Raw genomic sequence first — 57,671 nt, 5'->3', positions numbered from 1 at the left:
AACAACAGTTCGGGCGTGTCGAATACGCTGCAGATTTATTTGCCCTATACAGCATTACAAACACGCTTTCTTGGTACCACAAATGTTCGCGCGATTGTCGTTAAGATTGCGGACGATGTCGACTCACATTTGGCAGAGACTATGGTACAGCGTTTCCTGACTGCCCGACATGGAGGGAAAGATTTTTTTATCAGAAATTCTGAATCATTCCGTGAGCGTATTATAGAGAATACGCATATTTTAACACTTTTGGTGTCTTCAATTGCGGCTATTTCTTTGCTCGTAGGCGGTATTGGTGTGATGAATATCATGTTAGTCACTGTTTCTGAGAGGATAAATGAAATCGGAGTACGCATGGCAGTCGGTGCACGCCAGAGCGATATTTTGCAGCAATTTTTGATTGAGGCGGTTTTGGTTTGTGTAATTGGTGGTGGTCTTGGTATTCTGCTCGGATTTTCTATTGGTGGCTTATTTCTGCTGCTTAGGGCTCCTATCTACCTAGTTTATACGGCTGATTCAATTATTATATCCCTCATGTTTTCAACTGTCATAGGGGTAGGGTTTGGTTTTTCGCCAGCACGACAGGCCTCGCGACTTGATCCTGTTGTTGCTCTCTCACGTGACTAGGCAGCATCAGTCTTGCAAAAAACTGTGCTTTCATAATTTTTGCGCTGGGTAGGAGTCTCTGTGGAAAGGGATATTTATCGAAAAATCATGCGTGTTTTGTCGGTCCGTTGCGTCAGATTTTTAATTTGAAAAAACAGAAGCAATGTAGTCGTAATCACGTGTCGAGCACCCCGGTACGCGAAAAAGTTCTTAAATTTAAATATAGAAGAAATAGCTGGTAGGAGAGGTCAGTAAGATAGGATATTTTTGGGGACAAACTGTGATCATAGTTTGAGAAAAAAACGCCGGTATCAGAGCAGATTGCTGACAGAGGAATAAATGCCGAATTGCGTATCTTCCGTCGTAGTAAAGCTGCCAGTGGGACTCTTGAGCAACACGTAAACACTATCAATGTGCGTTGGCTGAGAATTTACAAAACAGATTAGTACTCAAAGATTAAAATGCAGTTCTAATGTATACTCCGATAATCTTGATGTATTCTGACGCCAAAATGCGTATTTGGTTGATTTGTTGTACCATGCTTTCAGCGTTGTTGTCTTTTTTAACAGGGTAGGCAATGAAATTAGTATCAGGCATTAAGTATTTGAATTCGCGCAAAGAACGCCACATGTGGTAATCATGGGTAACAATGTAAAGCGTTTTATATTTATGTTTTCTTATCCAAGCAGTACTTTCTTTGGCGTTTCCTCGTGTATTGGTTGCTTTGTGTCCAATGTCGACACAACAAGCAAAGAGCTGCGGGTCGATATGGTTAATATGCATAAAGCTATCAGGACTCGTTATCGTGTTTACTCCGCTAATTAAGAGTCGCGAGCCAAGCCCCTGTTCCAAGAGATAAAGCCCCGTTTTTATCCGGTTTTCTCCTCCCGTTAAAACGACAATTGCGTCTGCCTTCGGTAACGGATTCTGTGGTTTAAGCCGATCGGTTTTTTCGGAAAAAACAATGAAACCAATGCAAAAGAACAGGGTTATCATTAAAAGAGAAAGCGTTGTCGGTGGGAAATAGCGAAATAAATACCGATGATGCCATATACTGCGCACGGAAAAATTTTGACACGCCAAATCATCCCGTGCCGTTGGTTCGAAATCATGTGAATTGTCGGTCATAAAATCAAAATAAGCTGTCTTCGCATTGATAAAACTTTTTAAGTTGCATTAAAATCGTTATTCTGTTTGTCAGTACGGCAAGGCAAGAAACAAAAAGAATTAGGGTAATGATCTTTCCATAGGGTATAGAACTCATGGAGAGATGTCCGAAGAAAGCTGTTACTTGGCTGGCTTCTACTCTCCCCAGATTATAATTTGTCAAAAAGGAGAAGGCACAAAACAAGAATACACTTGCGGCACCACCGTATAATGCACCGCGTAGTGCGGTTTTAAAAAAATGCCAATCAAATTGTCGAGCAATGAAGAAAGTTTCCGTGCCAAGGAAGTACAATACATTAATAATATGCGCATTCTCTGCTAGTGCGTTTCGCGTGGAAAAAACAATCGTGAGTGCCAGCGAACATAGAACCAGTATTAAAATTGAAAAACCAATCAAAACAACTCTATGCGCAAGCTTTGCAAAATGGTCTATCCAAACGCGGTGGTCATCGAACTGTCCTCCTGGGATTCTTGTTTTAATTTCTTGACTAATTGCAGGAAAATTGATTTTCTCGCCCTCTTTCAGTGTAACGATAATGAGCCGGGGGAGCGGTAAGTCGTTGAAGTCTAGACCCTTTCCAAACCACGGCTCGAGCAACTTTTCAGTGGATTTTTTATCAACAATTTTAGCGCCTTCTACACCGCGAAATGTTTTGACTAATTTTACTGCATCACGGAGAGATTCTTCGATATCGATATTTTCGACGGGGCGTATTTGGATTGTTGCTTCATAGCTAATTTCATTACTCCAATTGCTGGCAGCACGTTGCACTAAATCGACACTGATCAATGTTAAGCTTGATAAAAATGTCATGATAGCAACTACCGCGACAAGCGCTTGTCCAGAAATATTACCACTGGGAATGATGGCTGTTGCGCTTTTTTTATCGCTTGTAAAAATTGGGAAAGATTTATTCATGAATCGTCATCCGTCCATTATGGAGAACCATTCGACGCGCTGCTACCTGCTCCATAAGTGCAACATCGTGGGTGGCAATGATGACAGCTGTTCCAAAGCGGTTTAATTCAATAAACAAACGCAGCAGGCGTTTTGCTAAAGGCGGATCGACATTTCCCGTTGGTTCATCCGCTAAGAGTATTTCAGGCTGATCAATGAGCGCGCGCGCTATCGCTACCCTCTGTTTCTCTCCACCGGAAAGAACTGGTGGTAAAACATGAATGTGGTTTCCAAGACCCACCCAACACAAAAGGTCTTCCACTTCACTGCGATAAGTTGCTTCTTCTTGTCCTTTTATGCGTAGGGGCAAAGAAACATTCTCATAGGTAGTCATATGATCTAGTAAACGAAAGTCTTGAAAAACGACGCCAATACGTCGTCTCAATGCTGGAAGCTCCTGCCGTCTAAGTAATGCTGTGTCAGTTCCAAATAAGTCAATATGTCCACGAGTTGGTTTCAGTGTTAAAAACATCAAACGCATCAACGACGTTTTTCCTGCTCCAGAGGCGCCAGTTAAAAACTGAAACGAGCCTGAAGGAATATGAAAACTAATATCACGCAAAATTTCCGGCCCCATCCCATAGCGCAGACCGACATTTTCAAAATGAATCACCTTTGGTTACCACTTCTGCTTCTCTATTGAATCACATACAGGATACTTTACCGCTATTGTTTCAGATTTTCGCCAGTGCACACGCTCAAACATTCTGAACGTTTCTTCTTTTAGTAGTTCTTCGTCTTTGTTAGGAGTACACCGTTCGTTTTCAGTCACATTAAAAATATCATTGGTTGTCATCTTTCCTTCTTCTGTTCAACTGGCGACTTTAACAGGAATGCGTAGTCGATTCTAGCAAAAATGCTAAAGCCGGGTGTTGTTGATATTTTACATTGAACAGAGTGATCCTTTTAGTTTTGACGGTTAGAAATAAGGTCATCGATAATTTGTGGTTCAGCAAGGGTTGAAGTATCTCCTAAATTTTCGAAATTATTTTCAGCAATTTTTCGTAGAATACGCCTCATGATCTTTCCCGATCGCGTTTTAGGTAATTTAGGGGCGAACTGGAGTTTATCCAATATGGCAATAGAGCCCATTGTTCTTTTGACATGCTGAATAAGATTTTTGCGTAACTCTTCGCTTGGGCTTACGTCTTCCATTAAAGTAATGAAACTGTAGATTCCCTGCCCTTTAATGGGGTGAGGGTAACCAACGACAGCTGCTTCTGAAACAGTGGGATGTGCAACGAGCGCCGATTCAATTTCAGCTGTTCCTAACCGATGTCCAGAGACATTGATGATATCGTCGATACGTCCTGTAATCCAGTAATAGCCATCACTATCCCGTTTGCAGCCGTCACCTGTAAAATATTTTCCTTTATATGGAGAAAAATAAGTTTGAATAAAGCGTTTATGATCATTATAAAGCGTGCGCATTTGACCTGGCCACGAATCAATAATGCAAAGGCTGCCCTCAGTTTCATTTTCTAAAACATTTCCTTGTGTATCAATAATTTGGGGTTGAATACCAAAGAAAGGACGTGTGGCTGACCCTGCTTTAAGCTGCGTTGCGCCGGGCAAGGGCGTTATCATATGTCCACCTGTTTCTGTTTGCCACCATGTATCGAGTATGGGGCAGCGACTATCTCCGACCGTTTGATAAAACCACTCCCACGCTTCTGGATTAATAGGTTCACCTACGGTGCCGAGCAAGCGTAAGGACGTTCTTTTGTAGCGTTCAACAAATGAATTTCCTGCACCCATCAACATGCGAATAACGGTTGGTGCGGTGTAGAGAATATTCACGCTGTGCTTGTCGACAATCTCCCAAAATCTGCCTTGGTCTGGAAAAGTTGGTGAGCCTTCAAACATTAGGGTTGTGGCGGCGTTGCATAGGGGGCCATAAATCAAGTAAGAATGGCCAGTAATCCAACCGATATCAGCTGTACACCAGTAAATTTGGCCAGGCAGGTAGTCAAAAACATACTGATGTGTCATCGACGCATAAACGAGATAGCCAGCTGTTGTATGCAGAACACCTTTGGGTTTGCCTGTTGAACCAGATGTATAAAGGATGAAAAGAGGGTCTTCTGCATTCATTCTTTCTGGCGGACAATCCGTCTTGGCGTCAAGGATTTCTTCATGGTACCAAAAATCGCGCCCTTTTACCCACTTAATCGTGTTGCCTGTGCGTCGTACAACCATAACGCGATTAACATGCACGTTATGGCGTTCTGCAATATCGATGGCGTGGTCGATGTTGTCCTTTAATTTGATCACTTTTCCTGCACGTAAGCCTTGATCAGCAGTGATTACGAACGTCGATTCACAATCGACAATGCGTCCTGCTATCGCCTCAGGGGAAAAGCCCGCAAAAATAACTGAGTGGATAGCACCGATGCGAGTGCAGGCCAACATAGCATAGGCAGCCTCGGGGATCATCGGTAAGCAAATAGTAATTCTGTCGCCTTTTTTTACACCATGATTCCTGAGAACATTGGCAAAACGACAAACATGCTCATAAAGCGCGTTATAGGTTATTTTTTGATCATGATAGGGGCTATCGCCTTCCCAAATTAGGGCAGTGCGATCACCATGTTTTTTCAAATGGCGGTCAATACAGTTATAGGCAACATTCGTCACTCCGTCTTCGTACCATCGAATCGATACATCATCATTAAACGAAGTATTTTTTGCTCTCGTATAAGGCTTAAACCATTCAATACGTTGTCCATGTTTTGCCCAGAAAGTTTCTGGGTCATTAATGCTTTCCTGATACCATTGTTGATAGGTTTCTTCATTGATAAAAGTATTTTTTTTAATATCATCCAGTATTGGGTAAATTTTTTTGGACATATTTCCCTCCCTATCTATGATCTGAAAAAATAAGACGATATATCGGCATTATTTTTACAGAACGCCTACTCCAAAAGTATTTCTCTTAAAAACAGCTTTTCAGACTAGATCAAATCGCAAAGCTTTGTGCAATCAAGTTTTGAAGTCTCAGGGATTATATTCAGTTTAAGGAAGAGTTTCTACACCTTTATAGTGCTGAAGTTTTACAACTCCAGCGAAAATATGGCTAAGAAAGACGTTCTCCGAATATGGCTGAGCCAATACGAAGAACATTGGAGCCGAATTGAATAGCAATTTTGAAATCGCTGGACATTCCCATAGAAAGTTTTTGAAGAGAGGCTTTTTTTGCTAATTTTGCTAAGAGAGCAAAATAGGGACCAGGATTCTCTTGTATTGGTGGGATGGCCATGAGTCCAACAACGTTGAGTCCGTAGTGTTTTTTGCATCGATCAACAAAGGAAACGACGTCTTGTGGTGCAACACCACTTTTTTGGGGCTCTAATCCAATGTTTACCTGAACATAGCAGGGCAGATACTTTTCTTGTTTTTGCATTTCTTCTGCTAAACATTTTGCTATTTTTTCGCGATCAATAGTTTGGATAATATCAAAAATTTTGACAGCTTGCGCTGTCTTATTGGATTGTAGATGTCCTATGAGGTGAAGTTCAATAGGATGAAATCGTTGACGTAAGTGAGTCCATTTTTCGGCAGCCTCTTGCACTCGGTTTTCCGCGAAAAGAGATTGCCCTGCTTGTAAAAGAGGGACAATGTTATCTGCTGGCACGGTCTTTGAAACAGCAAGAAGTTGCACTTCTTCCGGAGAGCGGTGCGAATCTTTACATGTTTCAGCAATATCCGTTTGAAGTTTTTTCCACGCTTCAACAGAAGATCCGCTAAGTGTCGTGGTACAGGGAGTGCTCATGATTTGCGCTTTCTATTTTTGTTTGGGGACCAGACAACTGTTTATAAAGCTTTCTAAACTGCTTAGGAAAATAATTAGTGACGATCTTGACGGTGGGCTTAATCCATGGTGAAGGATAAAACAAGTTTTTTGGTCCGATTTTATTAATTTAGTAGAGTATAATGGGAATGACAGTCGAACGCTATAATCCACATGCCCAAGAACAAAAATGGCAAGCAACTTGGGACGAAAGGAAGGTCTTTCAAACCAATCAAGGGGATCCGCGTGAAAAATATTATGTTTTAGAAATGTTTCCCTATCCCTCTGGCCGCATCCATATGGGGCACGTGCGCAATTATGCCATGGGAGATGTTATAGCGCGCTATAAACGTGCAAGGGGGTTTAATGTACTTCATCCTATGGGATGGGATGCCTTCGGTATGCCAGCTGAAAACGCAGCTATGCAAAATAAAGTACATCCAAAAATTTGGACTTACCAGAATATTGAGGTAATGCGCAGGCAGCTGAAGCAATTAGGGCTTTCTCTTGACTGGTCGCGCGAATTTGCAACTTGTGACGTGGAATATTATCACTGCCAACAAATGTTATTCCTTGATCTATACCAAAAGGGATTGGTTGCGCGTAAAGTAGCTAGGGTGAACTGGGACCCTGTTGATCAAACCGTTTTGGCAAATGAGCAGGTGATTGATGGAAGAGGGTGGCGTTCTGGCGCATTGATTGAACAGCGTGAGTTGACGCAATGGTTCTTTAAAATTAGTGACTTTAGTGAAGAGTTATTGGCAGGTCTTGAAGAACTTGAGAAGTGGCCTGAAAAGGTCCGCGTCATGCAAAAAAATTGGATCGGTAAATCTCAAGGTCTTTTGATTCGTTGGGCTTTGAATACGACAAATACTGCTGATGATATTTGTAAAACATTCAACGAAATTGTTTGCTATTCGACACGGCCTGATACGCTCTTTGGTGCCTCTTTTTTGGCGTTGTCTGTTGACCATCCCATTGCGCAAGCCTTAGCACGAAAGGACAAGACTTTAGACGCTTTTATCAAAGGCTGTCAGCGCGGTGGAGTAACAACTGAGGCACTTGAAACCGCTGAAAAACAAGGATTTCGTACGCCGCTTTCAGCTGTCCACCCATTCGATACGACAGTGCATATTCCTGTCTATATCGCTAATTTTGTTCTTATGGACCACGGGACAGGGGCTATTTTTGGTTGTCCCGCCCATGATCAGAGAGATTTAGATTTTGCACGTAAATATGGACTTCCTGTACGTCCGGTTGTTTTTCCAAAGGGGAATGATGCTAAAGAGTTTGCGATTGCTGAAACAGCTTATACTGGTGATGGGGTGATGATCAATTCAGATTTTTTGGATGGTCTGACGCCACAACAAGCTTTTGAAGAGACAGCGAAGCGGCTCGAGAGACAAGTGCTGAGTGGTCATCCCCAAGGGAAAAAGACTACACAATTTCGATTACGTGATTGGGGTATTTCTCGTCAACGTTATTGGGGGTGTCCAATTCCAATAATACATTGTTCAGCTTGTGGGGCAGTTCCTGTTCCGCGTGCCGATTTGCCCGTTGTGTTGCCTGATGATGTAACTTTTGATCAGCTTGGCAATCCTCTTGCACGTCACGAAACGTGGAAAATGGTTGCTTGTCCTGCTTGTGGTCAACCTGCCGAGCGAGAAACAGATACGATGGATACCTTTGTTGATTCTTCATGGTATTATGCGCGTTTTGCTTCACCTCGGGCGCAAGAGCCTGTTGATAAAAATGCGGTAGCTGGATGGTTGCCTGTGCAACAGTATATCGGTGGAATTGAGCATGCAATTTTGCATTTGCTTTATGCTCGCTTTTTCATGCGTGCCATGAAGGTAGCTGGTCATGTGGCTATGGACGAACCTTTCAAGGGGCTTTTTACTCAAGGGATGGTTGTTCATGAAACCTACCGAGATGATCAGGGATGGGTTTCTCCAGCAGAAATTTCAATCGTTGAAAAAGATGGAAAACGCCGGGCTTATAAATTGACCGACCAAAGTGAAGTGACGATCGGTTCTATTGAAAAAATGTCAAAATCAAAAAAGAATGTCGTTGATCCTGACGATATTGTAGCATCTTACGGGGCTGATACTGTGCGCTGGTTTGTGTTATCGGATTCTCCCCCTGATCGCGATGTCATCTGGACAGAGGCCGGTGTTGAGGGAGCGCATCGTTTTATACAGCGTATTTGGCGTTGTGTGGCTTTAAGTGCTACAGTCTTAAGGGACGTTGTTCCTTGCGCAGGGCGTCAGGGTGCTGCTTTGGAACTTTCAAAGGTAGCGCATCGCACGCTTTGCGCTGTAGAAGATGATCTAGAAAAGCTTGCGTTCAATCGGGCGGTTGCGCGCTTATATGAATTCTTGAATGTCATAGCACCGTTGCTGAATAAGGTTGCAAGTCTCGAGGATGAGATGAAAGCATCTTTGCGTCAAGCAGTGGATTTCTTCCTCGCTATGATTGCACCTATGATGCCTCATTTAGCGGAAGAGTGTCATACTGCTTTGGGGGGAGAGGAATTGATTTCTGAGCTTGCTTGGCCTATTTACGACCCAGTATTGACTGTCGATGACTCCTATACTTTGCCGGTGCAGATTAATGGCAAAAAGCGTGGTGAAATAACAGTTCCAGTAACAGCTGATGAAGTGGCGATAAAGGAAGCTGTTTTGGCTCTCGATTTTGTTCAGGCGCTTTTGGTTGAGAAAACAGTCAAAAAAATGATTATTGTTCCGCGGAGGATCGTTAATGTCGTTCTTTAAAAATTTTGCTCTCGCAGGATTTGCTGTTTTTTTCTTATTTTTATGCGGATGCACTATTGAGCCGCTTTATCGTGGAGTGTCCCAGACTTCGGCGAAGAGTTCCGTGGGGCTTTCCACTAAGCTTGCTAGCATTATTATTGACGAACCTTCCGATCGTTTTGGTCAAATGGTGCGCAACCATTTGCTGTTTCTTCTATATGGAAGTGGGAGCAAGCCTTCCAGTCCGGCTTATAGATTAGCATTACAGGCATCGGTTTTTACAAGGAACTCCGTGCAAATAGAGTTTGATCGATACAGAGAAGGACGTCCCTCTCTTGGGACTGTAACGGGTAAGGCCTCTTATACGCTGCAAGATATGAAGAACGTGACCATTTCTCAAGGAATGGGGACTGTAAGTGTATCTTTCGAGCGGCTTGACCAAGAGTACGCAACTTTGCAAGCAGAAGAAGATGCGCAAAGACGCGCAGCCGAAGAAGTGGCCGAACGGATCTTACTGTCGCTTTCGAGAAATCTTTCGAGACGCTAAGCGGTATTTTGTCGGGTTTTTTGCCAATCCTCTAAGAATGTTTATAACTCTTAATTTGTTAGAGGGTGCTTTATGAAAGCTTTTAATATCGTTGGTAGAATGGTCGCAACATCTGCGCCGCTTAGTGCGGCGCGCTTGACGTGGTCAATTGTGCGAATTGATGCTGCTTAAGATTTTTTTTAAAGCTACAATTATGGTAGACTGCGCAAATTTCACGAAGTAATGACAACCATCTGCTCCACAATCATCGACTTTACCAATAAGGGGTAGAAACAAATGCCGCGCCCGCTTTTGCTTCCAGTAAGTCCTGGTTGGCAGAAAAACAGAGAGCGAAATTTGCCTTTATTCTTTGTTTTGCCAAGGTGCTGCATGCTTTCAATCCACTAAATGTTAGAGGAAGCTTGAAGCTTAAGGCAGATATTATCAGAAATTTTTGCGAAAATAGCAGCTTCTGCCATAATATCTTAAAATTCAGTTGCAGCAACACTGACAGAAACGGTCCTATCGATGAGGTCACGATTTCTTTCGCTGCATCGATGGTATTGCGTCCTGATTTTAGTATAAAGGAGGGGTTTGTGGTAACCACCGTCAATTAAGTTCAAATTTTGTAATCCTCGTATATCTTTGACGTTTGCGCTATCCACAAAAAACTTCGTTGCCAATCCTCCTTATTTTGCGCTCAAAATTTCTGATATTTCGCTCCATTTTTGTTATGCGCTATTGTTGGGTGTAACAGCAAGAAGGTGACCTGGTACCTGCGTAGCTTGATGATTCATTGGATAAAATTAAAAAAATAAGCTTTTGGGAAAGGGGAAAATATAGAGGAGATTCTGTTCATGACTTTGGTATTTGTGGTGTCAGCATTTCGAGAATGATTATGATCAGCAGGGTTTTGTTGCTAAGCGGAGGGTGGTAAATCACGCAAGAGAGAGGTTTTTGATTATGTCAAAAAACAAGGCATGCCAGGCAATGTCGGTGCAAAAAGTAAAATCAAATGCGGCAGAGGGAGAGGTTGTCTCTGTCGTAGTACCCCTCCCTGTTTCTTGTGCTTATAGTTACTTGGTTCCGCCCTTTATGGAAGTAGGGGTTGGTTCCTTTGTTCGTGTTCCAGTAATGGGGCGTGAGGTTTGCGGCTTTGTAGTAGATGTTGGTGAGCAAACAGAAAAAGTTTCGCAAATGGCTAAGCCATTGGCGCGTGAGAAGCTGCGCTTAATTCTTCATGTTTTTGATTGTCCGCCGCTAAAGGTAGAGATGATTGCGTTTTTGCGTTTTGTTAGTCAGTACACAATGGCTCCGTTCGGACTTGTTGCGCGGTTAGTTTTGTGTGTTTCTGCTGCTTTGGAGCCAGAGGCGCGAATGCCAGGGTTGCGGTACTGTGGAGGGGAAGTGGAACGTTTAACATCGGCGCGATCACGGGTTTTAGAATTGGTGCGCGATGGTACGATTTGGACTCGTTCTGGTCTTGCACATGCGGCAGGTGTCTCCGTTTCTGTCGTTGAGGGGCTAAAGTCGCTTGGAGTTTTTGAGGATGTCATGGTGCCGACACCTGATCTTGTTTCAGTGCCTGATCCTCATTTTTGTTCCCCTAAGTTAGAAGGCGCACAGAGTGAAGCGGCAGCAGCGTTACGGGAGGGGGTTTTATCCTCCAAGTTTCAGGTTTTTCTTCTTGATGGTGTCACAGGATCAGGGAAGACCGAAGTTTATTTTGAAGCGGTCGCTCAAGCGCTCATGTGTAGTAAACAAGTTCTAATTTTATTGCCAGAGATTGCTTTAACGCAGCAATTTTTAGATCGTTTTCATTCGCGTTTTGGCACTTCAGCGGCGGAGTGGCATTCGGACTTAGCACCTCGTCGCCGAGAACGCTTGTGGCGGCAAGTTGCAGAAGGACGCGTTCGGGTTGTTGCTGGAGCGCGCTCAGCACTTTTTTTACCTTTTCAAGAGCTTGGGCTCATCGTGGTTGATGAGGAGCACGATAGTGCTTACAAACAGGAAGAGCGCATTTTTTATCACGCACGTGATATGGCAGTGGCGCGTGGTTCTTTTGAACGTTTTCCAGTTATTTTATCTTCAGCGACACCATCGATTGAAAGTCAGGCGAACGTTTTGTGGAAGCGTTATAAACGGGTTAATTTACCATCGCGTTTTAAAGCGGCCGCACTCCCACAGTTGCAAGCCATCGATATGCGTCAAGAGGGTTTGAAGAGAGGGCGTTTTATTTCCTCTGTTCTCGAACAGGCTTTAGCACAAACCCTCGAAAAGGGGGAGCAAGCGCTTCTCTTCCTTAATCGACGTGGTTATGCACCTTTAATTTTATGTCGAGTTTGTGGACATCGTTTCCATTGTGAAAACTGTTCGAGTTGGTTGGTTGAACATCGTGTACAGGGGCAGCTTAAATGCCATCATTGTGGTTTTCATCGGTTGCTTCCAGAAGCATGTTGTAAATGTGGCACTTTGGATCATCTTGTAGCTTGTGGACCGGGTGTAGAAAGAATTGCTGAAGAAACACAAACACTTTTCCCACAAGCGCGATTGTTGATTTTGTCAACCGACCTGAAAGGCGGGATTAGGCAATTGCGAAACGAATTGGAGGCAGTTACAAGAGGAGAGGTGGATATCGTTATTGGGACGCAGTTGGTTGCTAAGGGGCACCATTTTCCTCAGCTTTCTTTGGTTGGAGTAATCGATGCTGATCTTGGCCTTGCTAATGGCGATTTACGTGCCGCTGAGCGCACCTTTCAGCTTTTATCTCAGGTTACAGGGCGTGCAGGGCGTGCAGGGTTAAAAAGTTTTGGATTATTGCAAACTTATCAACCTGATCATCCAGTTATAAAAGCTTTACTTTTACGGAAACGCGAGGACTTTTATAAGCATGAACTCGCAATGAGGATGCAGTATCATTTGCCACCTTTCGGGCGACTTGCTTCTTTAATTGTGTCGTCAGAAAAGCGCCAAGCTGCAGAACATTACGCACGCGCGCTACGTTTGGCAGCTCCACAGGAAAAAGATGTTTTACTCATAGGTCCTGCGGAAGCTCAGCTGGCTCTTGTTCGGGGACGTCATCGTTTTCGACTTTTGCTACAGGGACAGCGCTCTTTCGATATGCAGGGGTTTATTCGTAAAGTACTCAAAAATGCACCTAAAATGCCAAGTTCTGTTTGGGTACAAATTGATATCGATCCACAAAGTTTTCTCTGAAAATAAAGCAAAAGACCCATCGGAGGACTTCTAAAGAATATCCTCTAAAAGAGATTGCGTTCCTAGAATTCGCTTACTTTTAGAAAAATTGGAGGATATGCCTGCAGGAGGCATAAAGAATTGCAATTTTGTTCCGTATTCCGAAGATCAACTACAGGATATTTGTTAAATTTTTTAAGGAGTGTTGATTTGCGGTGTTGCGAGTCGGCTATGTCTATGCTAGAAGCCAAAAGGTTTTTTATTCTGAGTTTTAGGGAGGAGATTCTTGAAATTCGGGATGTCTGATTCGTTTCATGGTGATTATTCAGAGAGTTGCTCTAGGGAAAGAGGCGGTATTTCGTGTCAGATTCGTTTTCTCTTATACCGCTGCCGTTGGTAGATCAGCGCTATGCAGAAGCGCTTTTCGATTTTGCTCGAGAGTTGGGGTCTATCGAAGGTGTTGAGAGGTCTGTAGCATCTTTTCTTACTGTGCTGGATCAGAATGAAGACTTAAAGCGCTTTGTGCAGATCCCCTTGTTTTCGGTGAAAGAGCAAGTCGGAGTGGTGTGTTCTATATGCGATGGTCTTGGGTTTCCTGGCGAGGGTGCCGGCGGGGTTGTTCGTAGTTTTCTGCGTATGATCGTGGTAAACCGCCGTCTTGGTGCTTTGTCTGGCATTTTTCGCGCTTTTCAGCGCTGTGTTGCTTTGTCCCGTGGGGAGGTTTCTGCGCGGATTATTTCTGCGCGTCCGTTGAGTCTCCAGCAAGAAGAAGAACTGCGTGTGGCTTTGGAAAGTGTTGTTGGGGGAAAAGTTTTTCTGCGTATCTCTGTTGATCCAACGATTGTAGGTGGGCTGATTATTCGCCTGGGGTCATTTCAGATTGATGCGTCTCTTGTGGCGAAGTTGTCTTCGCTTAAGCTTGCATTGAAAAAAGAGGTCAGCTGATGGACATTAGACCGTCTGAAATTTCAAAAATTTTAAAAGAGCAGATCAGGAACTTTGATCAAAAGTCTGAGGTATCAGAAATTGGTTGGGTTTTGTCTGTAGGTGATGGTATCGCCCGTGTTTATGGTTTGGATAATGTCCAGGCAGGTGAGATGGTTTCTTTTTCAAATGGTGTGCGCGGTATGGCGCTGAATTTGGAAATGGATAACGTTGGGGTTGTTATTTTTGGTTCTGATCGTGATATTCGCGAGGGTGACTGCGTTAAGAGGTTGGGCGCTATTGTGGATGTTCCCGTAGGTCCAGAGCTTCTTGGCCGTGTTGTTGATGCTCTCGGAAACCCCATAGATGGCAAGGGCCCTATTAAAGCAACGGAGCGTCGTCGTGTTGATGTTAAAGCTCCGGGAATCATTCCTCGTCAGTCCGTACATGAATCAATGTCGACAGGATTAAAGTCCGTCGACGCGCTTATACCTATTGGACGTGGGCAGCGTGAGTTGGTGATTGGGGATCGTCAAACAGGAAAGACGGCAATTCTTCTTGACACATTTTTAAATCAGAAACCATTTCACGAAAAAGGTTCTGGAAGAGATCAAGATAAGGTTTATTGCATTTATGTGGCGATTGGCCAGAAGCGTTCGACAGTTGCGCAGTTCGTGAAGGTTTTGGAAGAGCGCGGGGCCTTGGAGTATTCAATTGTTGTAGCTGCTACTGCTTCTGATCCTGCGCCTATGCAATTTATTGCGCCGCTTGCTGGTTGTGCGATGGGGGAATATTTCCGTGACAATGGTCAGCACGCTTTGATTGGGTACGATGATCTTTCAAAGCAGGCGGTTGCTTATCGTCAGATGTCGCTCTTGCTGCGCCGTCCTCCTGGTCGTGAAGCTTATCCAGGGGATGTTTTTTATCTTCACTCACGCCTTCTAGAGCGGGCTGCAAAGTTGAATGCTGAAAATGGATCTGGGTCTTTGACAGCTTTGCCGGTTGTCGAGACACAGGCGAATGACGTCTCCGCTTATATTCCAACCAACGTGATTTCGATTACTGATGGGCAAATTTTTCTGGAGACAAATTTGTTTTATCAGGGAATTCGTCCTGCTGTAAATGTCGGTCTTTCTGTGTCGCGTGTTGGTTCTGCCGCACAAATTAAGGCGATGAAGCAAGTTGCGGGCTCGATCAAGGGTGAGTTGGCACAATATCGAGAAATGGCGGCTTTCGCGCAATTTGGTTCAGATTTAGATGCATCGACGCAGCGCCTGTTGAATCGTGGTGCGCGTTTAACTGAGCTTCTAAAACAGCCGCAATTTTCGCCATTGAAAGTCGAAGAGCAGGTTGTTGTCATTTTCGCTGGCGTTAATGGTTATCTTGATGCGTTGGCAGTTTCTGATGTTGGTCGGTTTGAGCAAGGTCTTTTGACACTCTTGCGTAGCGATTACCAAGACCTGTTGCAGGATATTGCTGAACAAAAGCAGATAACAGACGGTATTAAGGAAAAATTGATTGCTATCCTTAACACTTATGCGAAAAAATTTTCGTGATGATTGGTGGAATGCTTAAATGGCGTCGCTAAAGGATCTCAGAGACCGTATAGCCTCGGTTAAGGCAACACAGAAAATTACCAAAGCCATGCAAATGGTCGCTGCGGCAAGGCTGCATCGCGCGCAGGAGGCGGCTGAGTCTGCACGCCCTTACGCTCAGCAAATGGCTGCTATTCTAGCTAATGTTGCCGTTGATGTTGATGTTGTTGACGCTCCCCCTTTATTGATTGGGACAGGAAGGGACGATGTGCATCTTCTGGTAGTATGTACCGCTGAACGTGGTTTATGCGGCGCTTTCAATGTACAAATTGCGCGTCGCGCTCGTGAGCAAGTTGAGGCGCTGCTTTCTGCTGGTAAGATAGTTAAAATTTTAACTGTAGGCAAAAAGGGAGCAGATATTTTACTGCGTAATTACAAAGATCTGATGATCGATCATTTTGATTTGCGTTCCGTTAAGCGGGTTGGTTTTGCAGAGGCAGCGATGATCAGTCAGCGTATCGTTAATTTGTTTAATGAGGGCGCTTTCGACGTGTGCACACTGTTTTATTCTGAATTTATTTCAGTGATTAATCAGCGTCCAACGGCTTTTCGCTTAATTCCAACGTTTTCTCCAAAAGAGGATATCCGGCAAGAAGATACTTCTGACAGGGCAGATAGAAGCCGAGCTTCACAGTCGACTGTTTATGATTATGAGCCTGATGCAGCTTCCCTCTTAGATGAGCTTGTGCCACGTAACCTTTCTATGCAAATTTTTCGAGCCTTACTTGAAAATGTTGCTGGCGAAATGGGTGCAAAAATGAGCGCTATGGACAATGCGTCGCGTAATGCAGGTGAGATGATTAATAAATTAACGGTGACTTATAATCGTCAGCGTCAGGCGCAGATCACTACGGAATTGGTTGAAATTATTGCTGGCGCTGAGGCGCTTTGAATTGAAAAGGTAAGGATTGATGGTAAAAGCAGTGACGTCAAGCAAAGGAGCAACAAAAGTTGAGGAAAAGAAGCCATCTGCTCGCTCAAGCGTTAGAAAAACCGCCTCAAAATCTCGAACTAGCGTGAAGAATTCTGCAGATTCTGTACGTACTCCCTCTAAAGAGACAGACGTGAAGGGTTCGGTTGGTGAGATCAAACAGGTTATAGGCGCTGTTGTCGATGTGCAGTTTGAGGGCGGGTTGCCAAATATTCTCAATGCATTAGAAACAGAGAATTTGGGAAATCGGCTAGTTTTAGAAGTTGCTCAGCATTTGGGTGAGAACACAGTACGCACGATCGCTATGGATACGACGGATGGTCTCGTGCGTGGTCAAAAAGTTTTTGATACAGGAGTACAGATCACTGTTCCCGTCGGGGAAGCGACGCTCGGTCGTATCATGAATGTTATTGGAGAGCCTGTTGATAATGTTGGGCCGATTTCTGCGACGAAGAAGCGTTCCATCCATCAAGAAGCTCCTCCTTATGTTGAGCAGTCGACCACATCGGAAATTCTTGTTACGGGTATTAAAGTCGTTGATTTGTTGGCACCTTATTCTAAGGGTGGTAAGGTCGGCCTTTTTGGGGGAGCCGGTGTCGGTAAAACCGTTCTCATTATGGAACTCATCAACAATATAGCGAAGGCTCATGGTGGGTACTCTGTATTCGCCGGCGTTGGAGAGCGCACGCGTGAGGGAAATGATCTTTATTACGAAATGATCGAAAGCCGCGTTAACGTAAACCCAAAAGACAATGATGGCTCAACAGAAGGTTCAAAATGTGCGCTTGTTTACGGGCAGATGAATGAGCCGCCAGGGGCGCGGGCGCGTGTTGCGCTTTCAGGATTAACTATTGCAGAAAGCTTTCGCGATGAAGGTCAGGACGTTCTTTTCTTCGTGGACAATATTTTCCGTTTCACACAAGCGGGGGCTGAAGTGTCCGCTCTCTTGGGGCGTATCCCTTCAGCTGTGGGTTATCAGCCAACTTTGGCAACAGATATGGGGGCTCTGCAGGAGCGTATCACAAGTACTAGAACGGGATCTATTACTTCTGTGCAGGCGATTTATGTTCCGGCTGATGACTTGACAGATCCAGCGCCAGCAACCTCTTTTGCTCACTTGGATGCCACGACAGTCCTTTCGCGATCAATTGCGGAGAAGGGCATTTACCCAGCTGTCGATCCACTTGATTCTTTCTCGCGCATGCTGGATCCATTGATAGTGGGTGAGGAACATTATTCTGTCGCAAATCAGGTCCAGACTATCTTACAGAGGTATAGATCTTTACAGGATATCATTGCCATTCTCGGAATGGACGAGCTTTCTGAAGATGACAAGTTGCTTGTGGGGCGCGCACGTAAAATTGAGCGTTTTCTTTCGCAACCTTTTCATGTGGCTGAGGCTTTCACAGGATCACCCGGGAAGCTTGTTCCTTTGGAGGATACGATAAAAGGATTTAAAGGCCTCTGCGCTGGTGATTATGATGATTTGCCGGAAGCAGCTTTTTATATGGTTGGGTCGATTGATGAAGCTGTGGAAAAAGGAAAACGTCTGATTGCAGAAGCTTCTTCATGATGTGGATGATGTTTGTGGTGGGCGCCTGTTTAAAGGAATGACAAAAAGTTCCTGTATTGAATCTTGTGGAGGTCGTTGTGGAAGGCAATAAAGTAGACTGCTTTTTGTTTGAGCTTATATCGCCCGAGAAATTTATTCTTTCAGAGCGTGTTACGTCTGTCGTTCTTCCTTCCGCTTCAGGTTATTTAACGGTCATGGCGAATCACGCACCATTGGTTTTAAGTGTCGTATTGGGGAGCGTTCGTGTTTTATCTTCTTCAGGAGAAAGGCTGTTTGCTGTTTTTGGGGGAGTTGCGGATGTTAATTCAGCTGGTTGTTCCCTTTTAGCTGAAAGAGTTATTGCTGTAGAGCATCTCTCTTTTGATGCTTTGGAACAAAAAATTTCTCATGTTCGCGCAGCGTTAGAAGGGAAATCAGACGGTGAATCGAATCATGAAGTAGAGAAATTTTTTCGTCAATTGACAGGTGTCGATGGTGCATTGATGGAGGCATAGTGGGGCATGCAGGAAAAGCGACATGAGCGGTAAGAGAAAATCGGCTGTGTCTGCTAAACATGCTGGACCGTTTCCCAATCCGGGCAACGTTTTTGCGGGACCTTTACCGAAGTGTTTTATCTATATTTTTGCTTCTTTTATTTTGCAATGGGCTTATGGTCTGGGTGCGAATATTGTTCAGTCCAATATCGTGCAGCTCACCGGGGACTTTCACGCGACTATAACCGAAACTATGTGGCTTGTTGCCGCTTATATGGCCCCAAACGTCAGTGTTGCGATCATGTTGATCAAAATTCGCTACCATTTTGGACTGCGTGCTTTTGCTGAGTTGTCAATCCTTGGATTTGTTCTCGTTTGCGTTTTGCAGTTATTTGTGACGGATTTGCGTTCTGCGCTAATCATCCGCTTTTTTGCCGGTATTGCTGCGGCGCCTTTGGCTTCGCTTGCGCTTCTTTACATGATGGAGGCTTTTGCACCAGAAAAAAAATTCACTGTCGGTATCAGTTTAAACTATACAAGTGCAAATTTGGCGGTGCCCTTGTCTCATTTGATTTCGCCTAATTTGCTGAAAAATGGGGGATTTTTTAGTCTTTCTGCTATGGAGATGGGATTAGTCCTTATTGGTTTGGGGTGTATTTTTGCCCTTCCACTTACCCCCGTTAAACGCAGCAAGGTTATTGCAAAATTAGATTGGGTAAGCTACGGTTTGATTGCATTTGGTCTTGGATTAAATGCGGTGATTATGTCCGTCGGTAAATTATACTGGTGGTATGAAGTTCCGTGGATTGGTTGGGGGTTTGTCCTTGTTATTTCGTTTTTGGTTGCTGCGGTTGTCCTCGAGCTTAATAGAGAAAAACCGTTAATTGATTTTCGCTGGCTTTTTAGTAAAGAGATGGTGCAGCCTGTTCTTATTTTGTTGGCATTTCGCGTCTTTTTGTTGGAAAATTCAACTTTAGCACCAGAGTTTTTTAATCTTTTCGGTTTGTTAAATTCTGAGATGAGGCCCATGTATCTTGCGGTTACGTTCGGTACCATTTTAGGGGGAGCTATTTGTGTATCTTTTTTACGAGCAGGTCGTGAAGATTATTTCTACCTCGTATCTCTGAGCTGCTTGGCAATCGGGTCTTATTTAGACAGTTACGTAAGCCGATTTACACGTCCAGAAGATATGATGCTGAGTCAAGGGCTGATCGGTCTTGGTTATGCACTTTTTTTACCTCCTGCTCTTTTTAATGGATTTGTAGTTTCCAACGAAAGGGGACCCCGTTACGTTTTAAGCTTTATTGCGATTTTTTTACTGACGCAGGTAACTGGGGGATTAATGAGTTCGGCTTTTTTTGGCAGTTTGCAGCTTTTTTTCGCTCACACGCATTTTGAAAAATTAACGCAAAATATCATTGTTACAGATCCTTTTATTTTAGGCGAGATGGATGCTTTGTTCTCATCTTCTTATGATATTTTAGCTTCTCCTGCTTCAGCAGATGGGTATATGATACCTGATCTTGTTGGAAAATTAAAATTAACAGCAAATATTTTCGCCTATAATGATGTTTTTCGGCTGTATTTTTACATGGCAACGGTTGTATTTGCTATTTTATTTGCAAAAGTATTCTTAAAATCATGTTCTTTGATAGCACTCAAAAAATAGAGTGACATTCATCAAAAGGGGTAAGAATGATGAAAGCATTAAAGATGATAAGAACGTTGAGGTCAAAGAGAACGATTATAGCGTTCTTGTCGGGTGCTGTCGGTATTTTACTGATTTTATGGGCCTGGAAGCTTCCTCCCTTCGTTAGTGCAATTCAGATAACGGATAATGCTTCGATTAAAGGTCATCTTACTTTAGTAAGCCCGCAGATTTCTGGTGTAGTTTCTCGGATTTATGTGCAAGATTATCAAAAAGTTGAAGAGGGGATGCTTTTATTTGAACTTGATGATTCCCTATTTCAACAACAACTCGCGCAAGCACGGGCAGTCCTTAATTCAAAAAACGCAAAGCTTGCAAGTATCGTGTTGCAGGATCAGATTTTACAGGGAGAAATTAACGTCGCGGAAATTGAATTGGCGCGTTCTCAGAGATTTCCCAATGCCCTTCCTGGAAATAGAAAGCATAGCTTTGATGATGTTTCAAGTCCAGTTTCTCGTTCTCTTTCGCAATTATTGGCAACACTTGAGACAAAACGCCAATTACAAAAGCAATTGAATCTTGAGCGGCAAAGCTTACAATCTGAGGTTGATGGAGCAAAAGTTGGTGTCGAATTGGCTAAGCTTAACTTGAAGCACACTAAGATTGTATCTCCCGGAACAGGTCACGTTGGGTTGGTTGGTGCTAGAGTAGGGCAATATGTTTTGCCCGGTACACGGCTGGTGTCGGTTATTTCTGATGACATTTGGATTATTGCCAATTACAAAGAAACACAACTTTCCCAAATGCGTGTAGGACAGCCGGTTGTTTTTTCTGTTGATGCGTTAAACAATAAAAAATTAACGGGGCGGGTGGATCGTTTCGCACCTGCTACGGGTTCAGAATTTTCATTGCTAAAAACAGATACGACAATCGGTAATTTTATAAAGATTGCTCAGCGTATCTCGGTACGTATTTCTTTAGATCCTGGACAGGATGGGGTTGAAAAGCTCATTCCAGGAATGTCCGTGGTTACATATGTAGATACTTCACAAGCTATTTCTGGAGGTTAAAGTTTTGGTTCTTTTAAATCTTATTTTTATTCCCTTTGCTTACAGTAAGTGGGCTTTTACTTTGGAAGACTTCGTTTGGTTTGTGATGGCGAAGATTTTGGATTACTACCTCTATTTTTGATTTGCGGAGGTTGTTATGTTTAGTGGTATTTTTTCTAAGATACAAAAATAGCCCGCTTCAAAGCGAGCGCTGGAGAATTTTGTAGCGGCTTTTTTTTGGCTTTTTCATGCTCAAAAAAAGCCCACTGAAATGATCCTAGGGGTTCCTTCGAGAACTTATCTCAAGATTTTCTTTTTCTTCTTCTTTTGGCGTTGTATACCGTATTGGTTTAGACAATAAAGTGCGTGAGAGCATTTTTTCTTTTATGTTTTAACCATACCAAAGCTGCTACCGTGAAAATGTCGATGATGGATTGGCGTGAGTTCATTTTTTAATTGTGCAATGCGCTTTCCGACTTTAGCCTTTGAGGTGAAAATGGACACATCTATTGATTCCTCCATACCGCATACTACCTTACGGGGGTCGGGACTATGCTCGGATTCTCTTTATAACGAATGGACAATGAAAAAGTTGCATCGGTTATGCTGTTTTACGAATGGTATCGGGGACTTCTGCTCGGCGAGGCAATTTTCTTCGATCCATTTTAAAAAATTGTATTCTTATTTGAGTGTCGCTGCAAACATGATAATCTGAAACGCAGTTTTTAAAAATTTAGGGATTTTATGAGCGCTGTATATTATTTATCTAAGCCTTTTGAGCGTCACCGGTCTGTTGCGGTTGCGGTCGGTGGTGTGATTGTCGGTGGGAATAATCCGATAGTTGTTCAGTCGATGACTAATACAGATACTGCCGATGTTGATGCAACGGTTGCACAAGTTTCTGCTCTCTGGAAGGCAGGTTCGGAGCTGGTTCGGGTAACGGTCGATCGTTCTGAAGCAGCTGCTGCAGTGCCAAAGATACGCGAGCGATTAGAACGCCTGGGTATATTTGTACCGTTGGTGGGAGATTTTCATTATATTGGGCATAAGCTTTTGTCAGAAAATCCAGCGTGCGCTGAGGCGCTCGCAAAATACCGAATTAATCCTGGAAATGTTGGTTTTGGCACGAAGAAGGATCGCCAGTTCGCTGAAATTATTGAGATTGCTTGTCGGTATAATAAATCTATCCGAATTGGTGTGAATTGGGGATCTCTCGATGATGTGTTGTTGACAGGACTTATGGATGAGAATGCTCAACAGGAAAATCCTCTTCCTGTCGTGGAAATTGTGCGGGAAGCTGTTGTTCAGTCGGCTCTTCGTTCGGCCGCTTCGGCTGAAGAAATAGGATTGGGACGTGATAAAATTATTCTCTCTGCAAAAATGAGCGGTGTGCAAGACCTTATTGCTGTTTACAGCACTTTGGCAGAACGCTGTAATTATGCTCTCCATTTGGGATTAACCGAAGCTGGGATGGGAACAAAGGGCGTTGTTGCATCTTCTGCTGCTTTGGGTATTTTGTTACAGCAAGGAATTGGGGATACAATACGCATTTCATTAACTCCCGAGCCTGGTGGAGATCGGACACGGGAGGTGAGGGTATGCCAGGAGCTTTTACAAGTTATGGGATTTCGGCAGTTTTTGCCCGTTGTTGCTGCCTGCCCAGGATGCGGTCGGACAACTTCGACGGTTTTTCAGCAATTAGCACAAAAAATTGAAGCAGATTTATGCAAGAATATGCCGATATGGCGTAAAAAATATCCGGGTGTTGAAGGGCTAAAGGTTGCGGTGATGGGGTGCATCGTCAATGGGCCGGGGGAATCAAAGCATGCTGACATCGGGATTTCATTGCCTGGAGTGGGTGAGAGTCCGGCTGCACCTGTCTTCGTTGACGGAAAAAAAGTGAAGACTTTAAGAGGTGATCATATTGCTGAGGAATTTGAAGTGATATTGAGTGATTATATTCATACGCGTTTTGGACAGCGCTGAAATAAAACGGGTATTTTTTGCTTTAAGCATTGCTCATGTTTTGGTGTTTTAGGTGCAGGCAGGCGGTCAGTTTCGGCGTTTTGCTATGAAATGGGCTGCTTGCTTGAGCAGTTTTGCTTTGGCACCAAAGGGACTTAGCAGTTTTTCTGCTTTAGCTATGAGCTCGTCCCGCTTCGCTTTTGTTTCTTGTACACCATAAAGACGGACGAATGTCGCTTTTTGTGCTTTCTCGTCTTTTTGTGCGGTTTTCCCTAAAATTTTTGTACTAGAGGTAATATCTAGCAAATCATCTGTTAATTGAAACGCAAGCCCAATATATGTGCCGAAATCGGCGAGTGTTTGGGTTAGTGTTTTTGAGGCACCACCGATTATGGCTCCAGCTTTACAGGCAAAGCTTATGAGGGCAGCTGTTTTCATGCGTTGCAGAGTTACGATGTCATTGCTGTTGTGGTTTTTTTTTTCTGCCTCAAGGTCGAGCATTTGTCCACCTATCATACCACCAACTCCCGCTGACTGTGCAAGTGACGTGATCAGATTTACTCTGGTTTCAAGGGGAAGAGTGCGCGCTTTATGTGCGATAATTTCAAAAGCAAAAGTGAGGAGGGCATCTCCTGCTAAAATTGCTGTAGCTTCACCAAATGCGACGTGAACAGTAGGCTGTCCACGCCTGAGTACGTCATTATCCATGGCGGGGAGATCATCATGAATGAGCGAATAACAATGGATGCATTCTAGAGCTATTGCAACATCGAGAGAATGTTTGGCAGGAATATCAAAAAGCGCGGCACTTTGAGTTACAAGAAAAGGACGCAAACGCTTACCACCGTTCAGCACACCGTGACGCATGGCTTTAATTAAGATTTCAGGACGAGCAATTTCACCATTTTGGACCTCATTACTTAGCAGTGTATCCAGTCGCTTTTCAATGGTGTTCCCGTATTCTGCAAGAAGGGTAGCAAATTCGTGCATTATCGCTCCTTGTATCGCTGCATTATGTACGAAAGAAATCAGGCTCCAAAATTTAAGAGCACGAAGATTGAAGTCTCGCATCTTAGATTAATTTGCATATGCTTGAACCTATATTTATTAAAATAACGGTTTACCTTTTTACGTTTACATTGTATGCATTGAGTTAACGTTAAAGCCAAATAAAAATTTAGTGAAAGTCTGGTCACCTGGCTTTAATCAGTGTATGATCAGGCTTAATTTTGTGATTATTCATGAGGTCGTGTCATTCGTGATGCCGCCTGTTTTTTAGTTGATTCGGAGTATCCTCTTATGGCTGTACCTAAACGAAAAACCTCTTCGTCGAAGCGTGGTATGCGGCGCTCAGCTGATGCCCTAAAAGCGCCAACTTATGTCGAAGATAAAAGTTCTGGCGAGCTCCGTCGTCCTCACCATATTGATCTGAAAACTGGGATGTATCGCGGACGTTTTGTTTTACCTGCGAAGGATTAAAATTGTAGCTTATTTCGTAAGTAGCGGGGATTACAGGCGGTTATTTTTCAGTGCTAAGATGGGTGAGAGCTTTTCTACCTTAATGTATATTTTGACAGTGTCTCTTATCCGCTAAAACGAGAGGGTTTTTGGCTGCGGGTGGGGAGGTTTTGCCGACATTTCGCGCATTTTTAAAGGTAGGCTACTCTCGATGGTTCTTGCGGAGCCGATTTTTTAATTTAACGGCTCCCCCAAACGAGACCCCTCCAGGGTGTGGACTTGGTGATGCGATATCCCGAAATTCCACGAGAAAACGCGAAATAACGCACTCAAATTTACTGGCACCTAACGTTCATTGCTATTTTTTTCGGAAGTTGTTCTGTACACAAAAGCTCACAACCAACCACAACAAAACCGCTGGATGATCAATCCAGTCTCTCCGTTAAGATTGCTCTGCCCATTATACTATGCAGCGTAGACAGTGTTGCTGCTTGCATCAGAATTATCAACCCCCGCTTCAAATTCACGCTTTGATCTATTAGAGAGATGCATTTCTATGAGATTAATAGCTTCTGTTTCAGACATACTATTAATAACCGCGATTTCACGAGCCATCCGTTCAAGAGCAGCTGTGTAAAGCTGACGCTCAGAATAGGACTGTTCCGGCTGTATATCCGATCGAAAAAGATCACGCACGACCTCAGCGATACAGATGAGATCTCCCGAATTAATTTTTGCGTCATATTCTTGGGCACGACGCGACCACATAGTCCGTTTAATTCGTGCTTTACCTTGCAAAATTTTCAGCGCGCGTTCGACAGAATCAACAGCAGACAGCTTGCGCATTCCAACAGAAATAGCCTTTGCAATCGGCACCTTGACGTCCATTTTATCCTTAGCAAAATGAATAACAAAAAGCTTCAATTTATGCCCTGCAACTTCCTGATCTTCGATCGCTATAATCTGCCCCACTCCATGGGTAGGATAGACGATATATTCAGATGTTGAGAATCCTTTAGCGTTGGAAGAATTGCTGTGTGGGGATGCCATATCTGAGTTTACTCCCTTTATGACTAATAAGTGTGCCAAAAAGCAGGCTCAAAGCCTGAGGCCAAACATTCTTTACCAAGTATATTACATTAATTCAGCGAGCGTAAAAGTTGACAACTTTTAAACGTGACAAAAGACACCCCGCTCCATAATCAAAAAAGCAAAGAAAAACACTTAGAAAAATAACTATACCACCCCGACAGTAACACTGAAAATTAAAAAAATCAATCAGTTCGCCTGGAATTTTTTAATTTTGCATAGAATGAGTCCAAACTTTTGCAGGCACGCAATTTACCCACAATTGTGCGACTGTTCACTCACCACTTCCGGGATTTTCTGAGAAATATTTTTCTAATTTATTAGGAATTCCATCCATTTCTTTCGCTTGAGGAAGAGGGTCCTTTCGGGTTGTTAAATTCGGCCATTTTGTTGCATAATGCAGATTGAGTTCTTGCCATTTTTCTAGCCCTGGTTCTGTATCAGGTTTAATGGCTTCTGCCGGACATTCTGGTTCGCAGACACCGCAATCGATACATTCATCAGGGTGGATGACAAGCATATTTTCACCTTCATAAAAACAATCAACAGGGCAGACATCAACACAATCAGTATATTTGCAGTGAATGCAATTGTCGGTTACTACATAGGCCAAGATCAAACTCCATTTTTCAATTTAATGCCCCTTGTGCGGAGGTGTGCGTGCATCTTTTTTATTTTTGAGTTGATCGCGCAGCGCAAGTAATTTTGCAAAAGGAGAATCAAGATCAGGAAGTTTTTCCTTTTGATATGACTCATGATTTTGACGTTTTTTGTAGGATCTATTGGGGTTTAGGGAACATTGAGTGCGCGATTTCGCCTTTTTGGAGGTGTTTTCACCCACATCGCCGTCCTTCTGAAAAGTTTTCCTATTTTTATTTTGCCATCCTCGCTCAGGTTTACCGCGGTTTTTATGAGAATTGTGGTTAAACTGATGATTATAACGCCATAGTAAAACAACCTTATCTTTCGTTCCCGTGCTTTGTTTTGCAAAGTTGCCTACGAGTTCTGCTTCAGGTAAAGGGCTTGCCGCGAGGAGTGGTTTTTCAGCGGTTGCAAGTAGGTCCTGTGTTTTTTCTTCGGCAGTTTTTATTGTATCCGTTTCTTGCCATTGAGAACCGACGCATTCTGCTGCGGGAACCTTTTTTTCTACTGCTGTGTGCGTATGAATGGAGACACCACCTTGGAGTAAATTCTGCTCAAAAGTGGCACTGCTGCACGGATATGATTGATAGCCAAGTCCCTTGAGAATTTCTTCCATATCATCTGCATTAGCACCAAGAATAGACATCATGGTCGGTGTAGAAAAAAAACTCTTTCCATCGTATGCACCATCAGGTTTTGGTGTATCTCCCTGTTTCCAGTGCAAGGCAGAACGGATCAGATTTGCAAGGCGTTCCAAAATATCAATTCGTACGGCACGTCGTCCCAAAATTCTATAACCAGCTAATCGATAAAACTGGCGGTTGTAAGTGGGATCAACGACAAGGGAAGTCCGACCTGCAGCCAAGGCGGCTAAAACTTCATCCAAGCCTGTTTGGTCTTTATCTCCATTTTGGAGGTTCCACAAAAGTGTGATAGCTTGAGCCGCAGCCGGTTTAAGCATTGCTGCGACATAGACGTGGAAAGCTCCAAAGCGAACACCTAGTCTACGTAACACTGCCCGCGATTCCTGGTCAAGATTCTTGACAACCTCAGCAATTTCTCGACGAGGTAAAATTCCTAAAGATTTAATAAGCTGTAAGGCAAGGCCGCTAGTTGAAGCCGTCAAACTGTCAGCATTATACAAGTCAAATAGTGGTTTTAAGGCTGTTTCAAAATGAAAGGTTACAAAACGCTCTAAGCGCTGTACGACCTTTTCATGAGCTTCTCCCGTTAATTGAGAATCTGCCAAAAGAATAAGTTTCGGCTTTAGAAAATCTTCTGTTGCGGCTAATTTTCCTACTGGCTGGCCGGTCCAGCGCACAATTGCGTCAGAACCGAGCGTGAAATCCCCGTTCGCGGAAGCGCAAAAACGCGCTGCACGCTTTACGAAGGCTGTAACCAAGTTTTCGTCATTTACCGGATTTTGCGCATCACTCGTTTGATTAGTCTCACTATTTTGGGCATAAAAACGAAAACCTTCGAATCTGCCACTTCCTTGTCTTTCAATAAGAATATCATCCTGAAGAACATCACCCTGTTGAATAATCTTGCTATCCATGATCGCTTTCTTTCTCAGCACCGTATCAGTAAAACGCTTATCCCTGACAACTCTATGAATTGTGCTGTTCCCTTAGCACGTTTGTTGTGCTTGCTTCAATCATTCTTGTTGTTTTTTGATACTTCTTTTTGCCACTTTTATTTTGGGACTTTTATTTATTTATTTTGGTTGTCTTTTATATATTGCACTCTTTGGTTGCAATTAAAAATAAAAAGTATTAGAAGTTGGAAACATAAAGTCAATTATTCGTTCCAAGAGATAGGTCAATTGCTCGTCAAATAGGGTGGGCGTGCTTTCGCGGGTCGCGTGGTTTTCCGTTGTTTGTGTAACGAAGATATGGGGGAAAAGCCCTCCGGTGGATCCTGAAGAATCTGAGGGAAATGTCTGCATTGCGGCTGTTTCAGCAGTTTATTTACACCTAAAAGTAGTAAGTTTTACAATCACAATAAAAAAACAATTGCGATTATAAAAATACACGTTAAAGTAGCGATTATAAAATAAACAACTTTTACGTTCTTTTTGGAGAGAACGGTGGTGTCATTGCCAAGTTAATTTTAGTAATTTTGATCGCAAGGGGTTATTGATGAGTAATCTTGTAGGTGCTGTTTATAAAAACGGTAAAAATTATGGCGATGCGGATAAAAGCTTGGGACGCAATATGATGCGTTCTGCCATGCAAGCGCCCTATCTTGAGCGGCAAAAAGAGCATGATTTAGCTCTGCGGTGGAAAGATAAACACGATGACGAAGCTATGCATCAAATTGCAGCGGCTCATATGCGTTTGGTGATTGCGATTGCCAACCGTTTCAAGCGTTTCAAAATGCCCTTAGGGGATTTAGTCCAAGAGGGTTATGTGGGTCTACTGGAAGCGGCTGCGCGCTTTGAGCCTGATCGGGAGGTCCGTTTTTCGACTTATGCAACATGGTGGATACGTGCTTCTATCCAGGATTATATTCTGCGAAATTGGTCAATTGTTCGGGGAGGAACCAGTTCTTCACAGAAAGCGCTTTTCTTTAATCTCCGTCGGTTACGAGCTAAATTGGTGCAAGATGATAGCGCCCTGACGAAGCAAGATATTTTTCGCACAATAGCCGAAAAGCTTGGCGTTTCAGTTCGCGATGTCGAAACGATGGATTTTCGTTTTTCTGGTGCGGATAATTCATTAAGCGTTTCTGTTTCTGACACTAGTGAAAATTCTGTTGCTAAAATGGATGCTCTCGTGGATGAAAATCCACTTCCAGATGCTCTAATTGAGCAGGTTATTGACGGTCAGAGACGTACACAATGGCTCTATGAGGCGTTACAAATTCTCAATGAAAGGGAACTAGAAATCATACGTTTTCGTCGCTTAAACGAGGAAAGCGCTACCCTAGAAGTTTTGGGTGAAAAATTGGGGATATCGAAGGAAAGAGTGCGTCAAATCGAAGCACGTGCTCTGCAAAAATTGCGCTCTGCGTTGCTTAGCGCCAATCCACTAGAGGCTTATGAGGTATAAGCGCTTTTGGGGATTTTTGTGCGCGAAACGAAAGAGTTCACCTGTACAGGTGGAGGCGGGATGTAGTCGTGCCAGCGCGGGGATGTAGTCAGGGTAGCGGGGGGCATCAGGGACCCAGGAAATTGGGTGGTATTTTCTTATTCAGATATAATTTTGACGCGTTCGCCTACGTGTAAAGTTTGGGTCGATGAGAGTGCATTAAGAACGCGAAAAAGTCTCTCTTTGTGTGTTGTATTTTGCATCTTTTGGGCAAGGCTTGCGACGCTTTCCCCCTGTTTAACGCGGACAATGCGGATTTTCAAAGGTTTCAGCCTGTTTAATTGTGATGGTGAGAGGAGATGAAAGCTTTGGATGATCGTTTTAGCAACAGTTTCGAAATTTTGGGAGTGGTGAGGTGCGGCAGTAAAGAAGCGAAAGATATGATTTTTGAACACAATCACCACCACATCAAATTGCCACTGTTCGTTAGCAGCGCGGGCACGAGCCCCAGGAAGTTTTTGTATCGTGATTGGATGTACGGATGATTCATCCAATCCCAGAATCCACCCGCTCTTCAAGTAATCACTTGCAGACATGTTGGCGGAAAGTGGGACAGCATCAAAACGAACTGCAATTTTGTCTGGGCTACTTGCCGAAAAAACGTTGGATGAGCTGGTTATTATAAAATGAGCTGGAACAGAAAAAGTTACGCCAAGTTGTGGATGGATAAACCGATTTTCGCGGACGTAACCTTCACGAAAATTTCCACCAAAAATCATACCATCAATGCTGTCTAGGAAATTGTCGCGACCCGTAATTTTGGCATTTTGTGTACGGATTTCACGCGCTTTTTTTATAGCGAGATGAATTCTCCGTGGGGTCGTTGGGTGTGTTGCCAAAAAATCTAATGAAGCGTTCATGGTGCCCGGCACACTTCTGAAAGCGCTATAGGCTTCCAGTGAACGTAAAAAGCGCGGTGATGCAAATGGATCGTATCCAGCGCTGTTGAGCATTTCGATCGCTATTGAATCTGCTTGCAGCTCCTGATTACGCGAAAACTGCGCCAGTTGCTGCTTGTCTTCGATAGTGTTTTGGTGTCTAACCCCAGGATGTGACGACAAATCTTGAGAATTGCGGTTTGCTAGCCTTAATTCTGCTTTTTTTTGTAGGCGCAAAACGCCATGATTGGCTATAATGTGTGCTATTTCATGGGCTAGGATCGCAGCGACTTCCGCGGAATCATTAGCTAGCGCCAACATGCCGCGTGTTATGTAGATATAACCGCCCGGCATGGCGAACGCGTTGACACTTTCCGAATCCAAGGTCGTAACATGATAATCTCGGTCAAAGTTTTGTGAAGCAGCAGCCAATTTACACATAATTTTTCCCAACATGCGTTCAAGCTTGGGGTCATGATACGCACCTCCATATGTTTGCAAAATACGCGGATGTTGTGTAGCACCTAATGTTGCGTAGGCATCGTTTCTACTGGTGCGTTTGATCTCTTTGGAAGAGTTCGAAGAAGAAGGCATATCATTTTGGGGAAAGGGCATGTAACAGGCAGAAAGAAGAAGCACCAAGCTTATACAATTACAATGTGCTTTGCAGGTTTTGGCACGAGAAAGAAATATTCGCCGAAATAATTTGATGCTCCTGGTCACTATATACCTCTCTCATTGGTGGAAGCGTCGGATAGATTTGTGCGTAATTTTTAATTGAACGAGCTTGTTAGGAAAGATCCCTCTGATTGTATCATAATGATTAATCATAAAAAATAATACGGAAGAAAGCATTACGAAAGGTACAATATGTCATGACAACGTTTACAATATTGCTAAATGGGGACATTTGTGTCACCGATCGCTTGCTTAACCAAATTCGCGATAGCCGAGTGATTGCCGCAGATGGTGGAATGCGTCATGCGTCTGCGCTGAATGTGATGCCTGAGTTGTGGTTAGGGGACTTTGATTCATCTGATTATGATTTAACACGTAAATATAGCGGTGTTCCCCGCGAAGTTTATCCTCCCGATAAAGATATGACTGATAGTGCACTAGCGTGCGAGAAAGCTTTGCAAAGGGGCGCTAAAAAGCTCATTTTATGTGGTGCTTTTGGGGGTGATAGGATCGATCATAACCTTTCCCATATGACACAAGCACTTGTGCTGGAAGAAACAGGTGTCCCAACGTTGTTAACCAGCGGTGATGAAGAAGGGTGGCCTATCTTGCCCGGGCCCTTTTCGTGTGACCTACCTGATGGTTGTCTTTTCAGTATCATTGGCTTTTCTGATCTGCAGGGATTAACTTTATCGGGGGTGAGATGGCCAATCGAAAGGAGAAATGTGTTTTTCGGGTCCTCTTTGACACTTTCTAACCGTATTTGTGGAACTTTTTCTTGTCATCTGTGTTTTGGAAAAGCTATATTGTTAGCGTCTGTACCTGTTCCACCAAGCCCTTAGAGCTTGCGTGTGAGAGATGAGGAGGGGGCAGTAGTCTGGTGCTGATATAAGCGGTACACCTTATAATTTTTGTCTTCAAAGGAGAGATTTTGTACATGTTAAAATCAATTTTAAAAGCGGCAGCTGTATTAGCTGTAGGTGTGAGCTTGGCAGCTTGCACTGCGAGTGAACAGCGTGTTGCGCGTTATGGTGTTGGAGGGGCTGCGTTAGGCGCTTTAGCAGGAACAGCAATCGGTGAAAGTACTCCAAATTCGGCGCTTACTGGTGCGGCGGTTGGTGCTTTCGCGGGGACAGTAACAGGTGTTGCTGCAAATCAGAGAAAACAGCAAAAAGATGCTATAGCTCGCCATCACATCCTGTCTCAGCAACTGCCAATGTGCACTTATCGCACGCAGTGGGGGCGTACTTACCAGGCTCCTTGTACGCAACAGATTCAGATTCGGACACCCCAGTTGTGTACTTATCAAGGTAGAGGGGGTGTCTTGTATCAAGCACCTTGTCATCGACGTTGACAGCAGTGCCGCTTTTGCGGCTCGATAACGTTGTCTTAAACTTCGGAACCGTTTCCTTGCTCGATCGGGTTTGCTTATCGATAGAGCAGGGTGCGCGTGCCGCGTTGGTGGGGCGCAATGGCTGTGGAAAGTCAACGCTATTGAAAATTGCCGCTGGGATGATAGAGCCGAGTGAGGGGGAGGTTTTCTGTCATCCTAGGGTGACGGTACGTTATGTGCCACAAAATTCTGATTTTTCAGAAGATGGAGATCAGGATATTCGCGCTTATGTGGAAGCAGGTTTTGATAATGCACCTGACGCGCAATGGATAAATATTCTTCTCCAGGATCTTGGTTTTTCAGGAGCCGAAAAATTAACAACGCTTTCTGGTGGTGAGAAACGGCGCGTTTCGTTATTGCGGGCAATTTCTGTGAAACCAGATGTTCTTCTCTTGGATGAACCGACCAATCACCTTGATTTACCAACCATTGAATGGCTTGAAAGTGTACTGCGTTCTTTGCGTTCGGCAGTTTTGGTGATTTCACACGATCGACGATTTTTAGAAAATGTTACGCGTTCAACGGTATGGCTTGATCGGGGTGTGGTAAAGAGGCTGGAAAAGTGCTTCTCAGAGTTCGAGAGTTGGCGTGATAAGGCCCTGGAAGAAGAAGCTCTGCAACAGCATAAATTAATTCGGCAAGTTGCACGTGAAGAACAATGGTTGCGCTACGGAGTAACAGCACGGCGAAAACGTAATGTACGGCGTCTGGGGGCTCTAAAAGAATTGCGAGAAGCACAAAAAACTCATAAAGGCCCTTTAGGAAGTGCGCTTTTTTCGGCTGCCAAAAGTCATGATTCTGGTCAATTAGTGATTGAAGCAAAGAAAATTTCAAAACGTTATGGCGATCATATAATTGTCAGAGATTTATCTTTGCGCATTCAGCGCGGTAATAGGATTGGTTTGGTTGGTCCCAATGGCATAGGAAAGACAACATTGCTTTCCGTTCTTATTGGAAAGGAAGCAGCCGATAGTGGGACAATCAAATATGGACACAACCTATCTACGGCACTGCTTGATCAACAGCGTATTTTAAGTGAAGAGGAAACTGTAGCGCAGTATTTAACGGGTGGTAGAGGAGATACTCTTTTAATCAATGGAAAAGAGCGGCATGTTGTTTCCTATATGAAAGATTTTTTGTTTTTGCCTGAGCAAGCGCGCACACCACTCAAAGAATTATCAGGCGGAGAAAGAGCGCGCCTAATGCTTGCTCGGCTTCTGTCACGACCTGCAAACTTTTTGGTTCTTGACGAACCAACCAATGATTTAGATATGGAAACACTAGATTTGTTGCAAGAATTTGTTGCCGATTTTGCTGGAACAGTGTTGTTGGTTAGCCATGATAGGGATTTTTTAGACAGAACGGTGACTCACATGTTAGCGCCGCAGGGAGGTGGTCGTTGGATTTTGTATGCTGGAGGCTATAGTGATATGATGGCACAATGCAAACAAGACACGCCATTGCAACGTAAAGAGCTGCCAGATCTCTGCGCACAGGGCCGTATAAAGCAAACTTCTATTCCAGAAAAAAAAGCACAACGCAAGTTGTCTTACAAGCAGGTTTATGCACTGAAAAAACTGCCTGAACAAATTGCAGCTTTGCAGAATGAAATTAAAGAAATCGAACGAGAACTCTCTGATCCAGCACTATACTGCCGCAACAAAAATCATTTTGAGCGTTTATCGACAGCGCTGGATGAGAAGAAAAACTCTTGCATGCAAAAAGAAGAAGAATGGTTAAATCTTGAGCTTTTACGCGAAGAAATAGAAGAGGAAGCGCGCTCGCGCTAACTCATACCGAGTGCATCTTTATAAAGCTGGATGATTGCTTCTTCTTCGAGTCGTTCATGGTCTTCTTTTTTACGCAACCGCACAATGTTCCGCACAGCTTTGCTGTCAAAACCAGACCCTTTAAGTTCGGTATAAACCTCCTTGATATCGTCAGAAATATTTTTTTTCTCTTCTTCTAATCGTTCTATACGTTCGATGAAAGCGCGTAATTGATTTGCAGATACGGCATGTGTTTGATCAGTCACTGCGTCCATTGTATTTTTCTCCAGATTATATGTTTAAAGCTGTTTTTTGCTATAAATTCACGTTGGGGATATTTGAAAAACAGAAAATAAATCAAGCTGTATAATTTTATAATCAACCTTTAGACTGACAATAGAATTCTCATGGGCTTTTATAATCAAAGTAACGATGACATAAGATAGTTTTCCTCATTGATTCTCTAGCATATCGATGAGATGACTGCCAGAAAGCCTCAAACTGAAAAAATTAAAATCTTAGCAATTGTTCATTCTCCTTGTTTAAATCAATCAATAATGTACCTCGAAATAATTTATGTCCGCTCAAATTACTAATACTCAGAGAGAACAGCTCCACCTTCTAAAATAAATTTCTAAAATAAATATGAAGGAGAATATTTTAATTTTGTGGGTGGATTTTTAGCATTTTATGAATGAGATTAAGCTTCACAATTGTTATTTGATACTGATCAAGATTTACACAAAATTTTTGTTACGCATCAAATTTTTCTGCTTTCATTGTATTTTAAGCCGATAATTAACGAATGTGTAGAGCTATGAAATAAAAAATATGCTATTAAATTTCGTAATACACACATTGACAAAAGGGTAATGAAAAGCAAAAAATGCAGAATGTATTTGCGCACGTATACAAGGGACCTTAAAAAAAGCAAAAAAAGAGGTATATATTCTATTTGTAGTTTACGTCATAAGGGTGTTTTTGTGGTTTCCAAAGAATGGGAATGGGTGTTTCTGAGAAGATATAAAACTTTCCTCCTGGGTTCTCTTCTCTCCATTTTGTTTGTTAATTGTGCAAAAGCGGATTTCCGAGTTTGTAATACGACGCAGCAGCCTGTTGGTGTTGCTATTGGCTATCGCGCGTTTTCAGGTTGGGTAAGTGAGGGATGGTGGGTTATCCCGGATGCGGGGTGCAAAACTTTAATTGAAGGCGCTCTGTCTTCGCGATTTTATTATTTTTATGCAGAGGGTGCACAAAAAAAAGGTGGCTGGCTGGGTCCCGTGACAATGTGTGTACAAGATAGCCAGTTTGTTATCCAGGGAGTCCATGATTGTTTTGCCAGAGGTTTTCAAAAGGCGGGATTTAAAGAAATCGATACAGGCAATCAGACCAGTTGGATAGTGCAGTTGACTGATAAATCTTTGTTTGATGATTCGGTCCTGCATTCTTCCGCTTTTCCAGGAGTTTCTCCGCCGTGAAATATGCACGCAAAGTAAAAATTATCGCTACTCTTGGTCCTTCTTCTTTTTCCGTCTCGATGATCGAAAAGCTTTTTGCAGCAGGAGCAGACGTTTTTCGGCTTAATATGGGGCACATTGATCGTGAAATGATGTGCGATTTGGTAAAGAAGATACGCGATATCGAAAAAACTGTTTGTCGACCGATCGGCATTCTTGTGGATTTACAGGGACCAAAATTGCGGATTGGCCGTTTCTCTAAAGGACAGGAGAATTTGGTTGTTGGGCAAAGCTTTACGTTAGATGATCGCGATGTTCTTGGTGATGCACAGCGTGTTTTTTTTCCACACAGAGACGTTTTTGCAGCCGTAAAACCAGGGGATCGGTTGTTGATTAATGATGGAAAACTGGAACTGCGTGCTGAAGAGTGTGATAGTCATTATGTCCAGTGTCGCGTTGTTGCCGGTACCTATATTGCTGACCGAAAAGGGGTAAGTTTTCCCGATACAGTTTTGCCTTTTGGTTCGATAACACTAAAAGATCAAGGCGATTTGCAAGCTATTTTAGAACAGCCGGTTGATTGGGTTGCACTTTCTTTTGTTCAGCGTCCCGAAGACATTACGGCAGTACGTCAGCTGACAAAAGGCAAAGTATCTTTGATGGCTAAGATTGAAAAACCCCAGGCTTTGGAGCACATAGAAGAGATCATTAATATTTGCGATGGTATCATGATTGCGAGAGGGGATCTCGGTGTGGAAATGCCATTGGAGAAAGTTCCTGCTATCCAGATGGATATTATAAAAGCGTGTCGTCTGGCAGGAAAGCCTGTTGTGGTAGCTACGCAAATGCTTGAATCAATGATTGCTTCACCTGTTCCAACACGAGCGGAAGTTTCTGATGTGGCTACAGCTGTTTACGCAGGTGTAGACGCTGTGATGTTGTCTGCTGAATCTGCATCTGGCCTCTATCCTGAAGAAGCTGTGTTAATGATGGACCGAATTGCGCGTCAAATTGAACAAGATCCTAATTATGCGGCCATGATTAGTGCACAGCACCTTGTTCCAGAGTCGACAGGAACAGATGCAATTTCTCTTGCTGCGCGTCAAATTGCTGAAACACTTCAATTAGCAGTGATCGTCGCTTACACAGCTTCGGGTAGAACGGGAGTACGCGCGTCACGTGAGCGCCCTAATAGACCAATTATTGCACTATCACCAATCGTAGAAACAGCGCGGCGATTGGCTTTGGTTTGGGGGCTTTATTGTGTGGTTACGGAAGATGCTCGTGATTTGGAGGATATGGTCGACCGTGCGGCAGCAATATCTTTTCGAGAAGGTTTCTGTTGTGGCGGGGATCGGTTTCTTGTTACGGCGGGAGTTCCGCTTGGAACGCCCGGTGCTACAAATTTATTGCGTATTGCTTCTGTTTCTCAAGACGGAACAAAAGGTGTCTAACACCTGCTGCAGTTTACACAATCCCGCTTGCTACCGAGAGTGGCGTCAATGCTCCTCGTAGAATCCTGGGCGGAGCTAGGTTGTTTCCTTTTCTTCAGAAATTACATCACTTTGCTTATTTTTAAGCAATTGATCGGTAAGCTTTTCAATTCGTTCGGTTGTATCCCTCATAATTTTATTCATGGTACGATCTCTTTCATTGTGCTGCCGTAAAAGAGTATCGTATTCTTCCTGCAATTTTTTATTTTCTCGTTTTATTTCTTCCATTTCATCGATAATCATAATACCAGCCATGATCGATAAACGGTTATCACCTATTTCGCCAAAATTTTTTTTGAGATGTGTGATATACTGGTCCAATTGCGCTGCAAGTCTCGTAAGATGTTGTTCTTGTCCTTTATTGCAGGCTATACGATAAACTCTACCATCAATGGTGACGGAAACGGTTTCCATGCGTTCAAGTCCCTATCTACTAATTACGATACGAATCGTTTCCATTGCTTTAATGAGCCGGTTGGAAACATCTTTATTAACTGCTTCTAGCCGTTCTATACGGGCTTCTGTTTTGTCAAGCGCTTGAGCTAGTCGGCTGCGATCAGCGTTCATTCGTTGAATCTCTTCTTCCCACTCGTTACTTTTATCAAGAACGGTATTGCGGTTGACAACAGCGATCTCCAAGGTTCTGAGTGCTTTTTCCAATTTTTCCAAGGCGTGTGGCAGAACCGTAGTTTCTTGGTTCATAGTGATTATATCCTTTGACTGATTATGTTCTTATATCAGCCCTGTGTTCAAAAACGAATCTTTTATTTTACTTTTAAGTATGTAAGAGATTTTGGCAAGCAAAGCAGGGGACACATGTTAATTAAAGGCTGGATTTTTTAAAATCATTGTCATAAATGATATATACGCGGGACGTCTGTGAAGGCACTTAATTGGGTAATTAAGAGTTATAAGCTTGAAGATCTGGTCGAGTTAAGCAGTACTTCTTGAGGCACTTTTGAAAAAAACAGTAAAACTAATAAAATGGTCTATCATTCATGACAAATACTGAACGACAAAATCAGATGGCTAATGCTATCCGTTTTCTCGCTATTGATGCGGTTGAAAAAGCAAATTCGGGTCATCCTGGTTTACCGATGGGGGCGGCTGATATTGCAACTGTTCTTTACACAAAGTTCCTCGCCCATGATCCTAAAAACCCTCATTGGCACAACCGTGACCGCTTCGTTTTATCAGCGGGGCATGGGTCTATGCTGCTTTATGCTTTATTGTACCTTTCTGGTTATGAGGACATTTCTCTCGAAGACCTTAAAAATTTCCGTCAACTCGGATCAAAAGTTGCAGGTCACCCGGAATATGGGCACGCTGCAGGGATTGAAACAACGACTGGTCCTCTTGGACAGGGGTTGGCTAATGCCGTAGGAATGGCCCTTGCTGAACGTTTGCATAACGCACGTTTTGGCGATTTAATCAATCATTACACTTATGCATTGGTTGGTGATGGATGCCTCATGGAAGGTATTTCTCAAGAAGCGATTTCTCTTGCTGGACATTTAAAATTAAACAAACTGATTGTATTGTGGGATGATAATAACATATCGATCGATGGAGAGGTCTCTCTCGTCGATAGTACAGATCAGATAGCGCGTTTTAAAGCGTCTGGCTGGAATACAATCAAAGTCAATGGTCATGATCAGGCGGCAATTGCACGCGCCCTTGATACAGCACGGTCTTCCAGCAAGCCGACATTGATCGCGTGCAAAACAATCATTGGGTTTGGCGCTCCAAATAAATCAGGAACCAGTAAAGCTCACGGAGCTCCTTTGGGAGCGCAGGAAATTGCTTTGACACGTGTCGCTTTGGGGTGGGATGCTGAGCCTTTCATCGTCCCAGCTGACATTCTTGATAATTGGCGCTTAGCAGGACTAAATGCTGCAAAAAAGCGCCAAGAATGGGAAACCCACTTGGCCAATTTACCAGTATTGGAGCGCGTGGAGTTTGAAAGGGTAATGCGGGGTGACCTCGTTGGAGGGTTTGACGGCGCTATTGATGTTTACAAGAGACAATTGGCTGAAGACCATCCTTCTGTCGCTACACGTAAAGCTTCAGAAATGGTTCTTGAGGTGATCAATGAAGTTGTTGAGGAGACCATAGGTGGCTCCGCTGACCTAACTGGGTCTAATAATACAAAAAGTACGCAAATGAAGGCAATATCTGCCAGTGATTTTTCAGGTCGTTACCTGCATTATGGGATCCGCGAGCACGCTATGGGCGCAGTGATGAATGGTCTCGCCCTTCATGGCGGTTTTATTCCTTATGGAGGAACCTTTTTGTGCTTTTCTGATTATATGCGACCCGCGATGCGTTTGTCTTCTCTCATGGGACTACGGGTCATTTATGTCATGACTCACGATTCAATCGGTCTCGGAGAAGATGGTCCCACTCACCAACCAGTGGAGCATTTGGCTGCATTGCGTGCTATTCCTAACCATTTTGTTTTCCGTCCTGCCGATGCTGTAGAGACTGCAGAATGTTGGCAATTGGCTTTGGGGGCGCGAAAAACACCTTCTACTTTGGCTCTGAGCCGACAAAATTTGCCGCTTTTGCGTCAAGATTATGAGGAAGAAAATTTATGTATGTTGGGCGCTTACGAATTATTGACAGCGAATGATGATGCTAAAGTTACTTTGTTTGCTTCTGGTTCGGAAGTGCATATCGCGGTAAAGGCACATGCTGTATTGGAAAAAAATTGCATACCAACGCGTGTAGTTTCTGTACCTTGTTTTGAATTATTCGCCGGACAGTCTCGTTCCTATCAGCGTGCGTTAATTGGTGATGCACCAGTTAAAGTAGCAATTGAGGCCGCTGTTCGGCAAGGATGGGATCGTTTCATTGGCAATGAGGGTATATTTATTGGAATGGACGGATTCGGTGCAAGTGGGACGATGGAAGCGCTTTACGAGCATTTTGGTATTACCTGTGAAAATGTGGTAGCTACCGTCAAAAAGGAACTTGAGAAGATGGATAAGGGAAGTGTGAAATGACTGTTCGTGTTGCAATTAATGGGTTTGGCCGTATCGGGCGCAATATTTTACGTGCTATTATGGAAAGTGGTAGGCAGGATATTGAGGTCGTGGCAATTAATGATTTAGGCTCAGTGGAGACGAATGCCCATTTGTTGCGTTATGATTCCGTTCATGGTCGTTTTCCTGGGGCTGTTAAGGCAGTTGGTGATGCGATCGATATTGGCTATGGTTCAATAAAGGTGACCGCAGAGCGTGATCCAGCACAGTTGCCTTGGAAAGCTTTGGATATTGATATAGCTCTGGAATGCACGGGCGTTTTTACTGCGCGTGAAAAGGCAATCGCTCACATTGATGCGGGTGCAAAGCGTGTTCTTATTTCTGCACCTTCAGAGGGAGCGTGTCTCACGGTAGTCTACGGAGTTAATCATCAGTCCTTGGGAAAACAGCACCAGGTCGTCTCTAATGCGTCTTGTACGACCAATTGTTTAGCGCCGGTCGCGCAAGTGTTGCATAATGCAGTTGGAATTGAAAGAGGCTTCATGACAACGATTCATTCTTACACAGGGGATCAACCCGTGTTGGATACGATGCATCGTGATCTTTATCGCGCACGCGCAGCAGCTCTCTCTATGATCCCCACTTCAACAGGAGCGGCGAAGGCTGTGGGGTTGGTTTTACCAGAATTAAAAGGGTTGCTTGATGGCGTGTCGATTCGTGTTCCAACCCCCAATGTTTCTGCCGTTGATTTGACATTCACAGCTAAGCGCTCCACAACCATTGAGGAAATTAATGAGGCTATTTGCGCAGCTGCAAAAGGACCGCTCAATGGTATTTTGGACTATACGCAGGAAAAGCTCGTCAGTTGTGATTTTAATCACAACCCGCATTCAGCCATTTTTCACAATGATCAAACAAAAGTGATTGATGGTAGGCTCTGTCGTGTTTTGGTTTGGTACGATAATGAATGGGGCTTTTCGAATCGTATGGCTGATACTGCTGTAGCTTTTGCCAAAACCATATAAGAAAAAGAGTGTTTGGTCCCCCTTTCGCATTAGAAAGCTGAATCACGCTCTTTTGAGGAAAATAAGCGCGGAGGTTTCCTCCCATGCATAAGAGAGAATGCTGTTTGGAAAAGCAGATTGGTAAAATAAAAATTGAAGGATCGCGAGATATAGCTAATCTCTTTGATCTTGGGTAAAAAGAAGGCAACATATGTATGTTTGCCAAAAACAACAGAAAGTGAAAAGGGAGCGGTAATGGGTTTTCGTACGCTTGACGATGTCGATGTTGTTGGAAAACGCGTTCTCGTGCGGGTGGATTTCAATGTGCCAATGGCGCAGGGAAAAGTATGCGACGGAACGCGTATTGAGCGACACAAAGAAACGCTCACAGAGCTGCAAAAGCGTGGCGCTAAGCTTATCCTTCTCTCACATTGTGGGCGCCCTAAAGGACAGGTAGAGCCAGATTTTTCTTTGCGTCCTGTTATCGAGATTTTAGAAAAGATTATGAATCAGCCAGTTGCTTTTGTATCCGATTGTATTGGTGAGCCCGTTCAAAAGGCTACCGAGGAGTTACAAAGCGGCTCTATTTTGCTACTAGAAAATGTCCGTTTTCACTCAGGCGAAGAAAAGAATGATTGCCATTTTGCAGAAGCTTTGTCGCGAAATGGGGATATCTACGTTAACGATGCTTTTTCGGTTTCTCATCGTGCTCATGCTTCTGTAGAGGGGATAACGCGCTTACTCCCCTCTTATGCCGGGCGCTCGTTGCAGCGTGAATTGCAGGTCTTGGAAAAAGGGCTAGGCAATCCAGAACATCCAGTAGTTGCTATCATTGGGGGTGCTAAGGTTTCAAGCAAATTTTTTTTACTCAATAACTTGGTCGAAAAGGTCGATCATTTAGTGATCGGCGGTGGTATGGCAAACAGTTTTTTGGCCGCACAGGGAACCCACGTGGGTAAGTCATTGTGTGAACACGCGTTGACAGAAACAGTAAAAAAAGTCGTTCAAAAAGCACGAGAATGTCAATGTGCCCTTTTGTTACCAGTGGATGCGGTGGTTGGGTTTCATTTTAAAAAAGATACACCGCATCGCCTCTGTGATATTGGCGATATTCCCGAAGATGGGATGATTCTAGATATTGGTACACGTTCTATTGCTCACGCGAATGCGGTAATCGATGAAGCTGCTACCCTCGTGTGGAACGGACCTATGGGTGCTTTTGAGATGTCTCCTTTTGATCGGGGGACAATTGCGGTGGCGCGCCATGCAGCAGAGCGCAGCAAAAGGAAACAATTAGTTTCAATTGCAGGAGGGGGGGACACAGTTTTCGCACTCAATCATGCAGGTGTTGCAGATGATTTTACTTATCTCTCAACTGCAGGGGGGGCTTTTTTGGAATGGATGGAAGGAAAAGTGCTTCCTGGTATTCTTTCTCTCATGTAGAATTAAATGGCCGGATCGTATAAATAATATAAGTTATATCCAATTGGTGCTTACATATCGGAAATGAAGATAGAAAAAAGGAATTTTTTATGAATGAACATCTTGAGGACATCGCGCTCGCTTTAGTTCGTGTAGGTAAGGGGATTTTGGCAGCTGATGAAAGCACCGCTACTATTGGGAAGCGTTTTGAAAGCATAGGTGTTGAATCAACTGAGGATAGCCGCCGCGCTTATCGCGAAATGCTTTTTAGCGCAAAAGAAGCAATGGAAAACTCTATTTCTGGTGTTATCTTATTTGATGAAACACTTCGTCAAAAAGCGGCTTCAGGGAAAATGTTGGCAGACGTTATTCGTGATGCGGGTGCTCTACCTGGCATTAAAGTCGATACTGGTGCCAAGCCGCTCGCAGCTTTTCCTCAGGAAATGATTACAGAAGGGTTAGATGGCCTTCGAGGGCGTTTGAAAGAATATTATGCTTTGGGAGCACGTTTTGCCAAGTGGCGTGCGGTAATCACAATTGATGAGCAGAGTTTACCAACAAGAGGGGCGATAAGGCAAAATGCACAAGCTTTAGCACGCTACGCTGCTTTGTGTCAGGAGGCGGGAATTGTGCCGGTCGTTGAGCCAGAAGTGATGATGGATGGGGAATCTCGACGGCATTCAATTGCACGCTGCTTTGATGTGACAAAAGCTGTTTTAAGTACTGTGTTTAAAGAATTATCCGGGGCGCGTGTTTACCTCGAAGGCATGATTTTGAAACCCAACATGGTCATTGATGGAAAAGATATGCGGGTTGCTTCTGTGGAAGAGGTTGCTGAAAAGACAATTCGTGTTCTTAAAGAAACTGTTCCTGCTGCTGTACCCGGAATTGCTTTTCTTTCCGGAGGACAGTCTGATGAGGAAGCAACAGCTCATTTATCGGCGATGAATAGTTTAGGGGAATTGCCTTGGAGATTGACTTTTTCTTATGGTAGAGCATTGCAGGCAGCGGCACTGAAAGTGTGGGGCGGGAAACAAGAAAATATCGCTGCCGCACAAAAGGCTTTTGGACACCGCGCGCGGATGAATCACCTTGCCACTTTGGGACAATGGACAAAGGAACAAGAAAAATCTTGCGCTTAAAGGACAATAAATTTTGCATACCATGCGGTATAACTTATTGATTTTTAATCATAAATTATAAAACAATGCGCTGTAAGAAAACATCTGATAGCACGTCGTTTTTATTTTAAACAATGATAATTTGTAATTAGCATATCCGTTGAATCGCAGAGCAAAGAAAGATTAGAAGTGAATTGAATACACACCTCATGAATCCACTCAAGTTTAGGAGTATGTTGCACTCCCGGGAGAGGGAGAAAAACAGTGGGGATGATTTGGGGATTCGTAGCTTGAAGATAGCGATTGCAAGGGATATTTTCTGTATTACAGTTCCGCGTTAAAGTAGGATTTGTATTGCTTGGCAGTACTGAGAGGCTAAGAGATGCAGTTTTAAGATACAGCAGGTGTACGATTGGAGCAGTGTCGGTGATGACCACGACAATTTATCGCTTTACGAAGAATACCAAAAGCCATTAAGTTAAGGATGGCGGGACACAAAAATACGAAGCGGTTTTGGAGCTTTTATCATTGAAATGTCCTACCGGGGGTTTTCGGAAACTTGAAAAGGTGAACAGTCGAAATAAGAGGAAGGAGATGGCAAGGCTCGAGCGCTGGTCTTAGAAACTCTCCCTTCTTTCCAGGTATGAATGACAATAATTATTTAAGATATTATCTCTTTTGGGTCAATTATAAGGCATATATCTCGTAAGGTTGAGGACAAGAGTTATAAGAGATAAAATGGTTCGAGACTCTTTCTTCTTTTCATGATCAAGCTTGCAAGCAGTTTTTAGTGGCGGGTAGCCTTTTGGAATACAAACAGGGTCTACAATATTTGCAAGCAAAGTTGCCACCGGCACCGTGTTTTCATCTATTCTGGGGTCACAATAAAAATAGCACTCCGTTTTTGTCTATGTTTCTCCGAAAGTTAAATAGTGTGTTATATCTGACGATTTAAAGTACAGATTGGGATTTTTTGAGGAAAGGTAAGACATGAGATATTTGAAATGTACGAGCTATTGCTTCTGGATACTGGAGAAAATCTGGAACTGATCAGGAAATTAATGAGCTGTGGTATCCCCTCTCGCTTGTATAGCTTCCTTGAAGAAATACACATAACCCCACTCATATCCGAAGGAATTTTAAGGTCTTTCTTTTTGAAATGTCGGCGCTTTTGTGTTTATCAACTCATGAAACACGGAAAACAGTCCCCCACTTCAAGAGCGACATTTTTTCAGGCACGCGGTTAAACTTCACCCCTGCCATCGAATACAGTTATCCCATATCATCGGGAGCAAGCAGAACGATATAAACCTTACAGGGCCACATTGCGCATTAACTTCTTCTTCAACAACACCAATGATAGTCAAGTATTCTTTTCATCATTTTATAGGATACACATCCCAAATCCAAACTTTATAACAAAAAATCCAAGTTGATCTTGAAAAGCACAATCACAACCATGAATGATAAAAATCTTATTCTTTATAAAGGGAAATCTGGATATCAGTTACCTTGTAGATTCAAACAGAGGGACCAGATTCAGCCGTTTTCCTGTATTTTCACATATCCACCCAGCCGCTCTTTGGTGTCTTTTTCGCCCTAGAATTGGGTTGCCTTTATTGATTTACACCAGCCAACTACAACCCCTCGGTGGTCTCCATTTTGTGCACAAACCTCACAAAAACCACTCCACACAATCTCGTACCCCTCTTCATAAATCTTAAGATCTTGGGATCATGATTTACCACCCTATTCCACTTCCTCTATAACCTAAAATTCAAATACCATGGCAAAAACAACCCTGCAAACACGGCAGACAAACACCTCCGGTGATTTACCCTTTAAGTGATTATTGCCTGTCATCCATAACAAGAAGTAAAACTCTACACACCGAGGTTGCCGAAACGATTCTTGAATTTAGAAACACGTCCACCGCGATCTACCAATGTCTGAGATCCGCCTATCCATGCTGGGTGCGTTTTAGGATCGATGTCTAGATTCAAAGTATCTCCCGCTTTCCCCCAAGTGGAGCGTGTTGTGTACTTTGTACCATCCGTCATAACAACGGTAATCATGTGATAATCAGGATGAATATCCGCTTTCATGTTGCAAACCTTCTGCTTTTATACAATGAAACGCGCATGCTTTATTTTCTAGGTGCGCTCTCTTCATCTTTTTGATAAGTTGATTCAAACGCTACCTCTATAACTGAGCACGCGCCAAAAAACAAGTATCCAGGGTGGGTAGTTGCACTAAGAATTAAGTAGTTTAATATAACAAATAGTCTGATACTAAGTGAGAGAAATTTTATGAAGCTGTTTAACTATTCAGAAAAATCTGTGAAATCTTTCAATACGAGGCCTGGGTTTTCTTTGCTTTCAAGTTTTGCACCTTATATCATACGCTATCGCTGGTTGATTATATTTGCTTTTTTGGCTTTGTTTGTTGCTGCTCTTGTAACGTTAGCCTTGCCTGTTGCCATTCGTCAAATGCTCGATCATGGTTTTTCTGCTTCAAGTCGCGGCAATATTAATTTTTACTTTGGCATTTTATTCCTGTTGGCTCTTTTTCTCGCACTTGCTTCGTCTTGCCGCTATTATTGTGTCATCACTCTGGGAGAGCGGATCGTTGCTGACTTACGACGTGATGTTTTTACGCATATCATGAAGCTTTCCCCAGCTTTTTTTGACAAATCTCATTCCGGTGAGATCGTTTCTCGGTTGCTAACAGATACAACCCAAATAAAATTAGCCGTCGGATCTACGGCCTCTACGGCTTTACGTCATTTAATCGTGGTAGTTGGGGCCGTTGTTATGATGGTTATCACGAATGCAAAATTATCCTTGCTAGTCTTATTCGCTATTCCTTTTGTTGCAATTCCACTTGTTATTTTTGGGCGCAAAGTTCGCGCACGTACACGCGCCGCACAAGATCGTTTGGCAGAGGCTAACGCGCTAGCAACTGAACGAGTAAGCGCCATACGTATTGTACAAGCTTTTACCGCTGAAAAACGCATTTCCGAACATTTTGCAAAATTGGTTGAACGTGCCTTTCAAACTGCACGTTCTTCCGTGGTTCTGCGGTCACTTTTTACAGGATTTGCGATTTTTTTAGTTTTTGGCAGTGTCGTTGCTGTTTTATGGATTGGGTCTCATGATGTTTTGAATGGTACTATGTCAGGGGGAACGCTAGGACAATTTGTTCTTTATGCGGTTTTTGGCGCCTCAACCTTTGCACAATTGTCAGAGCTCGGTGCAGAATTAATACAAGCCGTCGGTGCAGCTGAGCGGCTTGCTGAACTGCTGCAAGAAAAGCCCACAGTTGTAGCTCCAAAAAAACCAAAGCTGTTGGCGCAGCCTGTCCAAGGTGCCGTCGTTTTTGACAAAGTTGATTTCGCTTATCCTTCCAGACCACAAGAGAAGGTTTTGCGCTCACTTTCTTTCTCTGTTAACGCGGGCGAAACTGTCGCTTTCGTTGGTGCTTCAGGTGCAGGGAAAAGCACTATTTTTTCTTTAATTCTTCGTTTTTACGATCCGATAAGTGGAAAAATTCGGTTTGATGGTACCCAGATTGACAGCCTTTCCCTTCAAGATCTACGCGGTGCAATTTCTTATGTTCCGCAAGATATTGCTATTTTTGATGGTACGCTACGCGAAAATATCGCTTTTGGCGGAGAAGATATCGATGAACAGAAAATCGTAACTGCAGCTAAAACAGCCAACGCGCTCGACTTTATTGAGGCTTTACCAAGGGGCTTTGACACGGAAGTGGGAGAACGTGGTATTATGCTTTCTGGTGGGCAGAGACAACGCATTGGCATCGCGCGAGCAATTTTAAAAAATGCGCCCCTTCTGCTGCTTGATGAGGCAACATCTGCCTTAGATGCCGGCAGTGAAAGGTTAGTGCAGGAAGCGTTGGAAGGGCTGATGAAAAATCGCACAACATTGGTGATTGCGCACCGTTTGGCAACAATTTTAAAAGCGGATCGCATCCTCGTCATGGAGAAGGGTACGCTTGTTGAGGAAGGAACTCATGCGCAGCTCGTTGAGCAAAACGGAGTTTACGCAAACTTGGCCAAATTGCAATTCTCGCCCGAATGACTCGAATAAGTTGTCGCTACGGACAAATCTATCACGACCATCAATTATCATTGACGTTGGGGGATATAGTGCAACGTCTTTGGTAATTGTACTTTTTGGGGAGATCAGATCCCCTTTTTTATAGCTGTTTCTAATTTTGTACGTATGCGCTCATTACCGGCAATAATGCTCTTTTTGCGGAATATATCGTTACCGCCTTCCTTGTCTGTGACAAATCCACCAGCTTCGCGTACGATCAATATCCCGGCAGCTATATCCCAAATTTGGAGATTATCTTCCCAGAATCCGTCTACTCTACCCGCAGCAACATAGGCCAAATCAAGAGCGGCAGCTCCGAAACGGCGAATACCTGCCACTTCAGCCATCACATTGCGCAGTTCGATAAGATATGTCCCATGATTAGGACGGCTTAAATGGGGCGTTCCCGTTGCAATGACGCAGTCTTCCAGTTTTTTTCGTGCAGAAACACGGCAACGTCTGTCATTAAGAAAAGCTCCATTACCACGCTCAGCAGTAAACAATTCATCACTAACAGGGTTATAGATCACACTAGCAACAATCTGTCCTTGACTTTCCAGGGCAACAGAGACAGCAAAAAAGGGGATTCCATGCAAAAAATTTGTTGTTCCATCCAATGGATCTACGATGAAACGATGCTGAGAATCTTCTCCAGTAATTTCCTCAGATTCTTCCATGAGAAAACCAAATTTTGGTCGTGCCTTGCTCAATTCATTGAAAATAATCTTCTCGGCTTTGCGATCTGCTTGGCTTACATAATCTGCAGGTCCTTTCAAAGAAACCTGTAGATTTTGGACTTCGCCATAATCACGCACCAACGAGCGTCCTGCTTTCATCGCGGCTTGCACCATGACATTCATGATTGCGGAGTGGGCCATAACTTATCCTTTTATTCATCATTTATCATTTGCACGACGCAAATAAATCAGCTCGTTGGTGTCTATAACGACACGTTCACCAGAATTAATAAAAGGTGGCACGAGAATATTAATACCATTTTCTAGAACTGCTGGCTTATAAGAGGATGTGACCGTTTGCCCCTTTATTGCGGGGGCAGCTTCAGCAATTGTCATGGTAACTTGATCAGGAAGCGATATTCCTATTGGTTTTCCTTGATAAAGTTCAACGGTTACTGTCATTCCATCTTGCAGAAAAGCCGAGCGTTCACCAACAAAGTCCTTTTGTAGTTCAAGTTGCTCATAGGATTGTGAATCCATAAAAACTAAAGCCTCACCTTGTTGATAGAGGAAGGTAAAATCTTTCTGTTCAAGACGCACTTTTTCAACAGTCTCAGCAGAACGAAACCGTTCATTGAGTTTTGTTCCATCCATCAAATTTTTCATTTCGACTTGATTAAATGCGCCTCCTTTTCCCGGTTTCACGGCATTGCATTTAACTGCGACCCACAAGCTACCTTGATGTTCTATCACATTTCCAGGTCGAATTTCATTGCCATTAATTTTCATGATTATATCCAATTCTATTGTTGAAAAAGAGCTATCTTACTGTTTTTTCATAGAAAAAAATCGAAAGAAATCTATAAATAAATCTTCGCGCATCCCAGCTTTTTGCAAGACCACAAAAACAGCTTAGACGCAAGTCCTTTAAAGAATTGCTAAAAATTTCTTGTGGGAATTCACTTATTTGAAGTAGAAAATGTCATTTTATTGAAATCCATATTTTAGAGAGCGGGCAGAAACGTTTTTGCTTCTTCACGCGCTTTTTCTAATTGCGCACCGGACATACCTTGGAGCATGATTTCCAGATCAGATGCCTGTATTTTTGCCTTCTTTGCTACCATATACCATGCGGCTGCTGTCACAACATCGCCTTCTATTCCTATTCCATCACGGTAAAGTCTTGCAAGAGAAATTTGTGCAGGAGCGATCATGTTGAGGGCATTGGGGAGGAGCAGAGAGAATGCGCGCTGAAAATCAGGCTCTCCGCCGCGGCCTTCCACAAGCCATTCAGCTAAGAGGATTTGTGCCATAGGGTGCCGATTTTTAGCAGCGATTTCCATAAGTCTACGTGCGTTATGATCGTCCCTTGGCCTTGTTGATGTTCCCAGAGAGAGAATTTTTGCAGCAGCAAAAGCAGCTTCTGGGTCACCAAGGGATGCACCTTTTAAGAAAAATTTTAACGCTTGCTCTGCTGCTTCGCTGTCTTTGCTTGGTGAAGAGACGCCGGGCAAAGCCTGTTTCTCGCGTGAAGCTTTGTAAAGAATTAGTTGTCCATAATAAAAATAAGCTTCTTTTACACCAGCTTTTACAGATTTTTGAATAAATTCCTCACCAAGTTTTTGATTTTGTGCAATGAAATGTCCATCAAATAGCATAAGCCCATAGCGTAATTGTGCTTGTGGTTCGCCTTGTTTTGCTGCACGCCCAAACCATAGAGCCGCACGTGCTCCATCTATTGGTACAGCATTTCCTTCCGTGTAAAGTCGAGCGACTAAGGTCTGTGCCGTTGGATCATTTTGCTCGGCCCGCCTTAGTGCTTCATGGAAGGCTTTCAAATAATAACCTCGGACGTAATAGTCATAGGCTTGGTCGTACTGCCCAGCTTTTAAGGGATGAACGGGCCTGCTGTTGTGGCTTGAAGTTTCTTGAATGGTATCGAAAGAACTTCCCGGAGAATTGGTAACAGCCATTACAAGGCAGACAATCCCCAAAATGGAAAGCTTAACACCTTTCTTTATCATGGATATTTCCTCCCCGCCAATAGAGGGGAACTTTTGCACTTTTCTTTCATCATATCAAGAACAATGAGAGGGTTATCGTGTGCAAAAATGATTTCTTCGACGGCGATAAATTCGCATGCTGTCTCCACAATGTCATCAAAGAATGCAAAATCACTCCCCGCCTGAAGAATTGCAGGGATTTCCATGATTGCTGCCCACCATTGTGCTAACTGAATATTACGGGGGTGTGCGTGCGGCTTTTTGTCGGCGCCTAATTTTCCGAATAATAGATAATCAGCACCAGCTTCTGCGGCAACCATTGCGCAATGGCGATTACGTAAATTCCCAAATCCCTTTATTTTTTGTTCCTTTTTTTGGTTGTCAAAATTCTTGATGGTATCAAGATCGTTCTCGAGGTGCAAACCATCGGCTTTCACTCGCCCAGAAATCCGACTATCACCAGCGATGATAAGTGCTGCACCATTGTGTTGGATATCTTCAGCGTAGATTTGAGCTTGTTTTTGCAAGAAAAATTCATCATTCCAGGAATCATAGAGAATAGCACTCACAAAGGACTTTGTTTGCATAATTTGGCGCAAGAAGGTGGTATTTAAAGTCCGCCGAACATCCAATGTTAAAACAAGTTGAGGAAAAAGGTGAGGCTCAACAGGTTCATTCTCTTGCTTGATCATAACAAAATTCCCAACTCTGTAAAAATAAAAATTCGTCTCGATTTAGATACTATTCTCTACGGGAGAAAGTCCTTAGAACACCACGACATTTTTAGCCGTGGTATACCCGGTGGCATCTCCTGCTCTTCATCTTCGTTGATAAGTTCCATCAATCCTATTTTTAGTACATTGTACGGATACATAATACATAAAAAATTTGGTTTTTCTTAATCTGTTAGAAAATTTATTCTGCCTGCAGGGTCTTTCTGCAAACTGATGTTTTAGTGTCTTCTTGATTGCGTATGCTGAGAATCTTTTTCTTTCATCGTGTAGAATTCTTTGAAACGAGCCTCTTCCGCTTTGCACTTAGCTTTGAGACTTTTTGGAAGTCCTTGCTGTGGTGCGTAGGGAAATTATCAAGTGAGTAAAATGATGTAGAGCTATCTAACCAATATTTTGTCGCGTTTTTGATGCTAAGTTTTTTGGCTATTAAGCCATAACGGTGCCTTAGCATTCTATGTTGCTCTTATAGATCTGCTTCTTCCGCTTTGTTACTTCTATAGGTGGGCGGGAGACTACTGCTTTTACAACAGTTTAGTTTATACTCTGTTTGCAGATTTGACTCAAGGTTTCTCTCCTTCTCACTTTTATTATAGGATGCGGTTTTGAGCCTTTATGTCGCGACAATTTTTTTATTACAGAGGTTGCCAGTATTTTACATTTTCAAAAGGGGGTGAAGCTTTTCTCTAACCCTTTATTAATATTGCGTCGCCAGGAATATTTTTTATGATAAATTTTTTTGCGTGGCCGTAGTGTTGCCTGAGTTAAAGGGAGAATGACGCGGTTTTGCCTATTTGTTTCGTTGTTTAATTTTAATAAAACTTTTCCAGATTTGCCCCGTTTGCTTCATATTTTTGTGCTACTGAGCTCAGCTGTTTTCCCGCCTATTTCAGGCAAGTGTTTGCGTGTTTTTCCTCGGAGTTTCTCTGGCGGTTTTAAGCAGGTGTGGCTTGCCGGTATTTATACCAGCACTTTTTTACGGTGTTTGTGCAAGTTTTGAAAACAGTGGTGACGAAAGTACTTTTTTTCGGTACTATGCTGGGGCTGTAGGTGGCGTGGTGGAGTTAGGCGTTTTTCACGGTGAAAGTGGGTGTTTGTCTCTTCGTTGGTCTTTTTTAAGAGAAGGGTCGTTCGTTAACCTTAATGCGAGAAGCGAATTGAACAAGAGTTTTGAAAAAGGTACTTAATCTGAGGATGGAATTTTGCAAAACAGGGGAAGAGATCTTTTCCTTCTTTGTTCTTTTAATGTCGTGGTTTTGTGCTGGTATTGGAGTGTGAGAGCGTGAGTGCACATGAGCATCCTTATGATGAAGGTGGGCCAATTGTCATGATTGAGCACGATGCTTTCGAGAACGCTTTTAACCGTCTTTATGAAGAAACAATGGCTTTGATTGAAGAAGCGGCGTCGTATATCGATACAGATGGAAAAATAGCCGCGCGGTCTCTTCCTACAGAAGTTTCTGCGATTTATGCTAAAGAAGCTATGTATTTAAGTACACGGCTCATGCAATTGGCTTCTCGGCTCCTTCTCTTCCGTGCAGAACGCGAAGGAGAAATGTCGTCAGAGCAGATAAAAAAAGAGATAGCAAAAGTGTCGCTTCATACGCCAACCTTGAAATCAGAAAGTACATATTGGAAAGAACTGCCAGAAATTTTCCGTTATTTTGTCTCTCGTTCGCTTCGCTTGGAAAAACGAATGCGATATATGAGCTACAATAAAGATGGCGGATCTTTCCGTAATTCAGAAGATAACAATCCAGTGAATAAGCAAATCGAGTTGCTCAAAACTGCTTTTCGGCGCTCTTAGGAAAGTGCGTGCTTTTTCCGTATTCTTTGCCCATTATATTTACTCACCGATACCTGTTCAAACGCGAAAAAATAGCATAAACTCATTTTTATGGCAGAGACGATTCGTATCATAGGCATTGATCCCGGACTACGGCGGACAGGGTGGGGGGTGGTCGATTTTTCCGGCAATCATCTTCAGTTTGTAGCTGCAGGTACCGTTTCTTCTGACGCACAGCGCGATCTTGCTTTTAGGCTGTATCAGCTTCATGAAGGACTCTCGGGCATTTTGCGTCAATTTATGCCTGATGAAGCTTCCGTAGAGCATGTTTTTGTCAACAAAGATGCTACGGCAACTCTAAAACTTGGTCAGGCACGGGCTATTGCGCTCCTCGTTCCGGCACAGGCTAATCTTCCGGTTTTTGAATATGCCCCAAATAAAGTGAAAAAGTCAGTTATTGGTGTTGGCCATGGAGATAAGAAACAGATCCATATGATGGTAAAAATTCTCCTTCCGCGCGCCGAATTTGACAGCAGTGATGCAGCCGATGCTCTCGCACTTGCTCTTTGCCATTCCGCTCACCGTACTAGCCTGCATTCTCGTTTGGGTGCTACGGCATGATAGGTAAATTAAAAGGTATCATTGAACATGTTTTTGATGATCGTATCATTCTTGATGTTCACGGTGTTGGTTACATTGTTTTTATCTCAAACAAGCTCCGCTTTTCGCTACCAGCTGTCGGTGAAACTTTAAGTTTATTTATTGAAACACACGTTCGTGAAGAGGCTATTCGCCTTTTTGGCTTTTCCGTGAGGGCTGAACAAGAGTGGTTTTGTCTTTTACAAAATGTGCCAGGTGTGGGAGCGAAGGTCGCCTTAGCAATTTTGGGTGTTTTATCACCAAGTGAATTGGCTCAAGCGATTGCGTTAAATGATGTCGCTGTGATAAGCCGTGCTCCAGGTGTTGGTAAAAAAGTTAGCGAAAGAATTGTGAGAGAGCTGAAAAGCAAAACTCCACCATTAAACGGTGACGCACTTCATTCTATTTCCATTGCTCGCCAGGGCGAAGATAATCAGCCCACTGATGATGCACTTTCTGCTTTAATTACGCTTGGCTTCGAGCGCGACCAAGCAGCAAGAGCTCTCGTTTCTGCGAAAAAGGCTCTTGAAGGGGAAACAATTTCCTCCGAATTGCTCATTCGCCACAGCTTAAAATTGCTTTATTCCCCAACGAATTCAAGGTAAAAATGCAAAAAGATGAAGATCAACGCCTTCTCAGTAGCGTTCCCCTCCCAAACGACCCAGACCGTTCCTTAAGACCACAAGTGCTCGATGACTTTATTGGTCAAGAAGCGGTACGAGCGAATTTAAAAATATTTGTTGAAGCTGCGAAGGCGCGAAAAGAAGCATTAGATCATGTTTTATTTGTGGGACCTCCTGGCTTAGGAAAAACAACGCTTTCACAGATTATGGCCAAAGAATTAGGAGTTAATTTTCGTTCTACCTCCGGTCCTGTCATCGCAAAAGCAGGTGATTTAGCAGCGCTTTTAACAAACTTAGAGGAACGCGATGTTCTTTTTATCGATGAAATTCACCGTTTAAATCCGACAATTGAAGAAATTCTTTACCCTGCCATGGAAGATTATCAGCTTGATCTTATTATTGGTGAAGGTCCTGCGGCTCGTTCGGTCAAAATTGACTTAGCCAAATTTACTTTGGTTGCAGCGACTACGCGCCTGGGCTTGTTGACCACACCGTTACGAGACCGCTTTGGTATTCCAGTTCGATTAAATTTTTATACCATAGAAGAATTAGAGCATATTGTGCGGCGTAATGCACGGCTCTTTTCAGTGCAAATTAGTGATGATGGTGCTCACGAAATTGCGCGCCGTGCGCGTGGAACGCCACGAATTGCAGGCCGGCTTTTGCGCCGTGTTTGTGACTTTGCTTTGGTGAAATCTGCGGAAACAATTGATCGTACTGTCGCTGATGAGGCTCTTTCCCGCCTAGAGGTTGATCATTTGGGGCTTGATCCACTTGATCGCCGCTATTTGCTGCTGATTGCAAAAGTTTTTTTAGGTGGTCCTGTGGGCATCGAGACCATTGCTGCGGCTCTATCAGAACCGCGTGATGCTATCGAGGATATCATCGAACCCTACCTGCTGCAACAAGGCTTTATTCAGCGAACAGCTCGCGGGCGCGTTCTCTCAGAAAAGGCCTGGGCACATCTTGGGCTTTGCGCTCCGGACACCACGATTTCAACACAAAAACGCGTTCAATTATCCGATACGCAGAGTAGCTCACCAATACAAACAACTTTATGGGGCGAAGTGGATGATTAAAATGGTAAAGAGCAGCTGTGCAAACGAATTTCATGATTTTCTGGCGCGAGTTTACGTTGCCGATACGGATTTTTCTGGCGTGGTTTACCACGCACGCTATTTAGAGTTTTTTGAGCGGGGACGTTCAGAATTTTTGCGGGATATAGGTCTTAATAACGGTATGTTGGCTGAGGGTGTAAATCGCGAAAAGCTGTTTTTTGTTGTACGCCATATGGAAATTAATTTTCTTCGGCCAGCAAAAATCGATGATCTTTTAATGATTAAAACACGCATTAATTGTGTTCGGGGAGCCCGCTTTTTTATGGATCAACATATTGTTCGTGACGATGTTGTATTGGCCAATGCCAAGGTCGAAATTGCTGTCATTAACGTACAAGGAAAACCACGGCGTTTACCCGAGGATTTTTTTAGACAATTTTCATTTGAAAGTGCTATTTATTGAAAATAATAGGGTAAGTGGTTCATTCGCAAGCGGACTGGAGTTGGTTTTTTTATAATTTTGAAACTTTAAAGTAGCTTGTTTGATTAAATTTTAAAAATGGTCTTTCATTGAGAGGGATGAAAATTATGCCTCAGGTAGAATTAGCAAGTCCGGAAACGATTGGAGTATTGAGCCTGTTTATGCAGGCCAATTGGGTTGTTAAAGCTGTAATGATTGGGTTACTGTTAGCCTCTATATGGAGCTGGACGATTATTTTTGATAAAATCTTCGCCTATCGGAAAATTCGACGCGAAATAAAGCATTTTGAAGACGCGTTTTGGTCGGGAAAGCCGCTGGAGGACCTTTATGCAGTGTGCAAAAGCCAGCATACGAATAGCATATCAGCTGTTTTCTTAGCGGCAATGACAGAATGGAAGAAATCCCTCGCGAAGGGAATCCATGCATCGGCTAGTCTACAAAGCAGGATCGATAAAGCCATGGATCTTGCCTTGGGGCGTGAAAGCGAAAAAATAGAGTCAAAATTAAATTTTTTAGCTACGCTTGGATCGGCAGGTCCTTTTGTTGGACTTTTTGGAACTGTTATCGGTATTATGAGTTCATTCCTTTCTATTTCAGCTTCTCAAAACACTTCTCTGGCGGTTGTCGCACCAGGTATTGCCGAAGCGCTTTTGGCTACCGCTATAGGTTTATTTGCGGCTATCCCTGCGGTCATCGCCTATAACAGGTTGGTTCATGAAAGTGCTCAGATAATAGCACAGATAGAAAGCTTCGCTGATGAATTTTCAACAATTATGTCGCGACGCGTTGATGAGATACAGGTATCTCACTCGTCATCGTAAAGGAGAACATCTATGGGCGCTTCTTCTACTGTTTCTTCTCCCTCCCGAAAAAGTACGCGCAGGCGGCGTCATTCGCGCGGTCGGTTCATGAGTGAAATTAATGTGACACCTTTTGTTGATGTGATGCTGGTTTTGTTGATCATTTTTATGGTTTCCGCTCCACTTTTGGTAAATGGCGTCCCTCTTGATCTGCCTCACAGCCAGGCTGGACCTGTGAAAATGAACGAACCTCCGCTTACGGTTTCTCTCGATGCACAAGGGCGCTTTGCCATTAATCAGGACTATTATGATACACCAGAAGCTTTGATTGCACATCTCAAAGCTAAGCTCGTGACCAACCCTGCGCAAAAAAATCGACGCGTCTTCGTACGTGTTGCTAAGACTGTCGAATATCAGCAGGTATTAAAGTTGCTTGCTGATATTCAGAAAGCGGGTTTTTCGCAAGTTGCTTTAGCCAGCTTGGCAAGGTAACAAAAAATAGAGAATGCAAGGATAGCGATGAGCAACGATTTTCATTTTGGTACGAGGCGGAGTTTGATTTTATCTCTTGCCATACATGTAATCCTCCTCAGTTGGAGTTCTGTTCATCTCACTAGTTCCATTTCTTCACAACAGCAATCAGAGGCTATTGCAGTCACTCTTGCTCCTCTTGATCAAGAGCTTTTTTCTCAACAAGGTACATTTAATGCTCCCGTTCATGCGATCCCCGCAGTAAAACCGACTATAGAACCACAAGAAAAAGAAGAGGCGCATCATTTTGGAGATGGACAGGTCGATAATCTCTCGCCTTTCAATCCAAAAGAAAAACTTCGTAGTGTTGCAGTCCCACTCGCACCATCAAAAGGAGAAAACAATTTAGAAACAGCAAATATGCCCCAAGAAATATTGCCGGAGGCTGATCCAGAGATTGTTAAAGAGGTTACACTGGAGGCATCTCCAGAGGCTGATCCAGAGGTTGTTGAAGAGGTTACACCGGAGGCATCTCCAGAGGCTGATCCAGAGGTTGTTGAAGAGGTTACACCGGAGGCATCTCCAGAGGCTGATCCAGAGGTTGTTGAAGAGGTTACACCGGAGGCATCTCCAGAGGCTGATCCAGAGGTT

50 protein-coding genes and 2 pseudogenes (1 of these 52 running past the window's edge) are annotated in these 57,671 nt (G+C 43.4%); 32 read left to right on the top strand and 20 right to left on the bottom strand.

Features of this window, described 5'->3' with window-relative positions; translation table 11 throughout:
- Window positions 1-627: the 3' portion of a MacB family efflux pump subunit gene (locus WCP75_RS02490; RefSeq protein ID WP_336276671.1), read on the top strand. 1,356 nt of this gene lie to the left of the window's left edge; only the last 627 of its 1,983 coding nucleotides appear in the window; its start codon lies off the left edge, out of view; its stop codon occupies window positions 625-627.
- A 435-nt stretch (window positions 628-1,062) separates the two neighbouring features.
- Here the strand turns inward: WCP75_RS02490 and WCP75_RS02485 are convergent, their stop codons facing one another.
- The 5 genes from WCP75_RS02485 to WCP75_RS02465 all read right to left on the bottom strand — a co-directional run bounded on the left by WCP75_RS02485 (window position 1,063) and on the right by WCP75_RS02465 (window position 6,503).
- Window positions 1,063-1,734: a YdcF family protein gene (locus WCP75_RS02485; RefSeq protein ID WP_336276670.1), complete on the bottom strand. Its 672-nt coding sequence runs from the start codon at window positions 1,732-1,734 to the stop codon at window positions 1,063-1,065.
- Between the two features lie 4 nt (window positions 1,735-1,738).
- A complete protein-coding gene (locus WCP75_RS02480; protein WP_336276669.1) occupies window positions 1,739-2,692 on the bottom strand; it encodes a cell division protein FtsX in 954 nt (317 codons plus the stop codon).
- Window positions 2,685-3,344 carry a cell division ATP-binding protein FtsE gene (ftsE, locus tag WCP75_RS02475; protein ID WP_336276668.1) on the bottom strand — a complete coding sequence of 220 codons (660 nt, stop codon included), beginning with the start codon at window positions 3,342-3,344 and terminating at the stop codon, window positions 2,685-2,687. The genes WCP75_RS02480 and ftsE overlap by 8 nt, the downstream gene beginning before the upstream one ends.
- A gap of 293 nt (window positions 3,345-3,637) precedes the next feature.
- Window positions 3,638-5,581: an acetate--CoA ligase gene (acs, locus tag WCP75_RS02470; protein ID WP_336276667.1), complete on the bottom strand. Its 1,944-nt coding sequence runs from the start codon at window positions 5,579-5,581 to the stop codon at window positions 3,638-3,640.
- 226 nt (window positions 5,582-5,807) lie between these two features.
- On the bottom strand, window positions 5,808-6,503 hold the full coding sequence (locus tag WCP75_RS02465; RefSeq protein ID WP_336276666.1) for a YggS family pyridoxal phosphate-dependent enzyme: 696 nt from the start codon (window positions 6,501-6,503) through the stop codon (window positions 5,808-5,810).
- 167 nt (window positions 6,504-6,670) lie between these two features.
- Here WCP75_RS02465 and leuS point away from each other — a divergent pair, with 167 nt between their 5' ends.
- Window positions 6,671-9,295, top strand: coding sequence for a leucine--tRNA ligase (gene leuS, locus WCP75_RS02460; RefSeq protein WP_442894940.1), 2,625 nt, complete (start codon window positions 6,671-6,673; stop codon window positions 9,293-9,295).
- Window positions 9,282-9,821 carry an LPS assembly lipoprotein LptE gene (gene lptE, locus WCP75_RS02455; protein ID WP_336276664.1) on the top strand — a complete coding sequence of 180 codons (540 nt, stop codon included), beginning with the start codon at window positions 9,282-9,284 and terminating at the stop codon, window positions 9,819-9,821. The genes leuS and lptE overlap by 14 nt, the downstream gene beginning before the upstream one ends.
- On the opposite strand, the pseudogene WCP75_RS02450 reads toward lptE, so the two are convergent.
- Window positions 9,818-10,483, bottom strand: a pseudogene (locus WCP75_RS02450) (transaldolase family protein). The gene lptE and the pseudogene WCP75_RS02450 overlap by 4 nt on opposite strands.
- Before the next feature lie 307 nt (window positions 10,484-10,790).
- Between WCP75_RS02450 and WCP75_RS02445 the strand changes: the two are divergent.
- The 8 genes from WCP75_RS02445 to WCP75_RS02410 all read left to right on the top strand — a co-directional run bounded on the left by WCP75_RS02445 (window position 10,791) and on the right by WCP75_RS02410 (window position 21,209).
- The gene (locus WCP75_RS02445; RefSeq protein WP_336276701.1) at window positions 10,791-13,016 is read left to right on the top strand and encodes a primosomal protein N'; all 2,226 of its coding nucleotides are present in this window, start codon (window positions 10,791-10,793) and stop codon (window positions 13,014-13,016) included.
- A gap of 339 nt (window positions 13,017-13,355) precedes the next feature.
- On the top strand, window positions 13,356-13,940 hold the full coding sequence (gene atpH / locus WCP75_RS02440; protein WP_336276663.1) for an ATP synthase F1 subunit delta: 585 nt from the start codon (window positions 13,356-13,358) through the stop codon (window positions 13,938-13,940).
- Window positions 13,940-15,475, top strand: coding sequence for a F0F1 ATP synthase subunit alpha (atpA, locus tag WCP75_RS02435; RefSeq protein WP_336276662.1), 1,536 nt, complete (start codon window positions 13,940-13,942; stop codon window positions 15,473-15,475). Before atpH ends, atpA begins: the two co-directional genes overlap by 1 nt.
- 19 nt (window positions 15,476-15,494) lie before the next feature.
- A complete protein-coding gene (locus WCP75_RS02430; protein WP_336276661.1) occupies window positions 15,495-16,406 on the top strand; it encodes a F0F1 ATP synthase subunit gamma in 912 nt (303 codons plus the stop codon).
- A 19-nt stretch (window positions 16,407-16,425) separates the two neighbouring features.
- Window positions 16,426-18,018, top strand: a complete 1,593-nt coding sequence (gene atpD, locus WCP75_RS02425; protein WP_336276660.1) for a F0F1 ATP synthase subunit beta — start codon at window positions 16,426-16,428, stop codon at window positions 18,016-18,018.
- A 77-nt stretch (window positions 18,019-18,095) separates the two neighbouring features.
- The gene (locus WCP75_RS02420) at window positions 18,096-18,512 is read left to right on the top strand and encodes a F0F1 ATP synthase subunit delta/epsilon (RefSeq protein WP_336276700.1); all 417 of its coding nucleotides are present in this window, start codon (window positions 18,096-18,098) and stop codon (window positions 18,510-18,512) included.
- Between the two features lie 22 nt (window positions 18,513-18,534).
- Complete coding sequence (locus tag WCP75_RS02415) at window positions 18,535-20,160, top strand: MFS transporter (RefSeq protein WP_336276659.1); 1,626 nt, start codon at window positions 18,535-18,537, stop codon at window positions 20,158-20,160.
- Window positions 20,161-20,204: 44 nt separating this feature from the next.
- Window positions 20,205-21,209 carry an HlyD family secretion protein gene (locus WCP75_RS02410; RefSeq protein WP_336276699.1) on the top strand — a complete coding sequence of 335 codons (1,005 nt, stop codon included), beginning with the start codon at window positions 20,205-20,207 and terminating at the stop codon, window positions 21,207-21,209.
- A 363-nt stretch (window positions 21,210-21,572) separates the two neighbouring features.
- Here the strand turns inward: WCP75_RS02410 and WCP75_RS02405 are convergent, their stop codons facing one another.
- Window positions 21,573-21,710, bottom strand: coding sequence for a hypothetical protein (locus WCP75_RS02405; protein WP_336276658.1), 138 nt, complete (start codon window positions 21,708-21,710; stop codon window positions 21,573-21,575).
- A gap of 222 nt (window positions 21,711-21,932) precedes the next feature.
- On the opposite strand from WCP75_RS02405, the gene ispG reads away from it, so the two are divergent.
- The gene (ispG, locus tag WCP75_RS02400) at window positions 21,933-23,174 is read left to right on the top strand and encodes a flavodoxin-dependent (E)-4-hydroxy-3-methylbut-2-enyl-diphosphate synthase (protein WP_336276657.1); all 1,242 of its coding nucleotides are present in this window, start codon (window positions 21,933-21,935) and stop codon (window positions 23,172-23,174) included.
- Window positions 23,175-23,240: 66 nt separating this feature from the next.
- On the opposite strand, the gene WCP75_RS02395 is transcribed toward ispG, so the two are convergent.
- On the bottom strand, window positions 23,241-24,143 hold the full coding sequence (locus WCP75_RS02395; protein WP_336276655.1) for a polyprenyl synthetase family protein: 903 nt from the start codon (window positions 24,141-24,143) through the stop codon (window positions 23,241-23,243).
- Between the two features lie 309 nt (window positions 24,144-24,452).
- Here WCP75_RS02395 and rpmF point away from each other — a divergent pair, with 309 nt between their 5' ends.
- Complete coding sequence (gene rpmF / locus WCP75_RS02390; protein WP_336276654.1) at window positions 24,453-24,632, top strand: 50S ribosomal protein L32; 180 nt, start codon at window positions 24,453-24,455, stop codon at window positions 24,630-24,632.
- Between the two features lie 444 nt (window positions 24,633-25,076).
- On the opposite strand, the gene WCP75_RS02385 is transcribed toward rpmF, so the two are convergent.
- The 3 genes from WCP75_RS02385 to WCP75_RS02375 all read right to left on the bottom strand — a co-directional run bounded on the left by WCP75_RS02385 (window position 25,077) and on the right by WCP75_RS02375 (window position 27,900).
- Window positions 25,077-25,661 (bottom strand): CarD family transcriptional regulator, encoded by a 585-nt coding sequence (locus tag WCP75_RS02385; protein ID WP_336276653.1) that lies wholly within the window; start codon window positions 25,659-25,661, stop codon window positions 25,077-25,079.
- A gap of 313 nt (window positions 25,662-25,974) precedes the next feature.
- Window positions 25,975-26,313, bottom strand: coding sequence for a ferredoxin FdxA (fdxA, locus tag WCP75_RS02380; RefSeq protein ID WP_336276652.1), 339 nt, complete (start codon window positions 26,311-26,313; stop codon window positions 25,975-25,977).
- A gap of 21 nt (window positions 26,314-26,334) precedes the next feature.
- The gene (locus WCP75_RS02375) at window positions 26,335-27,900 is read right to left on the bottom strand and encodes a hypothetical protein (RefSeq protein WP_336276651.1); all 1,566 of its coding nucleotides are present in this window, start codon (window positions 27,898-27,900) and stop codon (window positions 26,335-26,337) included.
- 583 nt (window positions 27,901-28,483) lie between these two features.
- Between WCP75_RS02375 and WCP75_RS02370 the strand changes: the two genes are divergently transcribed.
- Entirely contained in the window at window positions 28,484-29,395 is a 912-nt protein-coding gene (locus WCP75_RS02370; protein ID WP_336276650.1) for an RNA polymerase factor sigma-32, read from the top strand.
- A 137-nt stretch (window positions 29,396-29,532) separates the two neighbouring features.
- Here the strand turns inward: WCP75_RS02370 and WCP75_RS02365 are convergent, their stop codons facing one another.
- Window positions 29,533-30,927: a M48 family metalloprotease gene (locus WCP75_RS02365; protein ID WP_336276649.1), complete on the bottom strand. Its 1,395-nt coding sequence runs from the start codon at window positions 30,925-30,927 to the stop codon at window positions 29,533-29,535.
- A 260-nt stretch (window positions 30,928-31,187) separates the two neighbouring features.
- Here WCP75_RS02365 and WCP75_RS02360 point away from each other — a divergent pair, with 260 nt between their 5' ends.
- The 3 genes from WCP75_RS02360 to WCP75_RS02350 all read left to right on the top strand — a co-directional run bounded on the left by WCP75_RS02360 (window position 31,188) and on the right by WCP75_RS02350 (window position 34,173).
- Window positions 31,188-31,832, top strand: coding sequence for a thiamine diphosphokinase (locus WCP75_RS02360; RefSeq protein WP_336276648.1), 645 nt, complete (start codon window positions 31,188-31,190; stop codon window positions 31,830-31,832).
- A 95-nt stretch (window positions 31,833-31,927) separates the two neighbouring features.
- Complete coding sequence (locus tag WCP75_RS02355) at window positions 31,928-32,344, top strand: YMGG-like glycine zipper-containing protein (RefSeq protein WP_336276647.1); 417 nt, start codon at window positions 31,928-31,930, stop codon at window positions 32,342-32,344.
- Window positions 32,341-34,173 carry an ABC-F family ATP-binding cassette domain-containing protein gene (locus tag WCP75_RS02350; protein WP_336276646.1) on the top strand — a complete coding sequence of 611 codons (1,833 nt, stop codon included), beginning with the start codon at window positions 32,341-32,343 and terminating at the stop codon, window positions 34,171-34,173. The genes WCP75_RS02355 and WCP75_RS02350 overlap by 4 nt, the downstream gene beginning before the upstream one ends.
- Here the strand turns inward: WCP75_RS02350 and WCP75_RS02345 are convergent.
- Window positions 34,170-34,427, bottom strand: coding sequence for a DUF2312 domain-containing protein (locus WCP75_RS02345; protein WP_336276645.1), 258 nt, complete (start codon window positions 34,425-34,427; stop codon window positions 34,170-34,172). The genes WCP75_RS02350 and WCP75_RS02345 overlap by 4 nt on opposite strands.
- 669 nt (window positions 34,428-35,096) lie before the next feature.
- Between WCP75_RS02345 and WCP75_RS02340 the strand changes: the two genes are divergently transcribed.
- Together WCP75_RS02340 and pyk are read left to right on the top strand one after the other, a co-directional pair.
- Window positions 35,097-35,630 carry a DUF1036 domain-containing protein gene (locus WCP75_RS02340; protein WP_442894941.1) on the top strand — a complete coding sequence of 178 codons (534 nt, stop codon included), beginning with the start codon at window positions 35,097-35,099 and terminating at the stop codon, window positions 35,628-35,630.
- Entirely contained in the window at window positions 35,627-37,063 is a 1,437-nt protein-coding gene (pyk, locus tag WCP75_RS02335) for a pyruvate kinase (protein ID WP_336276643.1), read from the top strand. The genes WCP75_RS02340 and pyk overlap by 4 nt, the downstream gene beginning before the upstream one ends.
- 75 nt (window positions 37,064-37,138) lie before the next feature.
- Here pyk and WCP75_RS02330 read toward each other — a convergent pair whose 3' ends face one another.
- Both WCP75_RS02330 and WCP75_RS02325 read right to left on the bottom strand, forming a co-directional pair.
- Entirely contained in the window at window positions 37,139-37,516 is a 378-nt protein-coding gene (locus WCP75_RS02330; RefSeq protein ID WP_336276642.1) for a cell division protein ZapA, read from the bottom strand.
- 12 nt (window positions 37,517-37,528) lie between these two features.
- Window positions 37,529-37,804 carry a DUF4164 domain-containing protein gene (locus tag WCP75_RS02325; RefSeq protein WP_336276641.1) on the bottom strand — a complete coding sequence of 92 codons (276 nt, stop codon included), beginning with the start codon at window positions 37,802-37,804 and terminating at the stop codon, window positions 37,529-37,531.
- A gap of 296 nt (window positions 37,805-38,100) precedes the next feature.
- On the opposite strand from WCP75_RS02325, the gene tkt reads away from it, so the two are divergent.
- From tkt to WCP75_RS02305, 4 genes are all read left to right on the top strand, one after another.
- Complete coding sequence (gene tkt, locus WCP75_RS02320) at window positions 38,101-40,107, top strand: transketolase (protein WP_336276640.1); 2,007 nt, start codon at window positions 38,101-38,103, stop codon at window positions 40,105-40,107.
- Window positions 40,104-41,111 (top strand): type I glyceraldehyde-3-phosphate dehydrogenase, encoded by a 1,008-nt coding sequence (gene gap, locus WCP75_RS02315; protein WP_336276639.1) that lies wholly within the window; start codon window positions 40,104-40,106, stop codon window positions 41,109-41,111. Before tkt ends, gap begins: the two co-directional genes overlap by 4 nt.
- 234 nt (window positions 41,112-41,345) lie before the next feature.
- Window positions 41,346-42,533: a phosphoglycerate kinase gene (locus WCP75_RS02310; protein WP_336276638.1), complete on the top strand. Its 1,188-nt coding sequence runs from the start codon at window positions 41,346-41,348 to the stop codon at window positions 42,531-42,533.
- Between the two features lie 89 nt (window positions 42,534-42,622).
- Complete coding sequence (locus WCP75_RS02305) at window positions 42,623-43,654, top strand: class I fructose-bisphosphate aldolase (RefSeq protein ID WP_336276637.1); 1,032 nt, start codon at window positions 42,623-42,625, stop codon at window positions 43,652-43,654.
- A gap of 1,862 nt (window positions 43,655-45,516) precedes the next feature.
- Here the strand turns inward: WCP75_RS02305 and rpmE are convergent.
- A complete protein-coding gene (gene rpmE / locus WCP75_RS02300) occupies window positions 45,517-45,738 on the bottom strand; it encodes a 50S ribosomal protein L31 (protein ID WP_336276636.1) in 222 nt (73 codons plus the stop codon).
- A 204-nt stretch (window positions 45,739-45,942) separates the two neighbouring features.
- Here rpmE and WCP75_RS02295 point away from each other — a divergent pair, with 204 nt between their 5' ends.
- A complete protein-coding gene (locus tag WCP75_RS02295; RefSeq protein WP_336276635.1) occupies window positions 45,943-47,733 on the top strand; it encodes an ABC transporter transmembrane domain-containing protein in 1,791 nt (596 codons plus the stop codon).
- Between the two features lie 104 nt (window positions 47,734-47,837).
- Here the strand turns inward: WCP75_RS02295 and WCP75_RS02290 are convergent, their stop codons facing one another.
- From WCP75_RS02290 to WCP75_RS02275, 4 genes are all read right to left on the bottom strand, one after another.
- Window positions 47,838-48,629: an inositol monophosphatase family protein gene (locus tag WCP75_RS02290; protein ID WP_336276634.1), complete on the bottom strand. Its 792-nt coding sequence runs from the start codon at window positions 48,627-48,629 to the stop codon at window positions 47,838-47,840.
- Between the two features lie 18 nt (window positions 48,630-48,647).
- On the bottom strand, window positions 48,648-49,217 hold the full coding sequence (gene efp, locus WCP75_RS02285; RefSeq protein WP_336276633.1) for an elongation factor P: 570 nt from the start codon (window positions 49,215-49,217) through the stop codon (window positions 48,648-48,650).
- A gap of 215 nt (window positions 49,218-49,432) precedes the next feature.
- Entirely contained in the window at window positions 49,433-50,452 is a 1,020-nt protein-coding gene (locus WCP75_RS02280) for a tetratricopeptide repeat protein (RefSeq protein WP_336276632.1), read from the bottom strand.
- Complete coding sequence (locus tag WCP75_RS02275; protein ID WP_336276631.1) at window positions 50,449-51,123, bottom strand: thiamine phosphate synthase; 675 nt, start codon at window positions 51,121-51,123, stop codon at window positions 50,449-50,451. Before WCP75_RS02275 ends, WCP75_RS02280 begins: the two co-directional genes overlap by 4 nt.
- Before the next feature lie 1,321 nt (window positions 51,124-52,444).
- On the opposite strand from WCP75_RS02275, the gene WCP75_RS02270 reads away from it, so the two are divergent.
- The 8 genes and pseudogenes from WCP75_RS02270 to WCP75_RS02235 form a co-directional block, all read left to right on the top strand.
- Window positions 52,445-52,969, top strand: coding sequence for a DUF1465 family protein (locus WCP75_RS02270; protein ID WP_336276630.1), 525 nt, complete (start codon window positions 52,445-52,447; stop codon window positions 52,967-52,969).
- 90 nt (window positions 52,970-53,059) lie between these two features.
- Window positions 53,060-53,569 carry a crossover junction endodeoxyribonuclease RuvC gene (ruvC, locus tag WCP75_RS02265; RefSeq protein ID WP_336276629.1) on the top strand — a complete coding sequence of 170 codons (510 nt, stop codon included), beginning with the start codon at window positions 53,060-53,062 and terminating at the stop codon, window positions 53,567-53,569.
- The gene (gene ruvA / locus WCP75_RS02260) at window positions 53,566-54,192 is read left to right on the top strand and encodes a Holliday junction branch migration protein RuvA (protein ID WP_336276628.1); all 627 of its coding nucleotides are present in this window, start codon (window positions 53,566-53,568) and stop codon (window positions 54,190-54,192) included. The genes ruvC and ruvA overlap by 4 nt, the downstream gene beginning before the upstream one ends.
- A gap of 2 nt (window positions 54,193-54,194) precedes the next feature.
- Entirely contained in the window at window positions 54,195-55,289 is a 1,095-nt protein-coding gene (ruvB, locus tag WCP75_RS02255; RefSeq protein WP_336276627.1) for a Holliday junction branch migration DNA helicase RuvB, read from the top strand.
- Window positions 55,282-55,731 (top strand): tol-pal system-associated acyl-CoA thioesterase, encoded by a 450-nt coding sequence (ybgC, locus tag WCP75_RS02250; RefSeq protein ID WP_336276626.1) that lies wholly within the window; start codon window positions 55,282-55,284, stop codon window positions 55,729-55,731. Before ruvB ends, ybgC begins: the two co-directional genes overlap by 8 nt.
- Window positions 55,732-55,856: 125 nt before the next feature.
- A complete protein-coding gene (gene tolQ, locus WCP75_RS02245; protein ID WP_336276625.1) occupies window positions 55,857-56,570 on the top strand; it encodes a protein TolQ in 714 nt (237 codons plus the stop codon).
- A 12-nt stretch (window positions 56,571-56,582) separates the two neighbouring features.
- A complete protein-coding gene (gene tolR, locus WCP75_RS02240; protein WP_336276624.1) occupies window positions 56,583-57,041 on the top strand; it encodes a protein TolR in 459 nt (152 codons plus the stop codon).
- 27 nt (window positions 57,042-57,068) lie between these two features.
- A pseudogene (locus WCP75_RS02235) lies at window positions 57,069-57,671 on the top strand (hypothetical protein); the annotation flags it as partial.

The sequence above is a fragment of the Bartonella numerosa genome (genome assembly GCF_037070845.1).
In the GTDB taxonomy this organism is placed as follows: Bacteria; Pseudomonadota; Alphaproteobacteria; order Rhizobiales; family Rhizobiaceae; genus Bartonella.
The sequence above is the reverse complement of the archived record's forward strand: the minus strand, read 5'-3'. Positions and strand labels throughout refer to the sequence as shown.

Coding starts and splice junctions, on each gene's coding strand:
- WCP75_RS02485 (WP_336276670.1), bottom strand. CDS start 1,734: ATGACCGACAATTCACATGATTTCGAACCAACGGCACGGGATGATTTG.
- WCP75_RS02480 (WP_336276669.1), bottom strand. CDS start 2,692: ATGAATAAATCTTTCCCAATTTTTACAAGCGATAAAAAAAGCGCAACA.
- acs (WP_336276667.1), bottom strand. CDS start 5,581: ATGTCCAAAAAAATTTACCCAATACTGGATGATATTAAAAAAAATACT.
- WCP75_RS02465 (WP_336276666.1), bottom strand. CDS start 6,503: ATGAGCACTCCCTGTACCACGACACTTAGCGGATCTTCTGTTGAAGCG.
- leuS (WP_442894940.1), top strand. CDS start 6,671: ATGACAGTCGAACGCTATAATCCACATGCCCAAGAACAAAAATGGCAA.
- lptE (WP_336276664.1), top strand. CDS start 9,282: ATGTCGTTCTTTAAAAATTTTGCTCTCGCAGGATTTGCTGTTTTTTTC.
- WCP75_RS02445 (WP_336276701.1), top strand. CDS start 10,791: ATGTCGGTGCAAAAAGTAAAATCAAATGCGGCAGAGGGAGAGGTTGTC.
- atpA (WP_336276662.1), top strand. CDS start 13,940: ATGGACATTAGACCGTCTGAAATTTCAAAAATTTTAAAAGAGCAGATC.
- WCP75_RS02430 (WP_336276661.1), top strand. CDS start 15,495: ATGGCGTCGCTAAAGGATCTCAGAGACCGTATAGCCTCGGTTAAGGCA.
- atpD (WP_336276660.1), top strand. CDS start 16,426: ATGGTAAAAGCAGTGACGTCAAGCAAAGGAGCAACAAAAGTTGAGGAA.
- WCP75_RS02415 (WP_336276659.1), top strand. CDS start 18,535: ATGAGCGGTAAGAGAAAATCGGCTGTGTCTGCTAAACATGCTGGACCG.
- WCP75_RS02410 (WP_336276699.1), top strand. CDS start 20,205: ATGATAAGAACGTTGAGGTCAAAGAGAACGATTATAGCGTTCTTGTCG.
- WCP75_RS02405 (WP_336276658.1), bottom strand. CDS start 21,710: ATGGAGGAATCAATAGATGTGTCCATTTTCACCTCAAAGGCTAAAGTC.
- ispG (WP_336276657.1), top strand. CDS start 21,933: ATGAGCGCTGTATATTATTTATCTAAGCCTTTTGAGCGTCACCGGTCT.
- WCP75_RS02395 (WP_336276655.1), bottom strand. CDS start 24,143: ATGCACGAATTTGCTACCCTTCTTGCAGAATACGGGAACACCATTGAA.
- rpmF (WP_336276654.1), top strand. CDS start 24,453: ATGGCTGTACCTAAACGAAAAACCTCTTCGTCGAAGCGTGGTATGCGG.
- WCP75_RS02385 (WP_336276653.1), bottom strand. CDS start 25,661: ATGGCATCCCCACACAGCAATTCTTCCAACGCTAAAGGATTCTCAACA.
- WCP75_RS02375 (WP_336276651.1), bottom strand. CDS start 27,900: ATGGATAGCAAGATTATTCAACAGGGTGATGTTCTTCAGGATGATATT.
- WCP75_RS02370 (WP_336276650.1), top strand. CDS start 28,484: ATGAGTAATCTTGTAGGTGCTGTTTATAAAAACGGTAAAAATTATGGC.
- WCP75_RS02365 (WP_336276649.1), bottom strand. CDS start 30,927: ATGCCCTTTCCCCAAAATGATATGCCTTCTTCTTCGAACTCTTCCAAA.
- WCP75_RS02360 (WP_336276648.1), top strand. CDS start 31,188: ATGACAACGTTTACAATATTGCTAAATGGGGACATTTGTGTCACCGAT.
- WCP75_RS02355 (WP_336276647.1), top strand. CDS start 31,928: ATGTTAAAATCAATTTTAAAAGCGGCAGCTGTATTAGCTGTAGGTGTG.
- WCP75_RS02345 (WP_336276645.1), bottom strand. CDS start 34,427: ATGGACGCAGTGACTGATCAAACACATGCCGTATCTGCAAATCAATTA.
- WCP75_RS02330 (WP_336276642.1), bottom strand. CDS start 37,516: ATGGAAACCGTTTCCGTCACCATTGATGGTAGAGTTTATCGTATAGCC.
- WCP75_RS02325 (WP_336276641.1), bottom strand. CDS start 37,804: ATGAACCAAGAAACTACGGTTCTGCCACACGCCTTGGAAAAATTGGAA.
- tkt (WP_336276640.1), top strand. CDS start 38,101: ATGACAAATACTGAACGACAAAATCAGATGGCTAATGCTATCCGTTTT.
- gap (WP_336276639.1), top strand. CDS start 40,104: ATGACTGTTCGTGTTGCAATTAATGGGTTTGGCCGTATCGGGCGCAAT.
- WCP75_RS02310 (WP_336276638.1), top strand. CDS start 41,346: ATGGGTTTTCGTACGCTTGACGATGTCGATGTTGTTGGAAAACGCGTT.
- WCP75_RS02305 (WP_336276637.1), top strand. CDS start 42,623: ATGAATGAACATCTTGAGGACATCGCGCTCGCTTTAGTTCGTGTAGGT.
- rpmE (WP_336276636.1), bottom strand. CDS start 45,738: ATGAAAGCGGATATTCATCCTGATTATCACATGATTACCGTTGTTATG.
- WCP75_RS02295 (WP_336276635.1), top strand. CDS start 45,943: ATGAAGCTGTTTAACTATTCAGAAAAATCTGTGAAATCTTTCAATACG.
- WCP75_RS02290 (WP_336276634.1), bottom strand. CDS start 48,629: ATGGCCCACTCCGCAATCATGAATGTCATGGTGCAAGCCGCGATGAAA.
- efp (WP_336276633.1), bottom strand. CDS start 49,217: ATGAAAATTAATGGCAATGAAATTCGACCTGGAAATGTGATAGAACAT.
- WCP75_RS02280 (WP_336276632.1), bottom strand. CDS start 50,452: ATGATAAAGAAAGGTGTTAAGCTTTCCATTTTGGGGATTGTCTGCCTT.
- WCP75_RS02275 (WP_336276631.1), bottom strand. CDS start 51,123: ATGATCAAGCAAGAGAATGAACCTGTTGAGCCTCACCTTTTTCCTCAA.
- ruvC (WP_336276629.1), top strand. CDS start 53,060: ATGGCAGAGACGATTCGTATCATAGGCATTGATCCCGGACTACGGCGG.
- ruvA (WP_336276628.1), top strand. CDS start 53,566: ATGATAGGTAAATTAAAAGGTATCATTGAACATGTTTTTGATGATCGT.
- ruvB (WP_336276627.1), top strand. CDS start 54,195: ATGCAAAAAGATGAAGATCAACGCCTTCTCAGTAGCGTTCCCCTCCCA.
- ybgC (WP_336276626.1), top strand. CDS start 55,282: ATGATTAAAATGGTAAAGAGCAGCTGTGCAAACGAATTTCATGATTTT.
- tolQ (WP_336276625.1), top strand. CDS start 55,857: ATGCCTCAGGTAGAATTAGCAAGTCCGGAAACGATTGGAGTATTGAGC.
- tolR (WP_336276624.1), top strand. CDS start 56,583: ATGGGCGCTTCTTCTACTGTTTCTTCTCCCTCCCGAAAAAGTACGCGC.